At 72.5% G+C, this 55,982-nt stretch carries 56 protein-coding genes and 1 tRNA gene (2 of these 57 running past the window's edge); 21 read left to right on the forward strand and 36 right to left on the reverse strand.

Going from position 1 to position 55,982, the window contains the following annotated elements:
* The 3 genes in view from J3P32_RS04435 to nagA are tightly spaced (at most 1 nt apart) and all read left to right on the forward strand, a layout consistent with a single transcriptional unit that may run on beyond the window.
* On the forward strand, positions 1-79 hold the end of the coding sequence (locus J3P32_RS04435; RefSeq protein WP_210438630.1) for a GntR family transcriptional regulator. The gene continues 692 nt to the left of window position 1, outside the view; the window shows 79 of its 771 coding nt (coding positions 693-771); its start codon lies beyond the left edge, outside the window; it ends in the stop codon at positions 77-79.
* Complete coding sequence (locus J3P32_RS04440) at positions 76-1,320, forward strand: PTS transporter subunit EIIC (RefSeq protein WP_210438631.1); 1,245 nt, start codon at positions 76-78, stop codon at positions 1,318-1,320. The genes J3P32_RS04435 and J3P32_RS04440 overlap by 4 nt, the downstream gene beginning before the upstream one ends.
* 1 nt (position 1,321) lies before the next feature.
* Positions 1,322-2,452: an N-acetylglucosamine-6-phosphate deacetylase gene (nagA, locus tag J3P32_RS04445; RefSeq protein WP_210438632.1), complete on the forward strand. Its 1,131-nt coding sequence runs from the start codon at positions 1,322-1,324 to the stop codon at positions 2,450-2,452.
* A 28-nt stretch (positions 2,453-2,480) separates the two neighbouring features.
* On the opposite strand, the gene J3P32_RS04450 is transcribed toward nagA, so the two are convergent.
* Both J3P32_RS04450 and J3P32_RS04455 read right to left on the reverse strand, forming a co-directional pair.
* Positions 2,481-2,714: a hypothetical protein gene (locus J3P32_RS04450; RefSeq protein ID WP_210438633.1), complete on the reverse strand. Its 234-nt coding sequence runs from the start codon at positions 2,712-2,714 to the stop codon at positions 2,481-2,483.
* 377 nt (positions 2,715-3,091) lie between these two features.
* The gene (locus J3P32_RS04455; protein WP_210438634.1) at positions 3,092-4,609 is read right to left on the reverse strand and encodes an HNH endonuclease signature motif containing protein; all 1,518 of its coding nucleotides are present in this window, start codon (positions 4,607-4,609) and stop codon (positions 3,092-3,094) included.
* Between the two features lie 133 nt (positions 4,610-4,742).
* Here J3P32_RS04455 and J3P32_RS04460 point away from each other — a divergent pair, with 133 nt between their 5' ends.
* Complete coding sequence (locus tag J3P32_RS04460; protein ID WP_210438635.1) at positions 4,743-5,366, forward strand: SAM-dependent methyltransferase; 624 nt, start codon at positions 4,743-4,745, stop codon at positions 5,364-5,366.
* Between the two features lie 33 nt (positions 5,367-5,399).
* Here J3P32_RS04460 and J3P32_RS04465 read toward each other — a convergent pair whose 3' ends face one another.
* Positions 5,400-10,028: a family 16 glycoside hydrolase gene (locus J3P32_RS04465; RefSeq protein WP_246850573.1), complete on the reverse strand. Its 4,629-nt coding sequence runs from the start codon at positions 10,026-10,028 to the stop codon at positions 5,400-5,402.
* 246 nt (positions 10,029-10,274) lie between these two features.
* Between J3P32_RS04465 and J3P32_RS04470 the strand changes: the two genes are divergently transcribed.
* Positions 10,275-12,503 carry an MMPL family transporter gene (locus J3P32_RS04470; RefSeq protein ID WP_210438637.1) on the forward strand — a complete coding sequence of 743 codons (2,229 nt, stop codon included), beginning with the start codon at positions 10,275-10,277 and terminating at the stop codon, positions 12,501-12,503.
* On the opposite strand, the gene J3P32_RS04475 is transcribed toward J3P32_RS04470, so the two are convergent.
* Complete coding sequence (locus tag J3P32_RS04475) at positions 12,434-12,676, reverse strand: hypothetical protein (RefSeq protein WP_210438638.1); 243 nt, start codon at positions 12,674-12,676, stop codon at positions 12,434-12,436. The two genes, J3P32_RS04470 and J3P32_RS04475, sit on opposite strands and share 70 nt — an antisense overlap.
* 23 nt (positions 12,677-12,699) lie before the next feature.
* The gene (mca, locus tag J3P32_RS04480) at positions 12,700-13,599 is read right to left on the reverse strand and encodes a mycothiol conjugate amidase Mca (protein WP_210438639.1); all 900 of its coding nucleotides are present in this window, start codon (positions 13,597-13,599) and stop codon (positions 12,700-12,702) included.
* A 38-nt stretch (positions 13,600-13,637) separates the two neighbouring features.
* Here mca and J3P32_RS04485 point away from each other — a divergent pair, with 38 nt between their 5' ends.
* From J3P32_RS04485 to greA, 3 genes are read left to right on the forward strand one after another with little or no spacing between them, the layout of a single operon-like run.
* On the forward strand, positions 13,638-14,030 hold the full coding sequence (locus J3P32_RS04485; RefSeq protein WP_210438640.1) for a DUF4307 domain-containing protein: 393 nt from the start codon (positions 13,638-13,640) through the stop codon (positions 14,028-14,030).
* 36 nt (positions 14,031-14,066) lie between these two features.
* Positions 14,067-14,207, forward strand: a complete 141-nt coding sequence (locus J3P32_RS04490) for a hypothetical protein (RefSeq protein ID WP_210438641.1) — start codon at positions 14,067-14,069, stop codon at positions 14,205-14,207.
* A 1-nt stretch (position 14,208) separates the two neighbouring features.
* Positions 14,209-14,700, forward strand: a complete 492-nt coding sequence (gene greA / locus J3P32_RS04495) for a transcription elongation factor GreA (protein ID WP_210438642.1) — start codon at positions 14,209-14,211, stop codon at positions 14,698-14,700.
* A 28-nt stretch (positions 14,701-14,728) separates the two neighbouring features.
* Here the strand turns inward: greA and ilvA are convergent, their stop codons facing one another.
* From ilvA to J3P32_RS04520, 5 genes are all read right to left on the reverse strand, one after another.
* Positions 14,729-15,934, reverse strand: a complete 1,206-nt coding sequence (gene ilvA, locus J3P32_RS04500; protein ID WP_210438643.1) for a threonine ammonia-lyase — start codon at positions 15,932-15,934, stop codon at positions 14,729-14,731.
* Positions 15,931-17,412 (reverse strand): AI-2E family transporter, encoded by a 1,482-nt coding sequence (locus J3P32_RS04505; RefSeq protein ID WP_307861580.1) that lies wholly within the window; start codon positions 17,410-17,412, stop codon positions 15,931-15,933. The genes ilvA and J3P32_RS04505 overlap by 4 nt, the downstream gene beginning before the upstream one ends.
* Before the next feature lie 10 nt (positions 17,413-17,422).
* Positions 17,423-18,808 carry a glutamate mutase L gene (locus J3P32_RS04510; protein ID WP_307861581.1) on the reverse strand — a complete coding sequence of 462 codons (1,386 nt, stop codon included), beginning with the start codon at positions 18,806-18,808 and terminating at the stop codon, positions 17,423-17,425.
* Positions 18,809-18,908: 100 nt separating this feature from the next.
* Complete coding sequence (locus J3P32_RS04515) at positions 18,909-20,069, reverse strand: cystathionine gamma-synthase (protein WP_210438645.1); 1,161 nt, start codon at positions 20,067-20,069, stop codon at positions 18,909-18,911.
* 93 nt (positions 20,070-20,162) lie between these two features.
* Positions 20,163-20,840 (reverse strand): hypothetical protein, encoded by a 678-nt coding sequence (locus J3P32_RS04520; RefSeq protein WP_210438646.1) that lies wholly within the window; start codon positions 20,838-20,840, stop codon positions 20,163-20,165.
* A 137-nt stretch (positions 20,841-20,977) separates the two neighbouring features.
* Here J3P32_RS04520 and msrA point away from each other — a divergent pair, with 137 nt between their 5' ends.
* The 7 genes from msrA (at position 20,978) to J3P32_RS04550 (ending at position 29,591) form a co-directional block, all read left to right on the forward strand.
* Positions 20,978-21,628, forward strand: coding sequence for a peptide-methionine (S)-S-oxide reductase MsrA (msrA, locus tag J3P32_RS04525; RefSeq protein ID WP_210438647.1), 651 nt, complete (start codon positions 20,978-20,980; stop codon positions 21,626-21,628).
* A 1,322-nt stretch (positions 21,629-22,950) separates the two neighbouring features.
* Positions 22,951-23,397, forward strand: coding sequence for a hypothetical protein (locus J3P32_RS04530; protein ID WP_210438648.1), 447 nt, complete (start codon positions 22,951-22,953; stop codon positions 23,395-23,397).
* A 745-nt stretch (positions 23,398-24,142) separates the two neighbouring features.
* Positions 24,143-24,277 (forward strand): hypothetical protein, encoded by a 135-nt coding sequence (locus J3P32_RS18095; protein WP_282593961.1) that lies wholly within the window; start codon positions 24,143-24,145, stop codon positions 24,275-24,277.
* Positions 24,278-24,476: 199 nt separating this feature from the next.
* Complete coding sequence (locus tag J3P32_RS04535; protein ID WP_210438649.1) at positions 24,477-25,217, forward strand: HpcH/HpaI aldolase family protein; 741 nt, start codon at positions 24,477-24,479, stop codon at positions 25,215-25,217.
* A gap of 161 nt (positions 25,218-25,378) precedes the next feature.
* Positions 25,379-27,013 carry an FAD-dependent oxidoreductase gene (locus J3P32_RS04540; protein ID WP_307861582.1) on the forward strand — a complete coding sequence of 545 codons (1,635 nt, stop codon included), beginning with the start codon at positions 25,379-25,381 and terminating at the stop codon, positions 27,011-27,013.
* Positions 27,013-28,431, forward strand: a complete 1,419-nt coding sequence (locus tag J3P32_RS04545) for an ATP-binding protein (protein ID WP_210438651.1) — start codon at positions 27,013-27,015, stop codon at positions 28,429-28,431. The genes J3P32_RS04540 and J3P32_RS04545 overlap by 1 nt, the downstream gene beginning before the upstream one ends.
* Positions 28,432-28,631: 200 nt before the next feature.
* On the forward strand, positions 28,632-29,591 hold the full coding sequence (locus J3P32_RS04550) for a hypothetical protein (protein ID WP_210438652.1): 960 nt from the start codon (positions 28,632-28,634) through the stop codon (positions 29,589-29,591).
* Here J3P32_RS04550 and J3P32_RS04555 read toward each other — a convergent pair.
* Entirely contained in the window at positions 29,573-31,054 is a 1,482-nt protein-coding gene (locus J3P32_RS04555) for a phospholipase D-like domain-containing protein (protein WP_210438653.1), read from the reverse strand. The genes J3P32_RS04550 and J3P32_RS04555 overlap by 19 nt on opposite strands.
* Before the next feature lie 194 nt (positions 31,055-31,248).
* Between J3P32_RS04555 and J3P32_RS04560 the strand changes: the two genes are divergently transcribed.
* Positions 31,249-31,611, forward strand: a complete 363-nt coding sequence (locus tag J3P32_RS04560; protein ID WP_210438654.1) for a YciI family protein — start codon at positions 31,249-31,251, stop codon at positions 31,609-31,611.
* Between the two features lie 9 nt (positions 31,612-31,620).
* Here the strand turns inward: J3P32_RS04560 and J3P32_RS04565 are convergent, their stop codons facing one another.
* The 3 genes from J3P32_RS04565 to J3P32_RS04575 form a co-directional block, all read right to left on the reverse strand.
* Positions 31,621-32,166: a hypothetical protein gene (locus J3P32_RS04565; protein WP_210438655.1), complete on the reverse strand. Its 546-nt coding sequence runs from the start codon at positions 32,164-32,166 to the stop codon at positions 31,621-31,623.
* 100 nt (positions 32,167-32,266) lie between these two features.
* On the reverse strand, positions 32,267-32,554 hold the full coding sequence (locus J3P32_RS04570) for a DUF1905 domain-containing protein (protein WP_210438656.1): 288 nt from the start codon (positions 32,552-32,554) through the stop codon (positions 32,267-32,269).
* A 117-nt stretch (positions 32,555-32,671) separates the two neighbouring features.
* Positions 32,672-34,144, reverse strand: coding sequence for a S8 family serine peptidase (locus J3P32_RS04575; RefSeq protein ID WP_307861583.1), 1,473 nt, complete (start codon positions 34,142-34,144; stop codon positions 32,672-32,674).
* 105 nt (positions 34,145-34,249) lie between these two features.
* On the opposite strand from J3P32_RS04575, the gene J3P32_RS04580 reads away from it, so the two are divergent.
* On the forward strand, positions 34,250-35,602 hold the full coding sequence (locus J3P32_RS04580) for an ABC1 kinase family protein (protein ID WP_210438657.1): 1,353 nt from the start codon (positions 34,250-34,252) through the stop codon (positions 35,600-35,602).
* A gap of 43 nt (positions 35,603-35,645) precedes the next feature.
* Here the strand turns inward: J3P32_RS04580 and J3P32_RS04585 are convergent, their stop codons facing one another.
* From J3P32_RS04585 to J3P32_RS04605, 5 genes are all read right to left on the reverse strand, one after another.
* The gene (locus tag J3P32_RS04585) at positions 35,646-37,643 is read right to left on the reverse strand and encodes a VWA domain-containing protein (RefSeq protein WP_210438658.1); all 1,998 of its coding nucleotides are present in this window, start codon (positions 37,641-37,643) and stop codon (positions 35,646-35,648) included.
* Complete coding sequence (locus J3P32_RS04590; protein ID WP_210438659.1) at positions 37,640-38,173, reverse strand: GNAT family N-acetyltransferase; 534 nt, start codon at positions 38,171-38,173, stop codon at positions 37,640-37,642. Before J3P32_RS04590 ends, J3P32_RS04585 begins: the two co-directional genes overlap by 4 nt.
* Positions 38,166-39,563, reverse strand: a complete 1,398-nt coding sequence (locus J3P32_RS04595; protein ID WP_210438660.1) for a sigma 54-interacting transcriptional regulator — start codon at positions 39,561-39,563, stop codon at positions 38,166-38,168. The genes J3P32_RS04590 and J3P32_RS04595 overlap by 8 nt, the downstream gene beginning before the upstream one ends.
* Positions 39,564-39,638: 75 nt before the next feature.
* Positions 39,639-40,166 (reverse strand): DinB family protein, encoded by a 528-nt coding sequence (locus J3P32_RS04600; RefSeq protein WP_210438661.1) that lies wholly within the window; start codon positions 40,164-40,166, stop codon positions 39,639-39,641.
* Between the two features lie 23 nt (positions 40,167-40,189).
* The gene (locus tag J3P32_RS04605) at positions 40,190-40,798 is read right to left on the reverse strand and encodes a hypothetical protein (RefSeq protein WP_282593962.1); all 609 of its coding nucleotides are present in this window, start codon (positions 40,796-40,798) and stop codon (positions 40,190-40,192) included.
* 72 nt (positions 40,799-40,870) lie between these two features.
* Here J3P32_RS04605 and J3P32_RS04610 point away from each other — a divergent pair, with 72 nt between their 5' ends.
* Positions 40,871-41,236 (forward strand): YchJ family protein, encoded by a 366-nt coding sequence (locus J3P32_RS04610; protein ID WP_210438662.1) that lies wholly within the window; start codon positions 40,871-40,873, stop codon positions 41,234-41,236.
* Here the strand turns inward: J3P32_RS04610 and J3P32_RS18380 are convergent.
* Genes J3P32_RS18380 through J3P32_RS04635 form a run of 5 tightly spaced genes read right to left on the reverse strand, consistent with a single transcriptional unit; the run spans position 41,233 to position 45,583 of the window.
* Positions 41,233-41,868, reverse strand: a complete 636-nt coding sequence (locus tag J3P32_RS18380) for a YigZ family protein (protein WP_210438663.1) — start codon at positions 41,866-41,868, stop codon at positions 41,233-41,235. The genes J3P32_RS04610 and J3P32_RS18380 overlap by 4 nt on opposite strands.
* Positions 41,865-42,896: a YihY/virulence factor BrkB family protein gene (locus tag J3P32_RS04620; RefSeq protein ID WP_307861584.1), complete on the reverse strand. Its 1,032-nt coding sequence runs from the start codon at positions 42,894-42,896 to the stop codon at positions 41,865-41,867. Before J3P32_RS04620 ends, J3P32_RS18380 begins: the two co-directional genes overlap by 4 nt.
* Positions 42,897-42,941: 45 nt before the next feature.
* Positions 42,942-43,721, reverse strand: a complete 780-nt coding sequence (locus tag J3P32_RS04625; protein ID WP_210438664.1) for a TSUP family transporter — start codon at positions 43,719-43,721, stop codon at positions 42,942-42,944.
* A gap of 3 nt (positions 43,722-43,724) precedes the next feature.
* Complete coding sequence (locus J3P32_RS04630) at positions 43,725-44,192, reverse strand: hypothetical protein (protein ID WP_210438665.1); 468 nt, start codon at positions 44,190-44,192, stop codon at positions 43,725-43,727.
* Positions 44,189-45,583, reverse strand: coding sequence for a cystathionine beta-synthase (locus J3P32_RS04635; protein WP_210438666.1), 1,395 nt, complete (start codon positions 45,581-45,583; stop codon positions 44,189-44,191). Before J3P32_RS04635 ends, J3P32_RS04630 begins: the two co-directional genes overlap by 4 nt.
* 40 nt (positions 45,584-45,623) lie before the next feature.
* On the opposite strand from J3P32_RS04635, the gene J3P32_RS04640 reads away from it, so the two are divergent.
* Positions 45,624-46,649 carry an SGNH/GDSL hydrolase family protein gene (locus tag J3P32_RS04640; protein WP_210438667.1) on the forward strand — a complete coding sequence of 342 codons (1,026 nt, stop codon included), beginning with the start codon at positions 45,624-45,626 and terminating at the stop codon, positions 46,647-46,649.
* Between the two features lie 259 nt (positions 46,650-46,908).
* Here J3P32_RS04640 and J3P32_RS04645 read toward each other — a convergent pair whose 3' ends face one another.
* Positions 46,909-47,781, reverse strand: a complete 873-nt coding sequence (locus tag J3P32_RS04645) for a Bax inhibitor-1/YccA family protein (protein ID WP_210438668.1) — start codon at positions 47,779-47,781, stop codon at positions 46,909-46,911.
* Between the two features lie 212 nt (positions 47,782-47,993).
* Here J3P32_RS04645 and J3P32_RS04650 point away from each other — a divergent pair, with 212 nt between their 5' ends.
* Complete coding sequence (locus tag J3P32_RS04650) at positions 47,994-48,146, forward strand: hypothetical protein (protein WP_210438669.1); 153 nt, start codon at positions 47,994-47,996, stop codon at positions 48,144-48,146.
* A gap of 55 nt (positions 48,147-48,201) precedes the next feature.
* On the opposite strand, the gene J3P32_RS04655 is transcribed toward J3P32_RS04650, so the two are convergent.
* The 8 genes from J3P32_RS04655 to eno all read right to left on the reverse strand — a co-directional run bounded on the left by J3P32_RS04655 (position 48,202) and on the right by eno (position 53,667).
* Positions 48,202-48,275: transfer RNA gene (locus J3P32_RS04655), tRNA-Leu, on the reverse strand.
* A gap of 25 nt (positions 48,276-48,300) precedes the next feature.
* The gene (def, locus tag J3P32_RS04660) at positions 48,301-48,858 is read right to left on the reverse strand and encodes a peptide deformylase (RefSeq protein WP_210438670.1); all 558 of its coding nucleotides are present in this window, start codon (positions 48,856-48,858) and stop codon (positions 48,301-48,303) included.
* Positions 48,859-48,869: 11 nt separating this feature from the next.
* Positions 48,870-49,388, reverse strand: coding sequence for a glycine cleavage system protein R (locus J3P32_RS04665; protein ID WP_210438671.1), 519 nt, complete (start codon positions 49,386-49,388; stop codon positions 48,870-48,872).
* The gene (locus J3P32_RS04670; protein WP_210438672.1) at positions 49,385-50,209 is read right to left on the reverse strand and encodes a uracil-DNA glycosylase; all 825 of its coding nucleotides are present in this window, start codon (positions 50,207-50,209) and stop codon (positions 49,385-49,387) included. The genes J3P32_RS04665 and J3P32_RS04670 overlap by 4 nt, the downstream gene beginning before the upstream one ends.
* Before the next feature lie 7 nt (positions 50,210-50,216).
* Positions 50,217-51,164, reverse strand: a complete 948-nt coding sequence (locus tag J3P32_RS04675; protein ID WP_210438673.1) for a Ppx/GppA phosphatase family protein — start codon at positions 51,162-51,164, stop codon at positions 50,217-50,219.
* Positions 51,165-51,180: 16 nt separating this feature from the next.
* A complete protein-coding gene (locus J3P32_RS04680) occupies positions 51,181-51,714 on the reverse strand; it encodes a DUF501 domain-containing protein (protein WP_307807714.1) in 534 nt (177 codons plus the stop codon).
* Entirely contained in the window at positions 51,711-52,190 is a 480-nt protein-coding gene (locus J3P32_RS17675) for an FtsB family cell division protein (protein ID WP_307861585.1), read from the reverse strand. The genes J3P32_RS04680 and J3P32_RS17675 overlap by 4 nt, the downstream gene beginning before the upstream one ends.
* Before the next feature lie 199 nt (positions 52,191-52,389).
* Positions 52,390-53,667: a phosphopyruvate hydratase gene (gene eno, locus J3P32_RS04690; RefSeq protein WP_210438675.1), complete on the reverse strand. Its 1,278-nt coding sequence runs from the start codon at positions 53,665-53,667 to the stop codon at positions 52,390-52,392.
* Between the two features lie 151 nt (positions 53,668-53,818).
* On the opposite strand from eno, the gene J3P32_RS04695 reads away from it, so the two are divergent.
* Positions 53,819-54,622, forward strand: coding sequence for a helix-turn-helix domain-containing protein (locus tag J3P32_RS04695; protein ID WP_210438676.1), 804 nt, complete (start codon positions 53,819-53,821; stop codon positions 54,620-54,622).
* Positions 54,623-54,659: 37 nt separating this feature from the next.
* Here J3P32_RS04695 and J3P32_RS04700 read toward each other — a convergent pair whose 3' ends face one another.
* The 3 genes in view from J3P32_RS04700 to mfd are tightly spaced (at most 9 nt apart) and all read right to left on the reverse strand, a layout consistent with a single transcriptional unit that may run on beyond the window.
* Positions 54,660-55,055, reverse strand: coding sequence for a MazG nucleotide pyrophosphohydrolase domain-containing protein (locus tag J3P32_RS04700; RefSeq protein ID WP_246849873.1), 396 nt, complete (start codon positions 55,053-55,055; stop codon positions 54,660-54,662).
* A 9-nt stretch (positions 55,056-55,064) separates the two neighbouring features.
* Entirely contained in the window at positions 55,065-55,733 is a 669-nt protein-coding gene (locus tag J3P32_RS04705) for a hypothetical protein (protein ID WP_210438677.1), read from the reverse strand.
* A gap of 5 nt (positions 55,734-55,738) precedes the next feature.
* On the reverse strand, positions 55,739-55,982 hold the 3' end of the coding sequence (mfd, locus tag J3P32_RS04710) for a transcription-repair coupling factor (RefSeq protein WP_374222506.1). Its footprint extends 3,305 nt past the window's final position; 244 of the gene's 3,549 nt are visible here — the last part of the coding sequence; its start codon lies beyond the right edge, outside the window; its stop codon occupies positions 55,739-55,741.

A 55,982-nucleotide genomic window follows, 5' to 3' on the forward strand; every position in this document is an offset into this window, starting at 1 on the left:
CCAGGTCCACATGAACCTCGGCGCCCAGCAGGGCACCACAGGAAGAACCAGCACGATCGGAAGGAAACGATCCTCATGACCACCCAGGACGCCGCCGCGGGCGGCACCGAAACACAGAAGCGCAGGCTCAACCTCGCGCCGGTGCAGAAGTTCGGGCGCAGCCTCATGCTCCCGATCGCCGCCCTCCCCGTGGCAGCGCTGCTGCTGCGCCTGGGGCAGGCGGACCTCCTCGGCGAGGACGGCCTCGGCTGGGTCGACGTGGCTGCCGTCATCGGGGCGGCGGGCAACGCGCTGTTCGCCAACCTGCCGCTGCTCTTCGCCGTCGGCATCGCCATCGGCATGGCCCGGAAGTCCGACGGCTCGACCGCCCTCGCCGCCGTGGTCGGCTACCTGGTGTTCCGGGGCGTCGGCGACGCGATGTCCCCGGTCATCCTCGAGGGTGACGAGCTGATCAACTACGGCGTGCTCGGCGGCATCGTCTCCGGCCTCGTCAGCGCCTGGCTGTGGCAGCGCTACCACCGCATCTCGCTGCCGCCCTACCTCGCGTTCTTCGGCGGCCGCCGGTTCGTGCCGATCCTCACCGCCTTCGCGATGCTCGTGATCTCGGTGCTGATGAGCTTCGTCTACCCGGCCTTCGACGCCGGCATCACCTCTCTCGGCGAGTGGGTGACCGACAACGCCGTCCTCGGCGGCTTCGTCTACGGCACCATCAACCGCCTGCTGATCCCCCTCGGCCTGCACCACATCCTCAACAACCCGCCGTGGTTCATCTTCGGCGAGTACACCTCGGGCGGTGAGACCTACCACGGCGACATCGCGCGCTTCCTCGCCGGCGACCCGACCGCCGGCGCCTTCATGACCGGCTTCTTCCCGATCATGATGTTCGCGCTCCCGGCCGCCGCCATCGCGATCTGGCACGAGGCCAAGCCGCAGAACAAGAAGCTCGTCGGCGGCATCATGCTGTCGGCGGCGCTGACCGCGTTCCTCACCGGCGTCACGGAGCCGCTGGAGTTCGCGTTCATGTTCGTGGCGTTCCCGCTGTACGTCATCCACGCCCTGCTGACCGGCACCTCGCTGGCGCTGGTCAACGCCCTCGGCATCAAGGACGGATTCGGCTTCTCCGCGGGCCTGTTCGACTACGTCCTCAACTTCGGCATCGCGACCAAGCCGCTGTGGATCATCCCGATCGGGCTCGGCTACGCGGTCGTCTACTACTTCCTCTTCCGGTTCGTGATCCGCAAGTGGAACCTCAAGACGCCGGGTCGCGAGGACGACGACGCCGCCACTGACGGGTCGGTCCTCCAGCAGGACAACGCCTGACGTGATCGTCTCGGCAGCACAGGTGGTCACCCCGGCGCGGATCCTCGCGCCGGGGTGGCTGCACCTCCGCGGCGAGCGGATCGTCGAGGTGGGCGAGGGGGCTCCGCCGCGCGCCTCCGACGTCGACCTCGGTGACGTCACCGTCTCCCCCGGCTTCATCGACCTCCACGTCCACGGCGGCGGGGGCGCGTCGTTCGACTCGGGGAAGGCCGACGCGGCCGAGGTGGTGGCCGACACCCATCTTCGTCACGGCACCACGTCGATGGCGGCCAGCCTGGTGACCGACACGCCCGCCCGGATGGCGGCCGCCCTGCGCGAGCTCGCCCCCCTCGTCGACGACGGCCGGCTCGCGGGCATCCACCTCGAAGGACCGTGGCTGAGCCCGCAGCGCTCGGGCGCCCACCAGCCCGGCTCCCTGGCCGACCCCGAGCCCGGGGCGATCGAGTCGCTGCTCGCGGCCGGGGACGGCGCCGTGCGGATGGTGACCCTCGCGCCCGAGCTGCCCGGCGGGGTCGACGCCGTACGCCGTCTCGAGGCCGCGGGCGTGGTCGTCGCCGTCGGGCACACCGACGCGACGTACGCCGAGACCCGCGCGGCCCTCGACGCCGGCGCCCGCCTCGGCACCCACCTCTTCAACGCCATGCGCCCGCTGCACCACCGCGACCCCGGCCCGGTGGGCGCGCTGCTGGACGCCCCGGTCGACGTCGAGCTGATCGCCGACGGCGTCCACCTGCACCCCGCCGTGCTGCGCACGGTCTTCGCCGCCAAGCCGGGGCGCTGCATACTCGTCACCGACGCCATGGCCGCCGCCGGCGCTCCGGACGGCGACTACCGCCTCGGGCCCATGGCGATCGAGGTGCGCGAGGGCGTGGCCCGGCTCGCATCCGAGGGCGGCACGGGCGCGATCGCGGGCTCGACGCTCACCATGGACGCGGCCGTGCGCTTCGCCGTCCGCACCGCCGGCCTGCCGCTGCTGGACGTCGTGCACGCGGCGAGCACGGCCCCGGCCGCCGCCTGGGGCCTGGCCGACGTCGGCGCGCTGGAGGCCGGTCGGCGGGCTGACCTCGTGGTGCTCGACGACGCGCTCGAGGTCGTCCGCGTGATGCGGGCCGGAGCGTGGGTGCGGCGCTAGCCCGCTGGGCGACCCCGCCTCCCCCGCCTCAGTCCTCCAGGTCCTCGCCGTCGGCCGTCTCGGACCGGCGCCGTTCCTCGGGATCGTCGTAGCGCACCGCCTCGTCGGGGAAGTCCTCGCCGGTCGGGTGGCCTCCGGCCGGCGATCCCTCGGCCGGGTCGTACTCGCCGCGCGCGGCCGCCCACTCGGAGGTGGACGACGGCTCGGCCGCCTCCTGGTCGTCGTCGAGCCTGCCGAGCTGCTCGGAGCCGTCCTGGGTCATGTCGGTCCTCTCGGGTCGTCGGATGCCCGACCGGTTACCCGCGGGAGCGGCCTGCATGCGCCCGGGCGCCGGTCGTCGCGCCGCGCGGGTGCCGGCGTGCACTCTGGCTACCGCCGTCGTGATGTCCCTGAGCGGCTGATCGCTCACCGGGCCGCTCCCCGCCCGCGGGCGGCGACAGCGCGCGCCCGTCGAATCGGTGTGGCGTCCGATGTGTCGTCCGGCTGTCGTCCCACAGCCATGGCCTCGGCGCCGAAGCGACTCCCCCGCGGGCTTGTACCTCGAAGCTGAGGGCCTCGGACGCCGACGGCGCCCGAACCGCGACCGGGCTGCGCTCGACCGGGCGTGCCGGTGGCCCGATCACGGGGTGGGTGTCGGGCTCAGCGGGGCGGTTGGGGTCGTCGGTGGGGTGGGTCGGTGGTGACGGTGCGTCCGGACGGCAAGGTCCAGTGATAGGAGCCGTCGGGCTGGCGGTGGTAGGTGAAGTCGGCGAAGGTCTTGGCGCGGTGGTGACGCCGGCACAGCGGTGCCAGGTTGTCGGGGCGGGTCTGGCCCGGTGGTCCGCCGTCGTCGAGGGGGACGTAGGCGGTGATGTGGTCGAGGTCGCAGCGCTGCGACGGGCGGCCGCAGTGGGGGTAGACGCAGGTATCGTCGCGCAGCCGGACCGCTTCGGCCATGCGTGGGGGTGGGTCGTGGCGGTCCACCGCGGGGACGGCGGTGGTGTGCGGGTCGAGGTCCAGCACCGGGGTGACGGTGACCTGTCCGGCGGTGAGCAGCCACGACCGCAGCCGGTCCAGGAGCATCGGGCCGAGCCGGTCACACCGCGCCACACCACGGCTGACTGTGCCCACCCCCGTGCCCATCCCCGTGCCCATGCTTTGGTGGTCGAGGAGGTCGCGGTCGGTGACGTGCACGACCAGCCGCACCTCGCCCCGCTCGCTGCCCTGACTGTCTCCGCCGCCGCTGCCGCTGGTGGTGGGGCGTCGGAACGGGGTGGCGGGTTCGTAGGCCGCCTCCTCGGCGACGCACAGCGCCGGGTCGGTGTCAGGATCCACGGCGCGGTCGGGGTCCGCGACGTCCGCGGCGCTCAGGAGGTCGAGTGCCTTCTGCGGGTCGGCGAGCACCCCGACCGCGTGCGCGCGGCGCACCCCGAGCGCGCCGGGGTGGCCCAGGGAGCGCATCGTGGCGGCCATCGTGGTCACGGTGTGGTCGAACGCGACCGCATCGGCGGTGTCGAGCGTCATGAACACCGCCGACGTGCCCGGGGCGCCGTCGTCGTGGTGCACCTCGACGCGCCGTGCCGCCAACGCGTGGTCGTGGTCGGCGACCGCCCGGTCCGGGTCGGCGTACAACCGCGCCTCGTGGACCAGCACCGCGATGCGGTGCGGGTTCAACCGCCGCGGCTGCCACACCAGCAGCCGGTCCGCATGCCCCGCCGCCACCACGTCCAGGTCGCGCGAGACCCGCGCCGCCTCCCGCGCCAGCCGCACCGGCACCCGCAGCCCACGGGTCAGCGCCCACAGCCGCGGCAGCCGGTGGGCCAGGTCGAGCACGTCACCCACCAGCGCCAACGCCGCCTCGTGCGACACCCCCAGCACCGCCGCCAGCTCCATCACCGCGAACTCCGCCACCCGCGGTGTGCCCGCACCTGCGACCGGCAGCGCCCGCTCCCCGAACAACCCCGCAGCGCTCCCCACCGCCGGGACCGTGTCCGGCCGCCACCCCGCGACCAGGTCGTCATCGGTGTCCGGTGCCAGCACGTGGGCGTGCGCCCACGCCAACGCCGCCTCCAGCACCTCCACGTCGGCCCGCCGCCGCAACTCCACCGCGGCCACCGCACGATCCAGCACCGCACGGCTCGAGGGCCGATCAACAGCAGCCGGGGTGGTGGTGGACATGCGTCCAGTCTCCCAGACCCCACCGACAACCTGACCTGCCCGAACGCATCTGTGGAGAACTCTTTTCGAACACGCTGCCGAGTCGCCGGGGCGAGCGAGCGCCGGGCCTCGAGCGCCGTCCTAGGCTGGGCGCATGGACGCACGCGCATGGGACGAGCGGTACGCCGCGAGCGACCTGGTCTGGTCGCGCGAGCCCAACCAGCTCGTGGCCGCCGAGCTCGCGGACCTCACACCCGGCACGGCGGTCGACCTGGGGGCCGGGGAGGGTCGCAACGCGATCTGGCTGGCGAGCCGCGGCTGGTCCGCCACCGCCGTCGACTTCTCCCAGGTCGCCCTCGACAAGGGCGCCCGGCTCGCGGCCGACCTCGGGCCGGCGGCGCCGGACGTCACGTGGGTCTGCGCCGACGCGACGACCTGGCGCCCGTCCGCGCCGGTGGACCTGGTGGTGGTCGCGTACCTGCAGCTGCCGGCCGACGAGCGGCGCCGGGCTGTCCGGGGTGCGGTCGAGAGCCTGCGCATCGGCGGGACGCTGCTGCTCGTGGCGCACGACGCGACGAACCTCACGGAGGGCACCGGTGGCCCCCGGGACCCGGCCGTGCTGATGACGGCCGAGGACGTCGTGGCCGACCTGGCCGGCCTCGACGTCGAGGTGGTGCGCGCCGAGCGCGTCGCCCGTCAGGTCACCGCGGACGACGGCCACGGCGGAGAGGTGCGTCGTACGGCCTGGGACTGCGTGGTCCGGGTGGTCAGGCGCTGACCGCAGCAGGTCAGCGCCCGACCACCCGGAGGTTCAGCGGGTCAGCCGCACACTCACCCGCTGGGTGCCGCCGTCCTCGAACCGGACGACGAGCACGGCCTTGACGGTCGCCTTCTTGCCCAGCAGGGCACGAGCCCGCTTGGTGAGCTTGAGGGTGACCTTGTCCTTCTCACGCGAGTCGAGGTCGAACGTCCCGGCGCCGAGGCGCTTGCCGTCCTTCCCACGCGTGCGGAGGACCGCCTTGCCCTCGCACCCGACCGTTCCGCAGCGGACCGTGAGCTTGGCCTTGCGACGGTTGGGCGTCGCGTCGGCCTTCTCGCCCTTGACCTTCACCGACGGCGCGTCGGCCGGCGGGTTGGTCGGCGGGGTCGGGACCGGCGCGGGGGTCACGACCTTGACCTGGGCCTTGCCCTGGCCCGCGTCGTGCGCCACGTCTCCGGCGTACTTCGCGACCAGCTCGACGGTCCGTCCGGCAGCGAACGGGCCGACCTCGAAGGTCGCCTTGCCGTCCTTCAGCGTCGCGGCGGGCAGGTCGGTGCCGTCGACGGACAGCACCACCTCACCGGTCGGCGTCTCCTGTGCCGCAGACGTCACGGCGACCTCGACCTGCGCCTTCTTGCCCGTCTGGAGCTGCTCGGGCGCCGTGACGGTCACCGTCGCCGGCACGTTCTCCGGGTCGGCGAGCTCCTTGACCTGGACGTCGCGGTAGAAGACGCTCTCGCCGCCACCGTGGTTCTGCAGACCGATGTAGGACGGCCACTTCAACCGGTTCTCGTCGGTGCTGGTGAAGTCGTTCACCAGGACATCGTTGAGGTAGATCCGGATCCGCTTGCCCTCCACCTTGATCTCGTAGTGGTTCCACTGGCCCACCGGCTTGAGCGCGGCGTCGCGCGCGGTCAGGTCGGCCGACTGGAAGTTGTAGATCGCACCCGTCGTGCTGTCCGGGTCGTCGGTGGCGTCGATCTGGATCTCGTAGCCCTGGTTGACGGCCACCCACGGGTCGGTGCCCGGGTTCGGGAACCCGACGAAGACGCCGCCGTTGTCGTCCTTGACGAGCTTCCAGTCCAGCTGCAGCGAGTAGTCGCCCTCGAGCGGCTCGGAGTGCCACAGCAGGCCGAGGCCGCCGTTGGTCTTCAGCGTGCAGTCCGCCTCACGGGTGAACACGCCGGGGCCGGCCATGTTCCAGTCCTCGAGGCTCTCCGCGGTGCCGTCGAACAGCGTCCGGTAGCCCGGGTCGGCCGTGGTGGCCTCGCAGGCGTCGGGCTCGACGACGACCTCGTCGCTGACGCGGAACCAGTCGAACGCGCCGACCTGGCTGCCGGTGCCGTTGTAGGCGGCGACACCGATCTTGGGTGCGACCAGCCCCGTGGAGGGGTAGCCCGCGCCCATCGACTGCCACGTCGCGCCCTGGTCGACCGACCAGCGGCCCTGGATCGCGGTGCCGGTCGAGACCATCTGCAGCTGCAGGTCGTCCGGAGCGGCGCCGTCGGGCAGGTCGGCGTTGGTGTAGACCATGTCGCCGTTGATGCGGCGACCCAGCTCGAGCACCCAGTCGCCGTCCGGCTTCTCCATCGCGACGAACTTGGCGTAGTTCGTGGCGCTGGTCCACGCGACCAGACCACCCTGCAGGTAGTCGTCCGTGCCCGTCATCGTGAGCTGCGTGGTCGCGGCCCACGGGCCCTCGGCGGGCGCGTTCTGCAGGACCATGTTCTTCGCGTCCACCGCACCGCCGGACAGGTCGCCGGCCTGGGCGTTGATCCGCAGCTGGCCACCGGCCACCGCGACGCCGGTCGACGTCTTGTTCAGGATCGTGCTCCAGCGGCAGGTGTCGAGCGTGGTGCCGTCGAACTCGTCGTCGGCGCTGGGAACCTGACCGGGAGCGCAGGCCTCACGGGCACCGAGGTCGAGGTAGTCGATGTTGACGTTGCCGTTGTCGCCGGCGTCGCGCTGGATCTTGACGACGTTGGCGCCGGCCCGCAGCTCGAGCTGGTCGGTGACCGAGCCCCACTCCTTCCACGTGGCGAACGGCGGCAGCGACAGCTTCTTGGCGAAGACGCCGTTGACGTAGACCGACATCACCTTGGTCTGGTTGGGCTGCGGGTTCGGCCCGTTGGCGTAGCCGAGCTTCACGTTGTGGTAGCCGGCCGCCGTCGCGGTGACGTCGAAGGTCACGGACGCGCCGTCGACCTCGAAGCCACCGACGTACCCGGTGCCGCTGTAGCCGGCGTGCTCGGTCTGGACCCGGTTGCGGTCACCGGTGATGGTGCCGGCCTCGGCCTCGACGCGACCGCCGGTCGGGTCGACGAGCTTGACGTGGTCGAGGTTGACGTGGCCGTCGTCGCCGGTCTCGTAGGCGATCTCGACGCGCGTCGCGCCCGCGGGCAGCGTCACCCGGGTGGTGAACGTGCCCCACGTCTTCCAGTCGGCGAACGGCGGCAGCGAGATCTGCCGACGCTCGTCGCCGATGTAGAGGCTCATCTTCTTGGTCTGGTTGGGCTGCGGGTTCGGCCCGTTGGCGTAGCGGATCTGCAGGTCGTACGAACCGGCCCGCGGCGCCACGACGGTGACCGCGCTGCCGGACCCGACGGTCTGGATGCCGTCGACGAAGCCCGAGCCCGTGTAGCCGGCGTGCTCGGTGTCGATGCCGGCGGTGCCGGACAGCTCGCCGTCCTCGAGCTCGTAGATGCCGTCCGGAGCGGGCTCCGGCTCAGCCTCGACGTAGCCGGGGTAGCTGTTCAGGGTGTACCAGGCCTCGGTGCTCCACAGCGTCTCGCCGGTGGCGGACTGGAACGGGCGCGGCGAGCGCAGGTGGACGACCCGGTCGGGCTTCATCCCGTCTACCTGCAGGGTGACCGTGCGGCCGTCCTCGCTGGCGGTCGCGCTGGTGACCGCGAGCGACTCCTCGTCGAGCTTGGGGCCGCCGTACTGCGCGGTGGCCCGGTAGCGCCACTGCTTGAGCTGGTACTTCGACGCGAGGTCCTGCAGCGTCGCCGGGGCGAGCGGCTGCGTGTACTCGATCTCGAAGCCGCCCTCGACCACGTCCATCGACTTCATGTCGAAGGGCGTCTTGCCGCTCAGGTCGAGCTTCTGCAGGCCGTAGCGCAGCTTGCCGGTCTGGCCCCAGTTGCCACCGGCGCCGAGGCCACCGATGACCAGCGAGCCGTTCGGAGCCTTGAGCACGCGGCTGACGCCGGCCTCGAGGCCCTGCGTCATCCGGAAGAGGGCGCCCTGGTAGCGGCCGTCGACCTTCTCGAGGTCGGCGCGCTGGAGGCCGCCGTAGGTCACGTCGCCGATGAACATCTGGCCGGCGTACGGGCCCGCGTCGACGACGACGGGGGTGCTCGGGGAGTTGGCGATCTCGTTCTGCGGCATCCACAGCACCGGCTTGGTCACGGGCTGGTCGTCGAAGCGACCGGGCGTGCCGTCGGGCTCGGTGGTGAAGTGGTTGTAGAACTCGCCGCGCTTGATCTCGATGAGCTTGGAGGCCGGGAGCCAGCCGCCCTGGTTGTCGGTCACGAAGATCTCGCCCGCGGGACCCCAGCCCATGCCGTGCGGCGTGCGGAGACCGCCCGCGACGTAGTCGATGGCGCCGGTGGCCTTGTCGATGGTGATGTGCGTGCCGCGGTCGTGGGAGCCCTGCGGGACGGTGGTCGCGCCGCCGAGGTTGATCGAGACCGACAGGTTCACGTGGAACTTGCCGTCCTTGTAGAGCATCCCGAAGCCGAACTCGTGGAAGTTGCCGTCGAAGGGGTACTTCGCGATCTCCACGCTGCCCTCGTAGACGCCCTGGGCGTTCTTCTGGGTCAGCTTGATCAGGCCGGTCTTCTCGGAGACGTAGATCTCGCCGTCCACGACCGAGATGCCCTGCGGCTCCTTGAGGCCGGAGGCGATCCTGGTGTGCGTCACGTCAGCCGGGGAGTCCGCTCCCTGGACGCCGCTGAGGCGGTAGAGCTCGCCGAGCTCGACGTTGCCCTGGTCGTTGCCGTTGCCGCCCCAGGTGAGGACGAGGAGGTCGCTGCCGTCCCACTCCAGGCCGGTGACCTGGGGCTCGAAGCCGTTGGGACGCAGGTTGACCAGGTCGTAGGCCGGGTTGACCGAGCCGAGCTGGAGGCCGTCGCCCTCCGAGTCGTTCTGGCCCTCGCACTGCTTGAAGCCGGGCGCGGTCACGCGGGTGACGTTGGCCTCGGTGCTGAGCACGGAGGTGGGGACCACCGAGAAGGTGCTCGCCCCGGGCGGCATCCACTCGAGCAGCAGTCGCTCGCCGCCGCCCGCCTCGAAGTAGTCGATGCGCAGCTTGTGCACGGTGCCCGCGGTCAGCGTGGTGGTGCCCGTCTTGGCGGTGTCGCCGTGCAGGCCGTCGTGGTCGATGACCTCGGTGCTGTCGATGGTGAGGCGCGAGCCGTCGTCGCTGGTCATCCGGAACTGGTAGGCGCCCGTCGTCTCGACGCTGAGGTTGGCCAGCGCCTCCACGACGAAGTTGTCCTGCAGCCCGCCGAAGTCGGCGGGCGCGTCCCAGTCGATCGTCGGCTTGAGCAGGTCGACGTTGGGGGTCTGCCCGGACTTGAGGGTGCACAGCTCGGAGATCGGCTGGCCGAGCTGGAAGGCCCGCATCGTGAGGCCGGGCTCGTCGCCCGGCGGCACGGCGGCGGCGGCGCTCGGCATCACCGCGGCAAGGCTGGCGGCCACCGCGGTGGCCGCGATGGCGGCACCCGCGCGACGACGGCCTCGGGCCGGTCGTGGGCGGGAGAGGGAGGGGGACTTCGACACCTGGGGTATGACCTCTCGCGACCCCGGTGACGGAGCACCGGGAAGGATGTGACGCCCCTCACCCTAGGTCGTATCTGACGGTTTGTGAACAACTTTTGTCCGCCGATCGTCATAAGGGTGCCGCCGGGCTACAGTGCCGCCGTGCTCGAGGACCTGGGACGTCGGCTGTACCGCGCGCGCCGATGGGTGCTCGGAGCGTGGGCGGTGCTGGCCGTCCTGGGCGGCGTCCTCGGCGGATCCGTTTTCGACGTCGCCGAGTCCCCGGACCCGCTCCGCGCCGGGGCGGAGTCGGCGCGGCTGGAGCAGCGGCTGGAGTCGGTCGACCCCGAGGGCGAGCTCGTGGTCGCCGTCCTCTCCGGCGCCGACATCTACGGCGTCGACATGATCGACCAGGCCACCCGGGTCATGCACGAGGTGCGCGAGCTGCCCGACGTCGTGGACGTCCGCGACCCGTGGACCACCGGCGCCCAGGACCTCGTCGCCCCCGACCGCTTCGGCACGGTCGTGACGGTGGAGATCGACCCGACCGTCGACCGCGACCGCGCCCTCGCCGCCGCGGAGCGGGTCGACGCGACGCTCCGCGAGGTCGCCATGCCCGAGGTGCTCGTCGGCGGACCGCTGTTCGCCGAGGAGGCGTTCGCCGAGCAGGCGATCCAGGACGCGGCCCGCGGCGAGGGCGTCGCGATCGTCGTGCTGGTCGGCGTGCTCGCGCTCGCGCTCGGCGGCCTCCTGGCAGGTGTCGTGCCGGTGCTCACGGCGCTCGGCTCGGTGAGCGTGGCGCTCCTCGCCCTGGCGGGCCTCGCCCGGCTCACCGAGGTGAGCGAGTACGCCGTCAACGTCGTCACGCTGCTCGGCCTCGGCCTGGCCGTCGACTACGCCCTGCTGGTCCTCGGCCGGTTCCGCGAGGAGCGGGCCGCGGCGACCGGGCGCACCGGACGCACGGGGCGCACGGACATCGGCGAGGTGCTCGACCGCACCCTGGCCACCTCGGGCAGGACCGTGCTGGTGTCCGGCCTGACCGTGGGGACCGCCCTCGCGGGCCTGTTGCTGCTGGGCGACCCGGTGCTGTCCCCGATGGCCCTCGGCGGCCTGGTGGCCGTGGGAGCGGCGACGCTGTCCGGGCTCACCCTCGCCCCGGCGCTCGTCGGCGTGGCGAGCGCCCGCATCCCCGAGCCCTCAGCCGGCCGGGTGCTCGGCGGCACGCCGAGCGCGCACGCCCTCCTCCCCCGCCTCGCGCGGGTGGCGCAGCGGCGACCGTGGCCCGTCCTGCTGGGCTGCACCGCCCTGCTGCTGCTGCTCGCGACGCCGCTGCTGTCCCTCGACCTGCGCAACTCCGACGCCCGCTCGCTGCCCGGTGACAGCGAGCCGCGGCTCGTGCAGGAAGCGATCGAGCGCGGCTTCCCCGAGCAGGTCGCGACCCCGGTCACGGTGCTGGTCGAGGCGGACTTCAGCTCGCAGGAGACGGCGGACGCGATGGCGCGCGCCATGGCCGTGCGGGGCGTGGCCGACGTGATGCTCCTCGACCCCCTCCCCGGCGAGCTGAGCCAGATCCTCGTGGAGCCCGAGCCGGACGCCGCCGGCGACTACGACGGCCCGCGGGCGCAGGACCTCGTACGCCGGCTGCGGGCCGCCGACCTCGGCCCGGGGGTGCTGGTGGGCGGTCCGACCGCGGAGCTCGTCGACACCCGCGACGCCCTCGCCGACCAGGCGCCGGTGGCCGTCCTCGTCGTCGTCCTCGCGACCGCCCTGCTGCTGGGCCGCCTCACCCGCTCGGTCGTCGTACCGGTCAAGGCGGTGGCGATGAACCTGCTCTCCCTCTGCGCGACCCTCGGCGTCGTGGTCGCGGTGTTCCAGTGGGGCTGGGGCTCGTCGCTGCTCGGCTTCGACCCGTGGGGGGCCCTCGACGTCACCACCCCGCTGCTGCTGTTCATGTTCGCGTTCGGGCTCTCGATGGACTATCACGTGTTCCTCGTGGCCCGGATCCGCGAGGCGTGGGACGAGGCGAGGCGGGACGCCGACACCGCGCGCGCCCGGCGGCGCCGGCCGCGCCCCGTCGACCTGCGGGCGCTCAACGACCAGGCCGTGCTGACCGGCATCACCGCCTCGGGTCCCTTGGTGACCCTGGCGGCGGTGGCCATCGGGATCGTGTTCCTCGGCTTCGCCCTCGGCGAGCTGGTCGCGGTCAAGGAGATCGGCGTGGGCATGACCGTGGCCGTGCTCATCGACGTCACGGTGGTCCGCGGGCTGCTGCTGCCCGCGACGATGACCCTGCTGGGCCGGTGGAACTGGTGGGTCCCGGGTCAGGACCGGGTCTCGGGACCGGATCCGTCGTCCGTGCCGTCGCCGGGCGCAGCCGGCTCGTCGCCGTAGAGGCCCGCGTCCTTGGCCGCCTGGGCCTTGCGCAGCTGCTTGACGAGGCTGAACCCGAGCACGACCACCGCGATGATCATGAAGATCCACAGCGCGAAGCCCAGCGGTCCCGCCTTCACCTCGGTGTCCCGGGGCGTGGGGTCTTCGAGCAGGACGATCAGCAGGTCGAGCATGGCTCCATCCTCCCACTCGCTCCCTACGGAGCGGGGGTCGGGATGCCCGCGAAGAGGTCGTCCTCGGGCAGCGTGGTCTCCACCGTGGACTCGACGAGCTCGTAGTCCTCGGTCGGCCAGACGTTCTGCTGGATCTCCCGCGGGATGGCGAACCACATGCCGTCGGGGTCGATCTGCGTCGCGTGCGCCAGCAGCGCCTGGTCGCGCACCCCGAAGTAGTCGCTGCAGGGCACCTTCGTGGTGATGCGCTCGTCCCACTCGGGCTCGCGCTGCCAGGTGGCCAGCCGCTCGGTGTAGGGCGACTCGAGGTCGTGCGCGAGCATCGCCTCGTGCAGGGCGTTGGTCTTCGCCCAGCTCCAGCCGTGGTGGTAGTAGAGCTTCATCGGCTGCCACGGCTCGCCCGCGTCGGGGAAGCGCTCGGGATCGCCGGCAGCGGCGTACGCCGCGACGGTGACCTCGTGGCAGCGGATGTGGTCGGGGTGCGGGTAGCCCCCGCGCTCGTCGTACGTCGTCACGACGTGCGGGCGGAACTCGCGGATCAGCCGCACCAGGCGCTCGGCGGCCTCCTCGAGCGGGACGAGCGCGAAGCAGCCCTCCGGCAGCGGCGGCGGCGGGTCGCCCTCGGGCCACCCGGAGTCGACGAACCCGAGCCAGTCCTGGCGGATGCCGAGGATGTCGCGGGCGCGGTGCATCTCCTCGCGACGGATCTCGCTGATGTTCTCCCAGACCTCGGGACGGTCCATCTTCGCGTTGAGCACCGACCCGCGCTCGCCGCCGGTGCAGGTCACGACGTGGACGTCGACGCCTTCCGCGACGTACTTCGCCGTCGACGCGGCGCCCTTGCTCGACTCGTCGTCGGGGTGGGCGTGGACGTGCATCAGGCGGAGCCCGGCGCGGGGCCGGTCTGCGGAGGGCTGGGGCATGGGCCCGAGTCTAGGAGGCGCCGCTTACGCTTCAGTGCGTGACCACCGACCTCGCCGACCGCTACGGGGCACCCCCTCGGTGGCGCCGCCCGGTCACGGTCGGCGTCGCCGTCGTCCTGGCGGCGGCCGGACTCACCTGGCTGGCGTGGACCGCGTGGTTCCACAGCACCCCCGTGGTCACCTCCGAGGTGGTCACCTACGAGGTCGCCAGCGACCACGAGATGCGCGCCCGGGTCGACGTGGAGCTCGGCGCCGACGACGTCGAGGCGAGCTGCCGGGTCCGCGCCTACGCCGAGGACCACACCACCGTCGGCGAGCTGGCGTTCACGCCCGTCGACGGCACGAACGAGGTGGTCATCCGCACCGAGCGGCGCGCCACCACGGTCGAGAAGCTCGGCTGCACGGCCGAGGGCCAGCCCCGCCCTCGCTGATCCGCCGTCCTGCGCTTTTGCGCCAGGCTTGCTACTGTGGACGTTCTGCCCGTCCGGGTGCGCTGGCTCACGTCCCGAGCCGCGACCACCCCGATCGGACGGACGACGAACCACCGACCCGATCCGGGTGCGCTGAGGCACACCCTGATCCAGTACGACGCGAAGCAGGAGCAGTGACATGACCGACCAGGGCACCGTCTGGCTGACCCAGGAGGCCTACGACAAGCTGAAGGCCGAGCTCGAGGACCTCAAGGGCCCCAAGCGCCAGGAGATCATCGAGCGCATCTCCGCCGCTCGCGACGAGGGCGACCTCAAGGAGAACGGCGGCTACCACGCCGCCAAGGACGAGCAGGGCAAGCAGGAGGCCCGGATCCGCCAGCTCGAGGACATGCTGCGCAAGGCCGAGGTCGGCGAGACCCCGCCGAACGACGGCGTCGTGGAGCCCGGCATGGTCGTCACGATCGACTTCGGCGATGGCGACACCGAGAAGTTCCTGCTCGGCGCCCGCGAGAACCTCTCCGACGGCGACACCCTCGACGTGTACTCGCCGCAGTCGGCGATGGGCGCTGCGATCAACGGCAAGAGCAAGGGCGACGCCGTCACCTACACCGCCCCCAACGGCAAGCAGCTCAGCGTGACGATCGTCGACGCGGAGCCCTACCGGGCCTGATCCCCGGTCGCGCGCGGCGGGGTGGGGGTCACTGGACCCGGTAGCCCCGCTCGCGCAGCCGCTCCATCAGGTGCTCGGCGTGCGGCTCGCCGCGGGTCTCGAGCTGGATGCGCACCTCGACCTCGTTGAGGGTCAGCGACGGCGAGATTCGCTCGTGGGCGACCTCGAGCACGTTCGCGCCCTCCGCGCCCACCTCCGACAGCAGCGAGGCGAGCCCGCCGGGGAGGTCGGGGATGCAGACGCGCAGGTAGAGGTAGCGGCCCGCGGCGGCGAGGCCGTGCCGGATGACCTTGCTGAGCAGGAGCGGGTCGATGTTGCCGCCCGAGAGCACCGCGACGGCCGGGGTGTCGAAGCCCGTCGGGTTGTCGAGCAGCGCCGCCACCGCCGCCGCGCCCGCGGGCTCGACGACCTGCTTGGCCCGCTCGATCAGCGCCAGCAGCGCGCGTGAGAGCGACTCCTCGGACACCGTGATGATCTCGTCGACGTGGTCGCGCACCGCGGCGAAGGTGATGTCGCCGGGCCGGCCCACGGCGATGCCGTCGGCCATCGTGCTCATCGACTCCAGCGGCACCGGCCGGCCCGCGGCGAGCGACCCGGGGTAGGCCGCGGCGCCCTCGGCCTGCACGCCGACCACGCGGACGTCGGGGCGCAGCGCCTTGACGGCGATCGCCACCCCGGCCAGCAGCCCGCCGCCGCCGGTCGGCACCAGCACCGTGCGTACGTCGGGTGCCTGCTCGAGGACCTCGAGCCCGAGCGTGCCCTGCCCGGCGACGATGTCGGCGTGGTCGAAGGGGTGGATCAGCACCGCACCGGTCCGCTCGGCGAACTCCTGCGCCGCGGCCAGCGAGTCCTCGAGGTAGCGGCCGTGGAACACCACGTCCGCGCCGTAGCCCCGGGTGGCCTTCTCCTTCGGGATGGGGGCGCCCTCGGGCATGAACACCGTGGATCGGATGCCGAGCGTGCTGGCCGCGAGCGCCACGCCCTGCGCGTGGTTGCCGGCGGAGGCGGCGACGACGCCGTTCGCCCGCTGCTCGGCGGAGAGCCGGGCGATGCGGACGTAGGCGCCGCGCGACTTGAACGAGCCGGTGCGCTGGAGGTTCTCGCATTTGAGCGACACCGGACCGCCGACGAGCGCGGAGAGCCAGCGCGACTCCTCCATCGGCGTGGTGACGGTGACGCCCTCCAGCGCCTCGCGCGCCGCCAGGACGTCGGCCAGGCTCACTTCCTCGGTCATGACGGGTCCTTCTCGTGGTCGGGGCCGGAGTGCCGACGGGAGGTGTCGCGCTCGTCCTCGGGCGCGTCGGGACCGGCGAGCGGGCTGTCGTCCTCGGGGACGACGTCGGGGGGCACGCCGTCGGTGGCGAGGTCGGCGTCGAGCGCCTCGTCGGGCTCGTCCTCACCGATGGTGGTGTACGACGCGAGGTGCTGGGCGACCGCGTTGCCGGCCGCGGCGAGGGGCACGGCGATGAGCGCCCCCGCGACGCCCGCGACGAGCACGCCGCAGCCGATCGCCACGATCACGCCGAGCGGGTGCAGCGAGACGAAGCGGCCCATGAGGAACGGCTGCAGGACGTGACCCTCGATCTGCTGCACCAGGATCACGCCGCCGAACATCAGCAGCGCCGTCCACGGACCCTGGTCGACCAGCGCCACGAGGGTCGCGACCGAGCCGGCCACCGTGGCGCCGATCATCGGCACGAAGGCGCCGAGGAAGACCAGCACGCCGATGGCCATCACGAACGGCACTCCGAGGAACCAGGCGACGACCATGATGCCGATCGCGTCGGCCAGCGCGACGAGGACCGTCGCCCGGACGAACTGCGTCAGCGACACCCACGCGACCTTGCCGGACGCGTCCAGGCGCTCGCGCGCGGCGCGCGGCGCGATGCGGACCATCCAGGACCAGATCCGGTCGCCGTCGGAGAGGAAGAAGTAGGTGGAGAACAGCACGATGAACAGCCCCGCCACCACATGGCCAAGCGCGGTGCCGACCTCGGTGACGCGGGTGACCATGCCGTCGGAGCCGGTGCTGTCGGTGATCGCGGCCTGCACCTCCTCGAGGTACCGGTCGAGCTGTGAGTCGGAGACGCTGAGCGGGCCGGTGCGCAGCCAGGAGCGGACCTGCTCGAGACCGGTCACCACCGAGCCGGCGAGGTCGCTCGCGCCCTGCGCCACCTGCTGGCCGACGTAGGTGAGCAGCAGCGCGACCGTGCCGATGCCCAGGACCATCACGATCCCGGTCGCGGGGCCACGGGGCAGACCGGCGCGCCGCAGCGCGGTGACCACCGGCGTCGCGAGCGCCGCGATGAGGAGCGAGACCGCCAGCGGCAGCGTGATGACCGCGAAGTAGCGCAGCGTCCACAGCAGGCCCAGCGACGCGACGACGATGACGATGAGCCGCCACGACCAGGCCGCGGCGAGGTCGAGGCCCCAGGGCACCTGGGCGCGGCTGAAGTTCGAGGGTCCGGTGGTGAAGGCCGGCTCCGGGCGCCGCTGCTCGGCGCGCAGCTGGGCCCACTGCTGGAGGAACCGCTCGGTCAGCCGGTCCTCGTCGTCGCTGCGGCCGAGGGCCAGGAAGAGACGCCGGCGCCGCGACTCCTCGGTCTCCCCCATCTCCCCGGCGTCCCGGGCATCCCTGGCCTGCTCGGAGTCCCGGTCGACCCGCCCGGGTGTCGCGGGCTCAGCCGGTCCGTGCGCCCGCTCCTCGCTCACGTCGCTCACGTTACCCACCGACCGCGCCGACGAGGCGGCTCACCAGCCGGTGCGCCGCGACGGGGTGCTGCTCGGCCAGCAACCCAGCGGCGGCGAGCACGTAGTCGCGGTCGACGACGACCTCCGGGTCCCGCGGCAGCTGCCACCCGCCCTCGAAGGCGTCCCCGGTCGCCGGCTCGAGCACGCGGCGTACGGCGTCGGGCCCGCCGTGGCGCAGCACGCCGCCGGAGCCGACGAGCAGGTCGACCTCCCGGAGGTCCTTGCCGCTCCGCTCGACGACGCGCCCCTCGGGGCTGACCACGACCTTGCTCCGCCCGGCATGGCGCTCGAGGGCGATCCGCACGGCGGCCGCGGCGATGTGGAGGTCGACGTCGCGCTCGGCGTCGCTGTCGGGCAGGTAGTCGGGGTGCCGGCGGCGGCGTGCCGCCGCGTCCGCCAGGTCGTCGCGCAACGCGGCCTCGACGGTCGACACCGCCGACCACCGCATCCCGAGGTCACCCTCGACGGTGCGCGTCACGGGCGTGGTGGCGACGACCTCGCGGGCCAGTCCGCTGTCCTCGGGGTCGAGCTCGACGACGCTGTGCACGTCGGTGGTCGCGCCGCCGACGTCGACGACGACCACGTCGCCGGCGCCCGGGTGCTGTTCGTCGAGACCGCGGGCGAGCAGCTCCACGCCGGTCAGCACCACGTCCGGGGTCGCGCCCTGGACCATGTCGGTGAAGGAGCGGCCGCGTGCGTCGGTGCGGCTGCTCAGGTGCTTGCCGCCGATGACGTGGCTGAGGAAGATCTCCCGGATCGCGCGCCGGGCGCCGTCGGGCGCGAGGACGCCGATCCTCGGGACGACGTTGTCGGCGAGCACGTGGGGCGTGCCCGAGCCCGCGAGCAGCTCGGCCACCAGGGGCTGGGAGTCGACGTTGCCGGCGACCACGACCGGGCCCGGCCAGGGGACGCGGGAGAGGAAGGCGGCGTCGCCCTCGAGGACCTCCGCGTTGCCGCCGTCGGTGCCTCCGACGAGCAGCACCACGTCGGGCGCGGCCGCGCGCAGCCGGGCGAGCTTGTCGTCGTCGAGGCCGCCCGAGAGCACGAGCACCACCTTGCCGCCGCTGGACAGCGCGACCCGGCGGCCGGCCTCGGCGGTGACCAGCTCCTCGTTGCCGACGACCGCGACGCGCAGCCCGCCGCCCGCGCTCGAGCAGGCGACCACCTCGGCCTGGAGCGCGCGGGGGTCCTGCTGGGCCAGCGCGCTCACGCAGGCGTCGTACCCGTCGAGCACGTCGCCCTGCCCGGTCGCGTCAGGGAGGGTGGTCGGCGAGCTGGCCGTCGCGACGAGGTCGCCGCTGTCGAGGTCGACGAGCGCCGCCTTGGTGTACGTCGAGCCGAAGTCGACGCAGAGCACGCAGCTCACAGCAGCGCCGGAAGCCCGACGGCGGTCCGCTCGGAGGCGAGGGTCCGCTCGTCGGTGAGGGACGGGCGCGGGTCGAGGGGGTCGGGCGAGGTCATCCCAGGGCCCGGTCGAGGTCGGCGACGAGGTCGCCGACGCTCTCGATGCCGACGCTGAGCCGGACCAGGTCGTCGGGGACCTCGAGGTCGGTGCCCGCGACGCTGGCGTGCGTCATCCGACCGGGGTGCTCGATCAGGGACTCGATGCCGCCCAGCGACTCGGCGAGGGTGAACACCTCGGCCCGCTCGCAGACCGCGAGCGCCTGCTCGACGCCGCCCGCGACCCGGAAGGAGACCATCCCGCCGAAGCGCTTCATCTGCCGCGCGGCGACCTCGTGGCCGGGGTGGGAGGCGAGGCCGGGGTAGATGACCTCCGTGACCCGGGGGTCGGCGTCGAGGAAGGCGACCACCTGCTCCGCGTTGTCGCAGTGGCGGTCCATGCGCACGTGGAGGGTCTTGAGGCCCCGGTTGACCAGGAACGCGTCGAACGGGCCGGCCACCGCCCCCATCGCGTTCTGGTGGAAGGCGATCTTCTCGGCCAGGTCGAGGTCGCGCACCACGACCGCTCCCCCGACGACGTCGCTGTGCCCACCGACGTACTTGGTCGTCGAGTGCACGACGACGTCCGCGCCGAGGGTGAGCGGCTGCTGGAGGTAGGGCGAGGCGAAGGTGTTGTCGACGACGAGCAGCGCTCCGGCGTCGTGCGCGACCGTGGCGAGCGCCTCGATGTCGCCGATCGTGAGCATGGGGTTGGTCGGCGTCTCGACCCACACCAGCTTGGTGCGCCCGGGCTGGATGGCCGCGGCCACCGCCTCGGTGTCGGCGACGGAGGCCGAGCTGTGGTCGGTGCCCCAGACCTTGGCGACCTTGTCGAAGAGCCGGTGCGTGCCGCCGTAGGCGTCGTCGGGGATGACGACGTGCTCGCCGGGACGGGTCAGCGCCCGGATCACGGTGTCCTCGGCGGCCAGGCCGGAGGCGAAGGCGAAGCCCCGCTCGCCGTCCTCGACGGACGCGAGCGCGCCCTCGAGCGCCGTACGGGTGGGGTTCGCGGAGCGGCTGTACTCGTAGCCGCCGCGCAGGCCGCCGACGCCGTCCTGCTTGTAGGTGCTGCTGGCGTAGATGGGCGGGATGACCGCCCCCGTCGTCGGGTCGGGCTCGTAGCCGGCGTGGATCGCACGCGTCTCGAAACCGGACCTGTTGGCGCGTTCCTGGGTCACACGTCGAGCGTAGACCCCGCTCGGCCGGCGGGGCACAGCGGAACGGCCGCCACCTCGGCGAGGTGGCGGCCGCTGCCGCGTGTCGGTCGTGCGTCAGGACGGGGCGAAGACGGCGGTGAGCGCGCTGTCCGACACCGTCATGTTGCCCGCGAACTCGTCGCAGACGAGGTTCACGGTGACGAGGTTGCCCTTGGTGACCGGGAAGCCGCGGGTGCCGGAAATGACGTCGCTCTCGCTCACCTGGGCGGCCGGGATGTTGGCGTACTGGAGGAACTCGAAGTCGACGGCGTTGCCCGTGGTGAGCGAGCAGCGGGCTCCCCCGTCCCCGGCCCCGGACGCCCAGGCGTACGCGCTGGACGAGGCGACGACGGTGCCGTTGGCCGTGGGCACCAGGCTCACGGAGCGCACGACCTTGTCCGCGGGCTCCAGCGTGACGGCCTGGTCGCCCCCGGCGAAGGCCGCGACCGAGTTGGCGAACGGCGCGAGCTTCGCGTCGACCTCGGCCCTGGTGTAGGTCTCGGACTTCGTGTAGCCGGAGCCGGCGGGCTCGTAGCTGCCCTTGGGCTGGTAGCGCGCGTCGCTCTGCTTCTTGGTGTGGAAGGTCTTGGCCGCGAGCGGCTTGAGGTCCTTCTTCCAGATCTTCTTCCAGCTCGTGGCCGCAGCCTGGCTGACCTCGGCACCGGCGGGCGTGACGGCCATGAGGCCTCCCCCGACCAGGACCCCGAGGAGGACGGCGACGACGAGCCGTCGTACCGATCGACGTGGAGACATGACGTTCCTTTCCGAAGGTGGGTGATGTGTCACGCCACCGTCCTCCGGGCGCGGCCCTGCGCACATCGGTGTGACTACGACGGTCCAGACCGCGTAGTCCTACGTACGTCGCTTGCCCGGCGCGCGACAATGGGGGCATGTTCGGTTTCGGCAAGCCCACGACCCTGCCCAGCCCCGAGGAGGCCCTGCCCGGCCGCGCGGAGCAGCCGTGGTCACTCGGGCAGCACCTCGTCCTCGGCACGCCCGTGGTCAGCGACGACGTCCCCGCCGGCCACGAGGTGGCCCTGCTCGGCCTCGGCTGCTTCTGGGGCGCCGAGGAGATCTACTGGCAGGTGCCCGGCGTGTGGTCGACGTCGGTCGGCTACGCCGGCGGCAGCACGCCCCACCCCACCTACGAGGAGGTGTGCAGCGGGCGCACGGGCCACACCGAGGCCGTCCGCGTCGTCTTCGACCCCTCCGTGGTGTCCTACGCCGACCTGCTCAAGAAGTTCTTCGAGATCCACGACCCGACCCAGGGCATGCGGCAGGGCAACGACGTCGGCACCCAGTACCGCTCGGCGATCTACTGGACCACGCCCGAGCAGGAGCAGACCGCCCGCGAGCTGACCAAGGTGTACGGCGACGAGCTCGCGCGCCGCGGCCTCGGGGAGATCACGACCGAGATCCGCCCCGCCAGCGAGACGCCGTACTACTACGCCGAGGACGCGCACCAGCAGTACCTCTACAAGAACCCGTTCGGCTACCGCTGCCACGCGAACACGGGTGTGAGGTTCCCCGAGACGGCCTGACGCGCACACGCGGCGGCCCCGCTCACGGAGAGTGCGCCGTGACGTCACCCGCGTAGTCGTCGGAGTCGATTCCTGCCCCCATGCGAGCCAGCAGGTCGACCTGGCGCGGCGTCAGCCACCAACCCATTGCGTCGTAGCCCCCTTCTGCGTCGTCGAATCACCGCACCATCAGACCGGCGCTGATCTCCCCGCTGTCGACGAGTGCCTGAACCTCTTCGGGCCGCCGGTGCGATCCTTTCGAGGATGGTCGGGGCTTGTTGATCAATCTTGACCGTGCACCTTTCGCAGCGGAGTTCGCACCCGTGCGTGGGCGGGCGCGGGGCGACGTCCGGCGGCTTCCCATGGCATCGGTGCGGTCGGGCTGGATACTCGCCCTGCGCTGATCCGATCAGGCGTCGGGCTCTGGCTGCTGAGCCGGAAGTGGCAGTACTGACGAACCGCCCAGGGTGCCCCTTCCGTGATGCGGCAGACCTATGCGCTCGTTCCGTCCGGCTACGGGCGCAGACGCAGACGCAGACGCAACTGAGTCACACCGCCGACACTTTGACCAGCAGTACCTCGCGATGAACCCCTCCGGCTACCGGTGCCACGCGAGCAGATGTGCAAGGTTCCTCGAAACGGCTCGACGGACCGTTGAGTGATCGTTCCGGCTCGCGGGTTCGTCTTCGGGTCGGCGCGCTAGCCGTGCGGGCCCTGTTCAGGGCGAGCGTCAGAGGCGCCAGCGCGCTCCCGACGGGGCAGATAACGCCCTCGACTTCGGGGGTGGGCAGAACGGCAACTGACTCGCGGCGCCAATCGCGGCGGTTACACAGCCCGTCCAGCTGTTCTAGCGGGCAACACCGCCACAAGCAGCGGCTTACGTAGGCGAAGCTACGACGCAGGCGGTTCTACGTGGGCGGCTGACGCTGTTCCTCTTCATGTAGGGGGCGGTTGCCGCTCGTGTTCATGTCAGCACCGCCCGCCTGCGTACCCGACGTCCCCAATTACGGTGAATCTTCCGCGATGCGACCTCGGGTGCACAGCTGGCGCATCTAGTTGAATCCGACCGACCTGCAGGGTTTCGGCTTGAGCCCCGTTACGCGGAGGACACATGCGTCCACATCGGTCTGAGGGCGCCTACGTTCGAGATGCATCGGCGCACGTCTAGCGCGTTGAGAGGGGGCAGCGTGAGTCCCGGGACCGCTCGTGGGTTTGCTGCACGAGCACTGCAGCTCGCTCGGCCGGAGACAGGCGGCTCGGATTGCTCAATGCACCAGGCCAGTCCCTCGTCCAAGCCGACGAACCATCCGAGTTCCGCACCAGATTCGGCACAACCTCCGCACGTGACCGCGGAAGTGTGGACTCGCGAGGCGGCTTTGAGAACGCACCTCTTGGAGTACGAGAAAGTCAGTGACGAGCTCTTTGGGCGCTGGGAAAACCAGCGTCATTCATTCAACTTCGTCATCGCGGTGCTTGTTGGCTTAGGTGGCTTGGCCTCGGCAGATGGCGTAGACCTTCAGCCGCAGCTGTTCTTCTGGCTGCCCCTGGTGATTGCCCCTATGGGGTATGTGTTCTTCGATAACGAACTGATGATCTGGGGAATCGTGAACTATATTGGCCGGGACCTGCGCGCATATTCAGCGTATCACAGAGGACGAAGCGGTACTCGCCCTGAACTCGAACCGTTTCCGGCACGACATGACGAGGAGTTGTCAGCGTCTCCTCTCGCTCGGACGGTGGTTGCTCTTCGTCATTCCCACTCTGTTGGCGATTGCATACGCTGTCCGTGAGACTCCAAACTGGTGGCGCTCCTATTACTCCTTCCTGTTCGTCGCCGACTGCGTCGTCTTGTTACTGCTCGCTTGGGGAATGTGGCAGGCAGCGGCCGAGCAACGCGTCTGGCGGGAGCTGGCGCCGGCGCTGCGTGGCGCAATGGTTTCGCCGCCGGCGCCTGCTGCTCGGCCGGGTGAGCGACCGCCACCTGTGGAGGCCCGTGGCGCTCCGCTGTCGTAGAGGACCCAGCGCTGAAAACGCATGGGTTCTCTCAGGTGGACGGACGGAAGAACAATCCAAACACGCGCCGAGGGGGGAGTTACCTATTAGCTGCCCGCGGTGACAACGTCTTTTCGTTTTCCGAAGAGTCCTCTGCACTTACCGCGCGACGTCGCCGATTTGCGGCGTAGATCCAGAGTCACCGCAGGGAGTGCGCGGTCTTCTGGACGACATGGGATCAGACAAGGCCTTACACGTATTCGATCCATTCACTGGGCTGCCTGACTTGTTCACCAGCGTCGACACCACGGCAGGAACCGACGCGGGCAACGGGAAGGCAACTACCCACTCTGTCACTGAAGTGCTGGCGTCACGCTCACGAGTGGTTACCCTCGTCTTCGTTGCTGTCCTAAGTCGACGGATTGCAGCCCGCACAGGGTCGGCCCCCGGACGCCATGCGAGGAGCTTGAAGCGACTGCAACGGTCGCGCCGACCGCGTTTATGTGGGCGGATTGACTCAGTCGATCGAGTCAGCAGTACCTCGTGATCGAGCTCTTCGGCTACCGGTGCGAAGTGGACAGGAAGGCGAACCTCCCGGCCGCCGAGCGGGACTCAGCCACGACGAACGCACAGCGGCTCGGCGTCGGCTGCTCGCCGGACCTACGCAGACCCGTCTGAGCAGACACAGAGACGGGTGGCGAGCACGTCCGAGGACGCGGGCCCGGTGCAGAACAAGCGTCGTGATCCGCAGGCGGCACAACCCTGTCGTGGCACTCGCAGTTGAGCCCCACGTCGAGCATGCAAGATGGTCCCCCACAGCGACCGCTGATTCACCGATTGGCGACGACAACACGAGAGGGCTGATGTCACCGTGGCGATGAGCGAGGTCGACGTGCGGAGGCGGTGGTCCGAGGGGGACGCGTGCCACGGGCTGTGGAGCCTGCTCGGCGGTGCCGTGACCGCGGAAGTCCTGGCGCGCACTGGACCCGATTTCGTCGTCGTGGACCTGCAGCACGGCGCCGCGGCAGAGGTGGACCTCCCCGGGATGACGGCAGCCATCCGGGCCGCGGGATCGGTTCCGCTCGTCCGCACCCGTAGCCCGTTGTTCGCCGACGTCGGGCGACCGCTCGACCTGGGCGCCTGCGGCGTCATCGTGCCCAACATCCGCGACGCCGAGCACGCCCGCGAGGTGGTCGCTGCGACCAGGTACGCCCCCGTCGGAGGGCGCTCGATCGGGCGACTGTCCGGCGGAGCCGATCGACCGCTGGTGATCGCCATGGTCGAGACGGCCACGGCGCTGGAGGACCTGGACGCGGTGCTGGCCGTCGAGGGGCTCGACGGCGTGTACGTCGGTCCGGGGGACCTCGCGCTGTCCCTGGAGCTCGACGGCGCAGCCAACACCGCGCAGCTGCGCGACGTGCTGTCCTCGATCATCAGCCGGGCCGTCGCTGCCGGCGTACCGGTGGGTGTCCACGCCTACAACGGCGCGGACGCCGCCGACTACGCCACTCAGGGCGCGACCATCGTGACCGTCGCCGTCGACACGGTCTCGCTCGCGGAGGCGATGGTGGGGCACCTCGACGCCGCCCGCACCCGTGGGGGCGCGGACGGTCACTGATCCGACCGCAGCAGATCGAGCCCACCGGGACCGAGGCGCCCCCGCTGGCGCCGTAGGCCCTAGCCAAGGGGCGGGAGCACTGGCAGGATCGAGCTGCTCCACCAGGCGATCGCTCCGCACGAAGGGGGCCGAGGTTGGCCACGAAACCGACCATCCTCGCCGTGGACGACGATCCCGTTGTCGCACAGGCGATCGTCAGGGACCTGCGCGGACGCTACGGCGCCGACTACCGCGTGATGTCCGCGAGCTCCGGTGCCGCCGCGCTGGAGATGCTGCACGAGCTGGCCCTGCGCGACCGCTCCGTCGCCCTGGTGGTGTCGGACCAGCGGATGCCCGAGATGACCGGGATCGAGATGCTCGCGCAGGTGCGCCAGCTCTCCCCGGAGAGCAAGCTGCTGCTCCTCACGGCGTACGCCGACACCGACGTCGCGATCCGGGCCATCAACGACATCGCGCTCGACTACTACATGTTCAAGCCGTGGGATCCGCCCCAGGAGCAGCTCTACCCCGTGGTCGACGGCCTCCTCGACGACTGGGCGACCGAGCACCCGGCCGAGAGCTCGGTGATCCGCGTGCTGGGCCACCGCTGGTCCCAGGCCAGCTACGAGGTGAAGACGTTCCTGGCTCGCAACCACGTGCCCTACCGGTGGCTGGACGTGGAGCGCGACGAGGAGGGCCGGCGCCTGCTCGAGCTGGCGGGCCGCACCGTCGACGACCTGCCCGTCGTCCTCGTCACCGAGGGCGACTCCCTCGTGGCGCCGACGAACCGCGAGCTCGCCGACGCCCTGGGGCTGCGCACCCGCGCCGAGCAGCCGCTCTACGACCTCTGCATCGTCGGAGCCGGCCCGGCGGGACTCGCCGCGGCGGTCTACGCGGCGTCGGAGGGCCTCAGCACCGTGGTCGTCGAGCGTGACGCGCCGGGCGGGCAGGCGGCACAGAGCGCCTCGATCGAGAACTACCTCGGCTTCCCCAAGGGCCTGTCGGGGGCGGACCTCACGCACCGGGCGGTCGCCCAGGCGGCGCGCTTCGGGGCCGAGACGGTCCTGGCCAGCGACGTGACGGGCTTCGAGGAGCGCGGCCCGGTGCGCGCCGTCCTGCTCGAGGGCGGGGGCTCGATCGAGGCCCGCGCCGTGCTGATCGCCACCGGGGTCTCCTACCGGCGCCTCGAGGCGCCCGGCATCGAGGAGCTCGGGCTGAAGGGCGTCTACTACGGCGCGTCGGCGAACGAGGCGCTGCAGTGCGAGGGCGAGGACGTCTACGTCGTGGGCGCGGCCAACTCGGCGGGACAGGCGGTCCTCAACTTCGCCCGCTACGCCAAGCGCGTGGTGCTGCTCGTCCGCGGGACGAGCCTCGAGGCGAGCATGTCGCGCTACCTCATCGACCGCATCCGCGACACCCCCAACGTCGACGTCCGCCTGCACACCGAGGTCGGCGCCGTCGCCGGCGATGGCCACCTCGAGAGGCTCACCCTCGTCGACCGTGGCTCCGGGGATCGGGAGGAGGTCAGCGCCAGCTGGCTGTTCGTCTTCATCGGCGCCTCCCCCCGCACGGACTGGGTGGGCGACAAGGTCGCCCGCGACGACAAGGGCTTCCTGCTCACCGGCAACGAGATGCTCGGCGCGCCGGGTGCCGGGTCGTGGCCGCTCCCCCGGTCGCCGTACAGCCTGGAGACCAGCGTCCCCGGCGTCTTCGCCGCCGGGGACGTAAGGCTGGACTCGATGAAGCGGGTCGCGTCCGCCGTGGGCGAGGGTGCCATGGCCGTCCACCTCGTCCACCGCTACCTGGCGACGATCTGATGGGCCCGCAGGAGCTCCGGCAGCTGACGCTGTTCGACAGCCTCAGCGACGCCCAGCTCGCCGAGCTCGTGGAGGTCAGCACCGAGAGGTGGGCGGAGCCGCAGGAGGACGTCTGGCACGAGGGACAGCCGGCCGACAGGTGGTGGGTGCTCCTGGAGGGGTCGGTCACGCTGCTCAAGCGGGTGGGCAAGGAGGAGTCGCCCGTCGGCAAGATGACCACCCCCGGCCAGTGGGCCGGAGGCTTCGGTGCCTGGGACCCCAACGGCATCTGCTTCGCGACCGGTCGCGCCGGCGAGCGGACGCGGCTGCTCGAGGTGCCGGCCGCGGAGCTCGCGCGGCTGGGCAGCGAGTGGTTCGCCTTCGGCGTGCACTTCATCCGTGGCCTCGTCGACACGGTACGCCGCGTCGAGTCGACGGCCCGGCAGCGCGAGGCGCTCGTCGCCCTCGGCACGCTGGCTGCGGGGCTCGCGCACGAGATCAACAACCCCGCGGCCGCCGCGACCCGGGCCGTGGACTCCCTGGCGACCACGTCAGCCTCGTCGGTGGCGGCCACGGCGCGCCTGGCCGCCCACGGCATCTCGACCGACCAGTTCGCCAGCCTCGAGGCGTCGCGCCGCGCGCTCGTCCCCCTCGGCCCCGGAGCCGACCCCCTGGCGGCTGCGGACCGCGAGGACGAGCTGGCGGACTGGCTGGTCGACCACGACGTGGCGGAGGGGTGGCTGCTGGCACCCTCCCTGGCCGCGTCCGGCATCACCACGGCGTGGTGCGACGAGGTCGCCGACATCGTGGGCCCCGCGGCTGCCGGTGCGGCGATCGAGTGGGTCGGGCACTCGCTGACGATGGACGCGCTGCTGGGGGAGGTGAAGGACGCCACCGGACGCATCTCCGCCCTCGTCGGCGCCGTCCGCTCCTACTCGCAGCTCGACCGGGCCGCGGTGCAGCTCATCGACGTGACCGAGGGGCTCGAGAGCACCCTCGCGATGCTGGCCTACAAGCTGAAGTCCGTCACGGTGGAGCGCGACTTCTCCAGCGAGGTGCCGCGGATCGGCGCCATCCCGGGCGAGCTGAACCAGGTCTGGACGAACGTGATCGACAACGCCGTCGACGCCATGGACGGAGTGGGGACCCTGCGGCTGTCGACCCGCCTCGACGACCTGGGTGGCGTCGTCGTGGAGATCGAGGACAGCGGCCCCGGGATGCCGGCCGACGTGCAGGCCCGCGCGTTCGAGCCGTTCTACACGACCAAGGACGTCGGCAAGGGCACCGGTCTGGGGCTCGACATCTCCCGGCGGATCGTGGTGGAGCGCCACTCGGGGGACATCACGATCGAGTCCCGCCCCGGCCGGACGGTGATGCGGGTGACGCTCCCCATCGGGGGGCAGCTGCCGGGCGAGCAGGACTCGGCGACCGGACGCTGACCCGCGGGCGGCGACCACGACCACCGACGAGCCGCCTCCAACCTCCCACAGGTTGGGTAACTATCCGCCAGAGGGGGCCGAAACCGGTCCTGGCGCATAGCAGTCTGTTTCGGAGGTCGTTGGTCGGGTACGAGCCGGTTGTGCCGAGTCCATCCGGTCGCGACGGTCCGGTCGCGACGGCCATCTTGGAGGCAGTCACCATGAACCACCACCCGAACTCACCCGCCGTACGACACGCGCTGCGACGCGCGGGCGTCGTCGCGGGAGCCACCCTCTGCCTGACCTTCGCCAGCGGTCCGGCCGCCCACGCCGACGGGCTCCTCGACGGCGTCGGCGGCGTCCTGGGCGAGGTCGACGAGCAGGTCGTGCAACCCGTCGTGCAGACCGTCGAGCCGGTCGTGCCGGAGCCCGTGGGGCAGGTCGTGGAGCCTGTCGTCCAGCAGGTCGTGCAACCCACGGTGGGCGAGGTCGAGCAGACCGCCGGCGAGACCGTGCGCACCGTCGAGCAGGCGGTGGCGCCGGTGGTGGCGGGCGTCAAGCCGACTCCCCCACCGCCCGTCCAGCCGCCCCCGGTGAAGGCCCCTGACCCGGTCGAGGAGTCCGCACAGACCCCCTCCGCTCCCCAGGCCCCGGTCGGCGCGGCCCCGAGCAGCGGCGGTGACGCTGGGTCCGGGCACGACGCGGGCCAGCAGGCAGACCACTCAACCGGTCCCGCGACCGGCCAGGGCGCCGGCGCCGTCGGCGGCCACGGCACCGGCCACGGCGCGGGCCGCGGAGACGGTCACGCCGACGCGCACCCGAGTGCGGTGCCCGGACGTGCTGGGTCGCGGTTCGCCGCCCCGTCCGCCCGCCGGGTCGCCCACTCCGACCTCGCTCCCCGTGCCGCGGCAGGACCGCTGGTCCCGCGGCAGGCCTTCTCGAGCGACGCCGCGAGCCGGGAGCCGCAGGACGCGTGGGACGTCGCGAACGCGCTCATGCACCTGTGGGCCACCCCGCACGCCGTCCACGCGGGCCTGCCCGGCGCCGTGGTGCAGGCAGTCACCTCGCAGGCCGTCCCGCTGCTGACCGTCCCGCTCCTGCTCGGCCTGCTCCTGGGCTGCGCCTCGCTGGTCCTCGCGCGGCCGTCGCGGCGACGCGTGCGTCAGTCGGCCTCCCAGTAGGGCCCGGGCAGGTACCGGTCCGGCTCCACCGTCGTGACCGGGCGCCGCACCGTCACGTACGTCGTGCGCAGCGTCCCGTCGGGCGCTCGCACCGTCCGCGGGACCCGGAAGTTCGCGTACGTCGTGGTGTAGGCGTTGCGTGAGTTGCGTCGGTGGTCCCACTGGTAGTTGAAGTTCGCCATGTACTTCCGCGCCACGACCGCGCCGCGCACGGTGAACCAGATCTCGTCGTTGGCGGTGCTGAGGCTCGACCAGTTCACCGAGCCGGTCAGCACCATCTCGGTGTCGGGCACGCCGTTGTAGGTGCCCCGGACGACGAAGTACTTCTGGTGGCTGTAGTAGTCGAGGATCAGGTCGTCCAGGCCGTCGTTGTTGAGGTCGAAGTTGTCCTCGGTGTTGTAGTCGAGTCCCGTGGACCGCAGGGGGATCCGCCCGCGAGCGGTGGGCGCCCCGAGGATGCCCTTGGTGTGGTAGCCGATGAGGCCGTAGCTGACCCGCACGTCGCAGCCCTGGATGAACTTCCTGCGGATCCCTGCGGCCAGGTAGTTGCCCCGGTCGCCGCGCATGGTGTGCATCGAGAGGGCGAGGCGGGTGCGGGTGACCTTGCCGGTGGCGGGATCCGTCGTGCGGCACTGGACGCGGTCCAGCATGTCGAGCACCAGGTCGTTCTTCGGGCCCGAGACGCGGGGGAACGCCCACGCCGTGTGCTTGTCGACGGAGTCGTCGCAGGCCGCGCCCAGCGGTGTGCCGCAAAACTGCATCGGCTCCTGCCGGGTGTCGTAGTCGCGCCGCATGTCGTTGAACAGGCCCACGAACTGGCGGAACAGCTCGTGGTCGCCCTCGGTGAAGTAGAGGTCGTTCCACTGGTGGATGGCGGCGTTGCGGGTCATGTTGGCCGAGCCGACCGCGATGACGTCCTCGGACCGGCCGGCCTCGCTGAAGAGGTAGAGCTTCGAGTGCAGGTTGTTGAACTCGTTGGCCGCACCCCGGCAGCTCTGCCGGCACTTGTAGATGAAGCTGTCGCGCCGGCGGTCCTTGCCGATCTCGGCGCGGATCACCTTCATCGCCGGGGTCTCCCAGTGGTCGTTGAGCAGAATCTGCACCCGGACGCCGCGGCGGTGGGCGGCGGCGAGCGCCTGGGCCACGGGCATGCGATCGAGCGAGTAGATGGCGATCCTGATGGTCGACCCCTTCCGGGTGTGCCGGATCGTGTCGATCACCTTCCGCTCGATGCGGAAGTGGCCCGCCGCGAGATGGGGGTCGTTGAAGAAGGGACCGCTCGGCGCCCGCCAGCTGCGCGACCCCGGGCGCGGCTCGTCGGCGGTTGCAGCGGCCGGCGCCCCGAGCGCCGCGCCCCGCGCCGCGCCGGGCGCCCCCGCGGCGGCCGGGGCCGGAGCGGTGACCCCCAGCACCACGCACAGCACCGTCCACGCGGCAACGCCCCACCTCGACGACCTCGTCACGTCCAGCTCCTCGCGTCCTGGTGCGCTCGTCCTGCGGCGCGCGTGCGGCCAGCATAGGAACGCCGGGCCGCCAGCGGTGCGCGCCGACCCGACGTCCCACGCCTCGAATCGTTCATCTCGGTTGTCGATCCCCGGCCTGTCGGTCCGTCACAGTGGTGACAGGCCGCACCGGGCGGCCGCAGCCGAGGAGCGACATGACGCAGTACGCCATCTACTTCAACCAGCAGTGGGTCGGGGACCACGACCCGGACTGGTTCCTCAGCCGGGTCGAGCCGTCGATGGCGGTCATCCACGACATGGAGGCCGCCGGGGTGCTCGTCTTCGCCGGCGGCCTCGAGGAGGACCTCTCCCAGGCCTTCAGCGTCGACGGCACCGGCGGCACGACGTCCGTGACCGACGGGCCCTACACCGAGACCACCGAGTTCCTCGGCGGCATCACCGTGATCGACGTGCCCGACCTGGAGACGGCGAAGATGTGGGCCGCCCGGGTGGCGGAGGGGTGCGGCTGGCCCCAGGAGGTCCGGGTCGTGAAGTCGCGACCCGACGCCGCACCCTGACGCGCGGTCCTACTGCGCGACCCACTCGGTGAACGCGCGAGGCTCCCGGAGCCAGTCCACCCGCGTGTTGCTGCCGTCGGGGCGCGTGCCGGCGACCCGGACGGCGACGCGGACCTCCTCCGGCGAGCCGATCGCCTCGCGCGAGATCCGCATCCGGACCCGGTCGAGGTCGTAGTCGACGCGCATGCGGTAGGAGCCCTGGACCGGCTCGCCCCACTTCCCGGTGCCGAAGCCCTCGACCTCGAGCAGCTGGTAGTCGGTGCCGACGAAGAAGCCTCCGACGAAGACGTACTCCGGGCCGGTGTCGGTGGGGTCGGTGTCGAGGAACACCGCGCCGGACGAGCCGGAGCGGAAGGAGCGGCGCAGGTCGGTGTGCGTCGTGGTCACCACGACGTTGTCGGCCGTGTGCCGCACCTCGACGGACCGGAGGTCGGCGCCGTGGTCGAGGTCCCGGGGGTCGCGGACACCGATGGCGTCGGCGCTGGCCGGGGCGAGCTGGGTCAGGGTGAGGGCGGCGACCGACAGGGCCGCGGCGCTCAGGATGGTGGTGCGCATGGTGCTGTCCGTTCTCGTGTGCTGCCTCCCGGGCGGGGGGCAGTCAGGAGACGCCGGATCCCGGCCGCAGGTTGCATCCCGCCGGCCGGTCTGGACCAGGTCAGTCGCGCCCGACCTGCATCCGCACCTCGACCGGGTCGCCGAGGCCGAGGCCCTGGGCGCGCCGGACGGCCGACTTCACGGGGAGGAACCAGGTGCCCTCGCGGGGGAACATCGCCGTCGTGAGCTCGGCGTCGCCGATCCAGGCGCGCACCGGCACGACACCCCAGTAGGCGACGTCGGCCTTGACCTCCTCGACGAGGTCGGCGGCGTCGGGCGGGAGCGGCACGAAGTAGAAGGGCGCCGGGCCGCGCCACTCGACCAGCTCGCCGACGAAGTCGAGCTCCATGCCGGCAGCAAACCAGAGGCGGGCGGGAGTCCGCGACTCCCGCCCGCACCACCGCGCCCCTGTTGCACGATGGCCCTCCCCTGGAGGGTCTGGGTCAGCGCTGAGCCGAGCGGGTGCTCAACCCAGGGCTGCGACGGCCGCGACGACGTCGACGAGGCCGTGGCCCTTGTCGTACGACGTCCCGCCCACGTAGGCGGCGCCGTCGGTGAACTGGTGGGCCGAGGCCTTCAGCGCCCGCTCGATGTCGGCGGGGCTGGCGTCGGGCCGGGCCTGGAAGAGCTGGGCGACGATGCCCGCCACGTGCGGCGCCGCCATCGAGGTGCCGCTGATCGTGTTGAACGTGCCCAGGTCGAGCGCGCCGGGACCGTTGCGGGGGTCCAGGCCGGTGGCGCAGACGGCCAGGTAGAGGCGGCACGAGGAGGTGATGTTCTCCCCGGGGGCGGAGACGTCGGGCCAGGTCGAGGCGTCGGTGCTGAGGCCGCGCGAGCTGAACTCGGAGACGGTGCCGTTGCGCGTGCCGGTGTCCTGGTCGAAGTACGACGCCACCGACAGGATGCCGCCGGTGGGGTCCTGGCCGGGCGGGTTGGTGAGGCTCTGCGTGCCGTCACCGCCGTCGTTGCCGGCCGCCCACACGGTCACGACGCCCTCGGCGGCCAACGCGCGCTGCAGCTTGACGGTGGCCGACTCGGGGTCGAAGGCGCCGCCGCCGGAGGGGCCGTAGGAGTTGTTGGTGACCTTGATGGGCGGGCAGGTGGAGGCGGGGACGCCCGGACCGCACGGCGCCTCGTGGTTCTCCAGCACCCAGTTGAGCGCGGAGTCGGCCCCGAGGATCACGATGCCGGCGCCGGTCGAGATCGAGACGATCTTGGCCCGGGGGGCCGCGCCCTGCAGGGTGCCGCCGTCGGTGAGCGTGGTGGGGCGGCCTGCCACGATGCCGCTGACGTGGGTGCCATGGCCGCCGACGGAGAGGGTGTCGGTGTCGACGAAGCCGGGCACGCGCTGCACGGAGCACAGCTCGCCGACCGGGGCGCACACGGCCTTGAGGTTGGCGACGACGGCGCTGGAGCCGTCGGCCTCGCGGAAGTAGGGGTGCGTCGGGTCGACGCCGGAGTCGATCACGGCCACGCTGACGCCCCTGCCGGTGAGCGGCGTGCCGTCGGCGCCGGTCAGGGTGGCGGCCGCCTCGGCGCCGCGGGTGGCGGTGTTCGAGGTCTCCTGGAAGAACTCGATCGGCTGGGCACCGCCCTCGACGTAGGTCACGCCGGGTGCGCTGCGCACCGCCTCGACCTGGCTCTTCGTCGCTCGCGCGACGACCACCCCGATGCCTGCGAACTCGCCCGTCTTGCGCATCCCGGTGGCCGCGACGGCCTCGCGGGCGGCGCCCAGCGACGTGCCGTGCACCATCACGGTCGTGCTGCCGGTGAGGCCGGGGAGCTGCTCGGCGAGGAAGTCGGACAGGTCGGCCCGCTGGGCCGACGACGTGGCTGCGGACGTGGCGGCGGACGTGGCGGACGCGGTGCCGCCGGCGGCGAACGTCGCCGACGCGACGAGCACGCTGGCCGCGCAGGCGAGAAGGGGGTTGGTCTTCACTGGTTCCTCCCGAGGTGGAGTGGTGGTCCACCCTCAACGAGCCAGCGGGTGCGAGGTCACGCGTGGCGACGGGGACCGCGTTGCGCGGGCAGGGACAATGGGGCCATGACCGAGCTCCCGCGCAAGGCCGCCGCCCGCACGGTCCGTCTCGCGGCGCTGCCGCTGGGGTACGCCGGACGGCAGGCGGTCGGCCTGGGCAAGCGGCTGGGCGGCAAGCCGGCGGAGGCCGTGCTGACCGAGGTGCAGCAGCGCACCGCCGAGCAGCTGTTCCGCACGCTCGGCGAGCTCAAGGGCGGCGCGATGAAGTTCGGCCAGGTGCTGAGCGTGCTGGAGTCGGCGCTGCCCGAGGAGGTCGCCGCCCCCTACCGCGAGCACCTCACGGCCCTGCAGGACTCCGCACCCCCGATGCCCACCTCGACCGTGCGGCAGCAGCTCGCGGCCAACCTCGGCGCCGACTGGAAGGACCGGCTCGTCTGGCTCGACGGCGCCCCGACCGCCGCTGCCTCGATCGGGCAGGTGCACCGCGGGCGCTGGCTCGACCACGTCACCGGGGAGGAGCGCGACGTCGCCGTCAAGGTGCAGTACCCCGGCGCCGGCGAGGCGCTGCTCGGCGACCTGCGCCAGATCGCCCGCCTGGCCCGCGGGGTCGCCCCGGCCTTCCCCGGGCTCGACATCAAGCCCCTCGTGGCCGAGCTCCAGGCCCGGGCCGCCGACGAGCTCGACTACCACCTCGAGGCGGAGGCGCAGGCGGCGTTCGCCGAGGCGTTCGACGGCGACCCCGACATCGTGGTGCCCGCCGTGGTCTCGGTCGGCGAGCAGGTGCTGGTGACCGAGTGGATGGACTCCCCGCACTCGATGGCCGAGGTCGTCCGCTCGGGCACGCAGGAGGAGCGCGACCACTACGGCGAGCTGCTCGTGCGGTTCCTCTTCGAGGGCCCGCACCGCACCGGCATGCTCCACGCCGACCCGCACCCGGGCAACTTCCGCGTGCTGCCCGGGCCGGACGGCGGCCTCGGCCGCCTCGGCGTGCTCGACTTCGGGGCCGTGGCGCGGCTGGAGGGCGGAGGGATGCCGCCGGCGACGGGGCGGCTGATGCGCATCGCCCTCGACGCGGACGAGCAGTCCCTCGTGGCGGGGCTGCGCGCGGAGGGGTTCATCAAGGACCGGATCGAGGTCGACCCGGCACTGGTCCTGCAGTACCTCGCGCCGTTCGTCGAGCCCGCCGCCCAGGAGCGCTTCACGTTCACCCGCGAGTGGATGCGCGAGCAGTTCGAGCGCGTCAACGACCCGCGGTCCGAGACGTTCACGCTCGCGACCAAGCTCAACCTGCCGACGTCCTACCTCCTCATCCACCGCACCTGGCTCGGGGCCATCGGCCTGCTCAGCCAGCTCGGCGCGACCGCGCCCTTCCGCCAGATCCTCGAGGAGTCGCTGCCGGGCTTCGCCGACGGGTCGTGAGGCCGCGCCGGGGTCCGGGGTCCGCCCGGCCGGCCGGCAGCCCTCAGGCCCAGAACCCCCGGCCGCCGCCGTACCAGTCGCCGAACTGCTCGCGGTACGACGACGCCGGCCCCCGCGAGCCCAGGTAGGACCCCACCACCGCGGCACCGAGGTCGTCGAGCTCCGGGCTGACCATCCGGCCGTCGACACGGCGGGCCATGGAGTCGATGAAGCGCGCCAGCCCGGGGTCGTCGCCGAGGCGGAAGAACGTCACCTGGGCGCCCAGCCGCGACGTCGCGTCGAGCTCGCGCACCGACTGGGCGATCGTCAACGGGTGCGGCGGGTAGGAGAACCAGACCTCACCGTCGGGCTCGAGGTGCGCGGTCGGCTCGCCGTCGGTGACGACGAGCAGCACCGGCTGGGCGTTCGGGTGCTTGCGGAAGAACCGGTTGGCCAGCAGCAGCCCGTGGTGGAGGTTGGTGCCCTTGTCCCAGCGGGCGTCCAGGGCGGTGAGCTCCTCGATCTCCATGACCTGGGCGTGCCGGCCGAAGGCGATCAGCTGGAGGTCGTCGCCGCGGAAGCGTGAGCGCACGAGCTGGTGCAGGGCCAGCGCCGTGCGCTTCATCGGCACCCACCGGCCGTCCATCGCCATCGAGAACGACGTGTCCACCAGCAGCGCGACGGCTGCCTGCGTGCGGGCCTCGGTCTCGGTGACCTCGATGTCGTCGACCTGCAGCCGCACCGGCGTGGCGCCTCCCGAGCGCAGCACCGCGTTGGTGATCGTGCGGGGCACGTCCCACGGCTCGGTGTCGCCGAACTCCCAGCGCCGGCTCGAGCCGGTGGGCTCGCCGGCCAGGCCGGTCGTCCGGGTCTCGCGGGCGCCCGTGCGTCCGCTCATCCGGTCGGCCACGTCGCGGAGCAGCGCCTTGCCGAGCTGGCGCATCGCCTTGGGCGAGAGCCGCAGCTCGCCGTCGGAGCCGCGCTTGAGGTAGCCGCTGTCGCGCAGCGCCTGCTCGAGCTCCTGCAGCGTCCTGGCGGCGACCGCGGCGTCCTGGCCCAGCTGGCGGGCCAGCGCGTCGAGGTCGACGTCGTCCATCCGGGCGCCGTGGTGGGACTGCGCGAGCTGGTCGGCGAGCGCGTCGAGCTGCGCGAGGTCCTGCAGCGCCCCGGTCCCGTCACCGAGCCCCAGGCCCTGCTCCCCCTCGAAGCCCTCGGCGCCCGACCAGTCCTCCCCGGGCCGCAGGGCCTGCAGGTTGGCGTCCATCCGCGCGAGCTGCTCCATCAGCTGGGGCGAGCCGAACGCCTGCTGCGAGAGCTCCATCAGCTCCTGGCGCTGCTCGGGCGTCATCGAGTTCAGCATGCGCTGCGCGGCCGCCGCCCGCTGCGCGAGCGAGTCGAGCAGCTCGTCGATGTCCTTGGGCTGCTCGGGGAAGAAGTCACCGTGCTTGTCCATGAATTCGGCGAAGTCCTGGTCGGTGTCCTCGCCCCGCGCGTGCTTCTCGAGCAGCTCGTTGAGGTCCGACAGCATCTCCTGGACGGCCGCCCGGTCCTCGTCGGTCGCGCCCTCGAGGGCCTGCTTCATGCCGGCGAAGCGCTGGTCGAGCAGCTCGCGGCCGAGCAGGTCCTTGATCTCCTCGTAGGCCTCCCGCGCCTCCTGGGACTGCCAGTCGTACGATGACAGCTCACCCACGGCGGCGGGGGTCGAGGCGGGGAGGTCGTCGAGCACCAGCTCGCGGAACGCGCGGTCGCCGTCGTCCATCGTGATGTCGCGGGCCAGCTGGCCGCGTTCGGCGAGCACGGCCTTGTCGAGCAGCTCGCGGACCTCGCGCATCGTGCCGTCGAGGTCGTGGCGCTGCAGGATCTCACGGCGCTTCTCCGCGACCCGGCGGCCCAGCTCGTCGAGCCCCGCCTGGTCGGTGCCTCCACGCCGCAGGAACTCCCGCATGGCGCGCTCGGGCGAGTACCCCGCCATCACGTCCTGGCCGATGGCGTCGAGCGCCTCGGACAGGTCGACCGGCGGGGCGAGCGGGTCGCCGCCGTCGTACCTGCGGAAGCGGCTCATCGCGAGCCGTCCCGCAGCCGCTTGCGGAGCCAGATGTCGTCGGGCCACGCACGGTCGCCCACCCGGTGGACCTCCTCGAACCCGTGCGCCAGGTAGAAGTCGTAGGCGTGGTCGTTGCCGTCGACGACCTCGAGCCACAGCTCGTCGCCCTCGACGAGGGTCTCCACCTCCGACAGCAGGCGGCTGCCGATGCCGAGCCCCTGGTGCTCGGGGTGGACGTAGAGCTTCCACATCACCTCGCGGTCGCCGGTGACGTAGGGGAAGTCGCGGTAGGACCGCGACAGCCGGCCGAAGCTGCTGAGGGCGACGAGCTGCCCGTCGCGCTCGGCGACGAGGTGGGTGTTGCGGGCCAGGGACTTCTCGAAGACCTCCGGGACCCACCACTCGTCGAGCATCCGCTGGGCGTACGCCGCGTCGATGGGCCCGTAGGTCGGCGGCACGACCGCCTCACCCAGCGCGCGGAACGCGGGGATGTCGTCGACCGTGCCGCGCCGGACGGTGACCGCCGGCGCGGACGTCGCCTCAGCCATAGACCGTCTCCCCGGCGTCGGTGTCCTTGCCGATCTTCCGGGCCAGGTAGAGGCCCTCCAGCGCGAGCTCCAGCGCGGCCGCCCGCTCGCCGTCGTTGGTGGCCCCGAGCCGGTCGCACACCGTGTCGTACAGGTCGGACTCGCCGAGCACCGGCAGCCCCGCGAGGAAGTCGCGGGCACCGACGCGGACGCCGGTGCTGACCATGGCGCCCGCCTCGATGGCCTCCACGAGCAGGCGCAGGTCGATGCCGGCGAGGTGCGCGCGGACCGTCTCGGCCACCGCCGTGCGGAGCAGGTGGGTGAGGATCTCGGTCTCGCGCCCCTCCTCGCCCGTCTCGAACTCGATCTTGCCGCCGAGCACGTCGACCGCGGTCTCGAGGTCGACGACGCGGGCCACGGCCTCGTCCTCCCCCTGCGTCGTCGCGCGGTGCAGCGCGGCCGCCGCGATGGTCTCGGCGCCGGCGATGGCGAAGCGGGCGCTCACCCCGGAGCGCTGGTCGACGGACTGGGAGTCGCGCAGGTTGCGGGTGAACCGCGCGAGCACCTCCAGCAGGTACGCCGGCACCTCGGCGACCAGGTCGGCCTCCTGCTCGATGACGGCGATCTCCTCCTCCACCTCGCGCGGGTAGTGGGTGCGGATCTCGGCGCCGAAGCGGTCCTTGAGGGGGGTGATGATGCGGCCCCGGTTGGTGTAGTCCTCGGGGTTCGCGCTGGCCACGACGAGCACGTCGAGGGGCAGCCGCAGGACGTAGCCGCGGATCTGGATGTCGCGCTCCTCCATCACGTTGAGCATCGCGACCTGGATCCGCTCCGCGAGGTCGGGCAGCTCGTTGATGGCCACGATGCCGCGGTGGCTGCGCGGGATCAGCCCGAAGTGGATGGTCTCCGGGTCGCCGAGGTGGCGTCCCTCCGCGACCTTCATCGGGTCGACGTCGCCGATGAGGTCGGCGACCGACGTGTCCGGCGTCGCCAGCTTCTCGGCGTACCGCTCGTCGCGGTGGCGCCACGAGATGCGCAGGTCGTCGCCGTACGTCGCCGCGGCCCGCTGCGACGAGACCGTGATCGGCTCGTAGGGGTGCTCGCCCAGCTCGGAGCCGGAGATCACCGGGGTCCACTCGTCCAGGAGGCCGACCAGCGACCGCAGCAGCCGCGTCTTGCCCTGCCCGCGCTCGCCGAGCAGCACGATGTCGTGACCGGCCAGCAGCGCACGCTCGACCTGCGGGATGACGGTCTCGGCGAAGCCGTGGAGGCCGGGCCACGGGCCCTCGCCGGCGGCGAGGCGGGCGAGCAGGTTGTCGCGCAGCTCCTGGCGGAGCGTCTTGAGCTGGTGCCCGCTGTCCCGGAGCTGGCCGAGGGTGCTGGGCGCGGGGTGCTGGGTCGGGTCCGTCACGTCCTCCACGCTAGACCGGCGGGTCAACGTGGAGCGCGCTCGAAGGCCGCCGGCGGAGCCGGAACGACGGGCGCGCTACAGGTCCGTCGCTCCGTCAACGGACTCCCGGACGAGGTCGGCGTGACCGCAGTGGCGGGCGTACTCCTCGATCATGTGGACCAGGATCCACCGGAGGCTGGCGACGCTCCCGTCGCCCCGCGGACGCGCGGCGAGCCGGTCGAGGCCGCCGTCGGCGAGGGCCTCGTCGATCGCGGCGTCGGCGCGCGCGATCTCCTCGGCCAGCAGGGCCCGCAGCTCCTCGGGGCTGTCGTCGGCGGCGCTGTGCCAGTCCCAGTCGGCGTCGGCCTCCCAGTCGACGTCGGCCCACACCCCCGTCGCCGGGCGGCCGTGCAGCACCTCGGTGAACCACCACTCCTCGACGTAGGCCAGGTGCTTGAGCAGCCCGCCGAGGGTCACGGTCGACGGGGGCAGGGCCTGTGCCAGCTGCGCGGCGTCGAGGCCCTGGGCCTGGCGGCGCAGGGTCGCGCGGAAGTAGTCGAGGAACGAGCGCAGCGTCGTGACCTCGTCGGCGGCGTACGGCGGCGGGGTGCGGTCGATCGTCATGCGGGTCAACCTAGCCGCGGGCGTCAGAGGGCCGGGCCCTCCGCGCGCAGCTTGTCGACCTCGGCCATCGCCCCGCGCAGCTGCCCGAGCCACTCCTCGGCGTGCTCGCCGACGAGCCGGACCGACCATGCGAGCGCGTCGGAGCGCGACCGGGCGACACCGGCGTCGACGAGGGTGTCGAGCACCTGCCGCTCGGGCTGGCGCAGCCGGGTCATGACCGGCGCGGCGACGTGGGTGAACAGCGCCTCGGTCGCGCCGAGCCGCACACCCCACGACACCTTCCGCTGGTAGCGCGCCTGCGCCTCCAGCGCGATCTCGATGCGCTCGGCCTTGGTCTCGGAGCGGAACCTGTTGATGCGCCCCTCCGTCTCGGCGCCCGCGGCCGTCTGGTCGACCAGGGTGCCCAGCACCGTGATCTCCTCGCGGTCGGTGCGCACCTCGATGTCGCTGAACCACCCCTCGGGCAGCCTCCCGCGGAACCAGTCGCCGGCGTCGTCGGCGGGCGGCAGGTCGGCCACCTGCCAGCCGCCGCGGCGCCCACGGCCCTCCCCCGGCGCCGCCGGGCGGCCACCGCGCCGCGTGGACTCGCCGCGGCGGCCTTCGTCCTCGTCTCGAGCATCCTGTCGTGTCATCGCTAACCTCCTTTGGTGCTTACATAATTACACCGTATGCAAAATCGGTGGCGCCCCGGCTAGGCTGTGCGCGTGGACCGACTACGCGCCCCGTGCCCGTGCGGCACCGGGGCGACGTACGACGCATGCTGCGGACCGTTGCTGGCCAACACCGCGCAGGCCGGCTCGCCCGAGCAGCTCATGCGCTCGCGCTACACCGCGTTCGTCACCGGGAACGCCGACCACCTGTTCCGCACCTGGCACCCTCGGACCCGCCCTGACGACGTCAGCCCCGATGCCACCACGGTGTGGACGGGCCTGCGGATCCTGGCCGCCGACGGGGACACCGTCGAGTTCGTCGCCACGTGGGAGGGCGGCAGCATGCACGAGGTGAGCCGCTTCGAGCAGCGGGCCGGGCGGTGGGTGTACGTCGACGGGGACGTCACCCCTCGCGGCTAGCCCGCCGGGCCGTCCACCCAGCGCTCCCCCACCGCCCGCGGCCGCGACCGGCCCGACGTGGCAGCAGCGACCACGTCGCGCACCCGCTGGACCTCGTCGGGGGCGGCTGCGAGCACCATCCGCACCCGGGCGTCGTAGGCCACGTCCAGCACGGTGACGCCGCGCGTGCGCAGCTCGCCCTCGACCCGGCCGGCGTCGGCGTGGTCGAGGTCGACGGCCAGCTCCGTGAGCAGCGAGCGGCGGAGCGTCCCGGCCTCGGCGAGCCCAGCGCGGACGGCGTCGCCGTAGGCGCGCACCAGCCCTCCGGCGCCCAGCAGCGTGCCGCCGAACCAGCGCGTCACGACCGCCGCCACGTCGCTGACGCCCGCTCCCCTCAGCACGTCGAGCATCGGCGCGCCGGCGGTGCCGGCGGGCTCGCCGTCGTCGGAGGAGCGCTGCAGCTCGCCGCGCGGGCCCAGGACGGCGGCGAAGCAGTGGTGACGGGCCTCCGGGTGCGCGCGGCGAAGCGCGGCGACCACCCCGCGGGCCTCGTCCTCGTCCTCGACGCGTCGCAGCGTGCACCGGAAGCGGGAGCCCCGGTCCTCCACCTCGGCGGTCGCCGGTCGCGCGACGGTGAGGTACGTCGTCGTCACCCGGGGGTCCCGGGCGCGGGCCGGTCGGGCTCCGACGCGGCGTGCTCGCGCTCGGCGGGTCCCGGCTCCCACACCACCGACACCTGCTCGAAGCCCTTGTGCCGCTGCATCCGGGCGTACAGCGCGTACGCCTCGCGGTCGGCGTCGGTGAGCTCGACGTTGTCGGTGAACGGCGTGAGGAGCGCGCGCGGCCACAGCCGGCGCGCCGCGACGACGTTGATCTCCATCGCCAGCACGGCCATCACCGCGCCGATCCACAGGAAGCCGATGAGGCCCAGGACCAGGCCGAAGGTCTTGGTCATCGAGGACGTGTCGACCAGCACGTTGTCGACGTAGGCCGCTCCGCCGAGCTGCAGCACCTGCCACATGACCGCCAGGGAGTAGCCACCCGGTGCCGCGCGCCGGAAGGAGTGCTGGCCCGTGGCGGCGAAGCGGAACAGCAGGGTGAGGCAGGAGCCGACCACGAGGATCGTGAGGACAGGGAGGAACAGCTGGAGCGACTCGCCGAGCACCTCGGTGAACACGTCGGTCGTGCTGGCCACGGTCGACACGATCGACACGGCGAGCAGCGAGAACCCCGCGGTCACCAGCAGGATCAGCGTCTTGAGGCGCGCGTAGAAGGGGTTCGGCCGGCTGTTGCGGGGCACCGACCAGGCGACGTGCTGGGTGTTCTGCAGGGCCTGACCGAGGCCCATGGCGCCGTAGAGAGCGGCGATGCCGCCGACCGCGACACCGGCGACCGACCCCTGCAACCCCTCGGGCCGGCCGAGCTCGTCGCCGATGATCGGGAACTGGGCCAGCGCGGAGTCGAGGATCGCCTCCTGCCAGTTGGGCTCCCCCCGCAGGATCAGGCCCAGGATCGAGGTGCCGAGCAGCATCAGCGGGAAGATCGCGATGAAGGCGTAGTAGGTCAGCGCCGAGGCGAGGTAGGGGCCCTGGTCGTCGAAGTACTTGTAGACGACCGCCAGCGGGAATCCCAGGACGGGATGGCGGCGCTGGAACGCGTCCACTGATCCCACGGCTCCCACGACGGGGAGGCTACCGGGCGCTCCCGCCCCGGCGCGGGAGCCTCGTCACCACCAGCCGAGGAGCTGCCCGCCGAGGCGCACGACGAACCCGGACACCACGACCAGGAAGAAGGCCCGGACGAAGCGAGCCCCGCGCGCCATCGCCAGCCGCGCGCCGAGGTAGCCGCCCGTGACGTTGGCCGCGGCCATCACCAGTGCGAGGTCCCAGATCACCGCGCCCTGCGGCACGAAGACCACGAGGGCGGCCAGGTTGGTCGCCCAGTTGGCGAGCTTGGCCTTGGCCGAGGCCTCGAGGAAGTTGTAGCCCAGCACGCCGACGAGGGCGAAGACGAGGAACGAGCCGGTGCCGGGGCCGATCGCTCCGTCGTAGAAGCCGATCGTCACGCCGGTGAGCACGACGGCGGTGAGGTGCTGCCCGCCCTGGAAGCGCAGGCTGGTCAGCTCGCCGACGCTCGGCCGGAACCAGACGTAGCCGCCGACGAGCACCAGCACCGCCAGGATGATCGGGTCGAACGCGCTGCGCGGGAGCAGCGAGGCCACGAGCGCGCCGCCCGCCGACCCGAGGAACGCCGCGAGCATCAGCGGCAGGAAGGTGCGGGGATCGGGGCGGATGCGCCGGACGTACGTCGCCGCGCTGATCGACGTGCCGCAGAAGGACGCCAGCTTGTTGGTGGCCGCGATCTGCACCACGGACGCGCCGGGGAGGCCGACGAGCAGGGCGGGCAGCTGCACCAGCCCCCCGCCGCCGACAACGGCGTCCACGAACCCGGCCACCAGCGCCGCGAGGACCAGGAAGACGACGACCTCGGCGGAGAGGTCACCCATCGCTCAGCCGGAGCCGGTGTCGGCGCCGGAGGCCCCGTCGCGGACGAACTCCCGCACCACCACCGCGTCGTAGTCGGCGGGCATGGTGGCGCTGAGGCCCGGGCAGACGAGCTGCTGCGACTGGCCCTCGACCATCTCGGCGGCCGAGCAGTTGAGCGTCGCGACGGCGTCGCCGCCGGAGGAGAACACCATCTGGAAGATCGCGGAGCGCGTCTCGTCGGACTCGTTGGTGATCGTGCCCCTGACCTCCGGCGTGACCACCTGCTCCATGTTCGCCGAGCGCTCGATGCCGTTGAGCTCCCAGCCCTTGTCGACGACGAAGGCGTTCCACTCGAAGGACTCGCCGACCTCGACCTCGACGGGCTCGGTGCTGGTGTCGACCCCCTCACCGCCACCGCCACCGCACGCGCCGAGCGTGCCGAGGCAGGCGAGGACGCCGACCGCGCCGGCGAGGCGCCTGACGCGCCTCACGACGCCGCCACGAAGGTCAGCAGGTCCTGGCGGGTCAGCACGCCGATGGGCTTGCCGTCCTCGTGCACCAGCACCGCGTCGGCCTTCTCCAGCAGCGTCACGGCGTCGGCCGCGGGCTCCGTCGAGCCGACGGTCGGCAGGGGCGGCGACATGTGGTCCTCGACCGCGTCGTTGAGCCGCGCGGTGCCCGCGTAGAGGGCGTCGAGCAGGGCGGACACCGACACCGACCCGGCGACCTCGGCGGCCACGATCGGGGGCTCGGCCCGCACGACCGGCATCTGACTCACGCCGTACTCCTGGAAGATGTGGACCGCCTCGGCGATGGTCTCGCCGGGGTGGGTGTGGACGAGGTCGGGCAGCTGGCCGGACTTGCCGCGCAGCACCTCGCCCACGGTGCGGGCGTCGGCCTGCGCCCCGGTGGCGAAGCCGTACTGGCCGAGCCAGTCGTCGTTGAAGACCTTGGTGAGGTAGCCGCGGCCGGAGTCGGGCAGCAGCACCACGACCACGGCGTCCGTGCGCCCCTCGGCAGCGAGCTCGTGCGCGACCTGGCGCGCGGCGAAGGCCGCCATGCCGGCCGAGCCGCCGACCAGCATCGCCTCCTCGCGCGCGAGGCGGCGGGTGAAGGCGAACGAGTCGGCGTCGGTGACCTCGATGACCCGGTCGGCGACGGTGCGGTCGTAGGTCTCGGGCCAGAAGTCCTCGCCGACGCCCTCCACCAGGTAGGGGCGTCCCGTGCCGCCGGAGTAGACCGAGCCCGCCGGGTCGGCGCCGATGACCTGCACGTCGGGGTTCTGCTCCTTGAGGTAGCGCCCCACGCCGCTGATGGTGCCGCCGGTGCCCATGCCGGTGACGAAGTGGGTGATCCGGCCCTCGGTCTGCTCCCAGATCTCCGGACCCGTGGTCTCGTAGTGCGAGCGCGGGTTGTGCGGGTTGGAGTACTGGTCGGGCTTCCACGCGCCCGGCTGGGCGGCGAGGCGGTCGCTCACGTTGTAGTAGGAGTCGGGGTGCTCCGGCGCCACGGCGGTGGGGCACACCACGACCTCGGCGCCGTAGGCCTTGAGCACGTTGCGCTTGTCCTCGCTGACCTTGTCGGGGCAGACGAACACGCACCTGTAGCCCTTCTGCTGGGCCACCATCGCCAGGCCGACGCCGGTGTTGCCCGAGGTCGGCTCGACGATCGTGCCACCCGGCTGGAGCTCGCCGGAGGCCTCGGCCGCCTCGATCATCCGGCTCGCGATCCGGTCCTTCACCGAGCCGCCGGGATTGAGGTACTCCACCTTGGCGAGGACCAGTGGGCCCTCGCCGGACCCGTCAGGGAGGTCGAGGGTGCGACCCAGCCTGACGAGCGGGGTGTTGCCGATGAGGTCGAGGAGCGAGTTCACGTACTGCACCCCATCAATCTACCGACCCACCGATCCGTAGCATGAGGCCGTGGGGGCAACAGGAGCAGCACGCAAGCTGGCATCGGCCGCCGCCCTCGGCGGGGGCGGCCTCTCGGTGCTCGGCGCCGGGCTCTACGGGGTGCTGGTCGCCGAGGCGAAGATCGCCCGCAAGGTGATCGGCACGACGAGCGCCGTACCGCCCGACGCGACGGGCTGGTACGGGCGCGGACGCCCCGCGCCGGCGATCAGGATCGCGCTGCTCGGCGACTCGAGCGCCGCCGGCTACGGGGTCGACCGCGTCGAGGAGACCCCCGGCGCGCATCTCGCCACCGGCATGGCGGCACAGGCGGACCGGCGCGTGCACCTGCGGTCGTTCGCGGTCGTCGGCGCCCAGTCCAGCGCGCTGGCCCAGCAGGTCGACGCCGCCCTCGGCACCCACCCCGACCTCGCCGTCGTCCTCATCGGCGCCAACGACGTGACGCACACCGTGCTGCCCTCGGCGTCGGTGCGCCACCTCGCCGAGGGCGTACGCCGGCTGCGCGAGGCGGGCGTCGAGGTCGTGGTCGGCACCTGTCCCGACCTCGGCACGATCCGGCCGATCCCCCCGCCGCTCAAGCAGGTGGCGCGTGAGTGGTCGCGCCGGCTGGCCGCCGCGCAGACCATCACCGTGGTGGAGAACGGCGGCCGATCGGTCTCCCTCGGCGACGTCCTCGGCCCCGAGTTCGACGCCGCGCCGGCCGTGCTGTTCGGCCCCGACCGGTTCCACCCGTCGGCCGACGGCTACAAGCAGCTGGCGGCGGTGCTCGTCCCGTCCTGCCTGGCCGCCCTCGACCTGCTCCCCGAGGACGAGGCGCTGCCGGAGCCGCGACGCCGCGAGGGCATCCTGCCGGTCGCGGCCGCCGCCGTGCGCGCGGCTCGCACGCCCGGCACCGAGGTCGACGGCACCGAGGTCGCCGGCAACCAGCGCGGCCTGCGCGGCCGCTGGGTCGAGCTGCGCCACCGCCGGCGCCGCCCCTCCACGGCCGCGGAGTCGCCGGACGAGCACGAGGAGGCGCCGGTCGCGGTGCCGGAGTAGGGGGTCGGTGCTTGTTTCGAATCCCCCGCTTAAGCGGGGGATTGCGAACTTCGGGGGGCATGCAGACCCCCGGAAGTTCGGACAAGCCCCGGGAAGTCCGCCTCGGGCGCCGCCGCGGCCCGGGCCCCGGCCGGACGCCGACGCGGGCGCCTCGTCGGCCGCGCGTCGTACGCCGTACGCCGTCCGGCCCCGGCGCGCGAAACGACGCCGGCCCGCCCGAGCTGAGCTCGAGCGGGCCGACGATCAGTGGTTCAGCGGGTCACTCGCTGCGCAGGATCGCCAGGATCCGCAGCAGGTTGGTGTAGATCCACACCAGGCTGACGGTCAGGCCGAAGGCGGCCCGCCACGACTCGCGCTCCGGGAGACCGGCGGCGACGCCGTTCTCGACGAAGTCGAAGTCGAGGATCAGCATGAAGACACCGAGCGTCAGGCCCACGATCGACATCACGAGGCCCAGCGTGCCGAAGCCGAACAGTCCGGTCTGGATGCCGAAGAAGCTCAGCACCAGCGACAGCAGGCCGAGGCCCACCATGCCGAACATGCCGGCCACCACGAAGGTGCGGAACTTGTTGCCGACCTGGATGTTGAAGAACTTGTAGGCCGCGAGGGTGCCTGCGAAGGCCGCGAACGTGCCGAGGACCGCCTGGGTGACGATGCCGTCACCGAACTGCGCGTCGAAGAACTTGCTGACCGCGCCGAGGGCCACACCCTCGGCGAGCGCGAATGCCATCACCAGTGCGGGGCTGACCACCCGCTTGAAGGAGTTCACGAGCGACAGCAGGAAGGCGCCGCCGGCGCCGACGATGGAGAGCATCGACGCACGGGCCAGGGCCTCGTCGTTGAGGACGTTGCCGCTCCTGACGATGTCGCCGATCCACCACCACGTGGCGAACGCCGCGACGAACACGAGGGCGATGGAGATGGCGGTCTTCTGCACCACCGAGTCGACCGTCATCCGCCCCTGGTCCACCTGGCCGGGCGTGCCGGTGCCCCAGGTCGACGGGTCGCTCGAGCCGTCACCGTAGCCGGGGTAGGCCGCGCCGCCAGCGGCGTACGTCTGGTTCCCGTAGGCGTTCGACGAGGCGCGGTTGAACTCCTCGGAACGGTTGAAAACAGGATTGTTGCTTCTCATGGTCTCTCCTTGGAGGCCACCTCCGGAGCTTCCGGAGGGTGCGACGCCGTCGCGGTGACGGCGCCTGTCGTGTCACTCCACTGTAGCCGGGGTGACATCTCTTCAAACGTCCGTGGAGGGGGTGCTGTTCCCGTCACAGCAACTTCTCAGGTTGCGCGCATCCGCAGGTCCCCCGCGGGTACCGCGCCCGGGAGACCTGAGGAGGCGAGGCGATGAGCACCCACTCGAACGACCCCGACGCCGCACCGGAGGGCGAGGACGCGACCGGGCGGGAGCAGGACCCGGTCGGCGTGGAGATCGGCATCACCGACGGCGAGGGCAGCACCTTCGAGCCCGAGGAGGACCCCGAGGCCCAGGGCACCTGAGCCCTGCGGCCATCACCCAGCGGGCGGCGACGGGCGCCTCCGCTGGACGACCCGGTGCCCCGGCTGGGGTTCGAACCCAGACTGTGCGGTTTTTAAGACCGCTTCCTCTACCGGTTGGGATACCGGGGCGGGTCCCTGACGGCCGCGAGCGGCGTCAGAGGTAGGTCTTGCGAGCGTAGACGGCGTGCGCGCCGGCCGCCCGGTCGAGGAAGAGCAGGCCGTCGCAGTGGTCGATCTCGTGCTGCAGGGCCCGCGCCTCGAACGCCTCGGCCTCGAGCTCGACGTCCTCCCCGGTGCCGGGCAGCTGGCCGCGTACGACGATCCGGCTCGGCCGCTTGACGTCACCGGTGAAGTCGGGCACCGACATGCAGCCCTCGCGGGCCTTCTCGTTGCGGCTGCCCGAGACGACCTCGGCGTTGCACAGCACGAACGTCCCGTGGTGGTCGCGGGTCTTGGGGTGCTCGGAGACGTCGACGCAGAACACCTTCGCCCCCACGCCGACCTGGGGTGCGGCGAGCCCGACGCAGCCGGGCGAGACGCGCATCGTGGCGACGAGGTCCGCAGCGAGGCGCACGACGTCCGGCGACGTCGGGTCGACGGTGTCGCCGACCGTCGACAGCACGGGCGCGGGCGCGCGTACGACCTCGCGCAGCGTCCCGGCCACGCCGAGGTCGGACTCGGTCCACTCCAGGACCCGGGTGTTCACGGTCATCGGGCGGGTGCTCAGAGCTCGTCGGTCTCGGCGGCGCGCAGGCTGACGCCCACGCCGAGCTCGGCAGCCACCGAGGCCAGCTCGCGCTCCACGGAAGCGACGTCGGCGGCCGGGGGCAGGTCGACCTCCGCGACCAGCAGGTAGAGGTCGCCGGCGAGCCGGGTCGTGAGGTCGGTGATGTTGCCCCCCACGCCGGCGACGACCCCGACGACGGCGGAGACGATGCCCGGCCGGTCGCCGCCGTGGACCGAGAGGATCCACGACGTGCCTTCGGCGGCCGGCGTCTCCTCGCTCGGCACCTCACGGACCGTGACGGTGAGGCTGCCGTCGGCGGCGAGCGGCGCGAGCGCCGACTCGATCTCGGAGTCGGCGGCGTCGCCCTCGCAGACGAGCATCATGGCGAAGTGACCGCGCAGCAGCGTCATGGTGGAGTCCTCGAGGTTGAGGCCCAGCCCGGCCAGCTTGCCGGTGGTCTCGGCGATGATGCCGGGACGGTCGTGGCCGAGGACGGTGATCGCGTGGAGGGTCACCTGCCCCATTCTGTCAGCGCGCGCGCCCGCTCGAAGACCTCGTCCGTCATCTCGCGCGTGAGTCGCCGGGTGTAGGTGTTGTGCGGCGAGGGGTGGTAGCAGCCGACCACCGTGACGCCGCCGAGCACCACCTCCGCGCCGTGGGCGAACTTCGGCCGGCGGGCCGGGGCCTCCGCGCCCGCCGCCACCAGCGAGCGGACCGCGCCGTCCCAGCCGAACGACCCGAGCGCGACGACCACGCGGACCGTCGGCAGCAGCCCGAGCTCGGCGGCGATCCACGGCGCGCAGGTGTCGCGCTCGGCCGGCGTCGGCTTGTTGTCCGGCGGTGCGCAGCGCACGGTCGCGACCATGCGCGCGCCGACGAGCCGCTGGCCGTCGCCGGCGTGCTCGCTCGTGGCCTGCGCGGCCCAGCCGGTGCGGTGCAGGCTCGCGAACAGCCAGTCGGCGCTCGGATCGCCGGTGAAGATGCGCCCAGTGCGGTTGCCGCCGTTCGCCGCCGGCGCCAGGCCGACCACAAGCAGCGACGGCTCGGGGTCACCCCAGCCGGGAATCGGCCGGCCCCAGTAGGGCTGGTCGGCGAACGACGCCCGCTTCTGGACCGCGACGTCCTCGCGCCAGGCCACCAGCCGCGGGCAGGCGGCGCACACGCTGACCCGGGCCTCGAGCTCCGGCAGCGTCCCGGCCCGCGCGAGGCGGCGTACGTCGTCGGCGTCGCGGGCGACCGGCGTGTCCCCCGCGCCGGGGTCGTCGGGCCAGCCCGTCCCCGGCGTGACCGGGCTGGTGAAGAGGTCGCCGGTCAGGGGATGGGGCAGGAGCGTCATCGCCGGCTCACCGCGCGATGGCAGCGGCCATGCCGTGCAGGATGTCGGCCTCCGAGACCACGTGCTCGCCCACCGGCACCCGGTCGAGGATCCGGCCCCAGATCAGCGCGCCCGCGCCGATGACGTCCGCCCGGCCGGGGTGCATGTAGGGCAGCGCCCGGCGCTCGTCCACCGGCATCGCCACGAGCCGCTCGACGAAGGCCGCGGTGGCGTCGTTGCCCAGCACGGCCCGGTCGAAGGCCTCGCGGTCGTAGGAGTCCAGAGCGAGGACGCCGCACGCGATCGTCTTGATGGTGCCGGAGGTGCCGATGACGGTGCGGGTGCGCTCGAGCGCGACGCCGCAGCGGTCGAGGTGCTCGTCGATGTCGGCGACGCAGGCCCGGACCTCCGCGGCGGTCGGAGGGTCGCCGTGGAGGTGACGCTCGTGCAGGCGCACCGAGCCGATGTCCATCGAGACGGCCTGTCGCTCCCCGTCCGCGCCGAGCACCAGCTCGGTCGAGCCGCCGCCGATGTCGACCACCAGCACGGGCTCGGGCGGCATCGGGTCCTGCGCGGCGATGGCGCCCGCGAAGACCAGCGCGGCCTCCTCGTCGCCCGACAGCACCTCGGGCTCGACGCCGAGCCGCCGGCGCACGCCGTCGGCGAAGACCGCGGCGTTGCTGGCGTCGCGGGTCGCGGAGGTGGCGCAGAACCGGACGCGTTCGGGCGGCACGGCGTGCCGGCGGATGACCTCCGCGAACTCGTCGACCGCGGCGAAGGTCCGCGCCAGCGCCTCCTCCGCCAGGACGCCGGTCTCGTCGACCCCCTGGCCGAGCCGGACCACGCGCGAGTCGCGCAGCACGACGTCGAGCGGTCCTCCGCCTGCGGACGCCGACGGGCTGCCCACCAGGATCTTGATCGAGTTGGTGCCGCAGTCGATGGCCGCGACGAGGCGGGACGCGGGCTGGTCGCTCATGCGGCCATTGTGGCGCTCACTCCGCGGCGACCGTCACGCACGGTCCCGACTCCCACCACGCACCGAGCAGGTCGAGGACCTCGTCGCCGAGCGGGTTGACCCCGCGGCCCATCGCGAGGGACTGGCCGGCGAGGACGTGCAGGCACTTGACGCGGTCGGGCATGCCGCCCGCCGAGATGCCGTCGATCTCGGGGACGTCGAGCCCGGCCCGCTCCCCGACCTCGGCACGGAACGCGAGGTAGCGCTCGTGCGCGCGGCGGTAGGCGTCGGCGAGCTCCTCGTCGGTGCCCAGCCGCGCCTGCATCTCCTTCATCAGGCCGGAGCCCTCGAGGGTGCCGATGCGCGAGGCCGCCCGCGGGCAGGTGAGGTAGAACGTCGTCGGGAACGGCGTGCCGTCGGGCAGCCGGGGCTCGGTCGTGACCACGTCGGGGTTGCCACAGGGGCAGCGGTGGCCCACCGAGTCGATGCCGCGCGGCCGGCGCTTGAGCTGGGCCCGGATGGCGGCCTCGTCGACCGGGTCGATCCCCTGCGCGGCGGGAGTGTCGCTCACTGCTCGGTCCCCTCCACCGCGCCGCTCCTCGTCCCGTCGACCAGGTCGACCGGCTCCTCCGCCGGCGGGGGCGGGTTGCCCGCCAGCTCCATCGACTCCCAGGCCGCTGTCCACCACGCCTTCGGCACCTCCTTGATCACCTCGTCGGGGTCGTTGAGGGACGCCTGCGCCTCCAGTGGCTTGCCGTCGGCGCCGATGACCTCGAAGCCGGACTCACCGGGCATCAGGTACCCGAACCGGGCGCGCGCCTGCGCCTTGACGTACGCCGGGTCCTCCCACCGCTTCTTCTCGCGCTCGAGCGCGTCGATGCTCGCCTCGCGCTCCGCGATCTGCGACTTGAGGTCGCCGATGTGCGAGCGCTGCTGCAGGTAGGCGCGCAGCGAGGAGGCGTACGACACGGTGAGCACCGCCAGCACCAGCACGAGCACCGCGGCCCGCCCGGTGAAGCGCGGACGACGCGCGGCAGCCCGGGGCACGGCCGGACGCGTCGCGGTGTCGGACCCGGAGCCGGCCGTCGGGTCCGGCCGGGGCGACGGCGGCCGCGCGCTCGTCACCCGCGGCCGCGGGCCGCGCGTGCCTGGGTGCGAGCCGCCGCCCTGCCGTGGTCCGCGCGGTCCGGCGGGCCCAGCCCGAGGAGTACGGCGCTGGTAAGGCATGCGGTCCAGTGTGCCTGCTTCAGCCGGTGAAACGCGGGAAGGCGCCCCGCCCGGCGTAGCGAGCCGCGTCGCCGAGCTCGTCCTCGATCCGCAGGAGCTGGTTGTACTTCGCCACCCGGTCCGAGCGGGCCGGCGCACCGGTCTTGATCTGGCCGCAGTTGGTGGCGACCGCGAGGTCGGCGATGGTGGTGTCCTCGGTCTCGCCGGAGCGGTGGCTCATCATGTTGCGGAACCCGGCGCGGTGCGCGAGGTCGACCGCGTCGAGGGTCTCCGACAGCGAGCCGATCTGGTTGACCTTGACGAGCATCGCGTTGGCCTGGCCGCCGTCGATGCCGCGCTGCAGGCGCTCGACGTTGGTGACGAAGAGGTCGTCGCCGACGAGCTGGGTCCTGGCGCCGAGGGCGTCGGTGATGGCCTTCCAGCCGGCCCAGTCCTCCTCGTCGAGCGGGTCCTCGATGGAGACGATCGGGTACGACGCGACGAGGTCGGCGTAGTAGTCGACCATCTTGTCGGTGCTGGTCGCCGCGCCCTCGAAGGTGTAGCTGCCGTTGTCGTGGAACTCGCTGGCGGCGACGTCCATCGCGAGCGCGATGTCCGTGCCGAGCCCGAGGCCCGCGGCCGTGACGGCCTCGGCGATCAGGTCGAGCGCGGCACGGTTGCTCTCGAGGCTCGGGGCGAACCCGCCCTCGTCGCCGAGGCCGGTCGAGAGCCCCTTCTTCTTCAGCACCGACTTGAGCGCGTGGTAGACCTCGGCGCCCTGCTGCAGGGCCTCGGCGAACGTGGCGGCACCGATCGGGGCGATCATGAACTCCTGCACGTCGACGTTCGAGTCGGCGTGCGCCCCACCGTTGAGGATGTTCATCATCGGCACGGGCAGCAGGTGGGCGTTGGGGCCGCCGACGTAGCGGAACAGCGGCAGGCCCGCGGACTCGGCAGCCGCCTTGGCGGTGGCGAGCGAGACACCGAGGATCGCGTTGGCACCGAGCTTGGCCTTGTTGGGGGTGCCGTCGAGGTCGAACATCACCTGGTCGACGAGGCGCTGGTCGTCGGCGTCGAGACCGACGATGGCGCCGGAGATGGTGTCCACGACGCCGGCGACGGCCTTCTGCACGCCCTTGCCGAGGTAGCGCTCACCGCCGTCGCGCAGCTCGACCGCCTCGAAGGCACCGGTGGAGGCGCCGCTGGGCACCGCCGCGCGACCGAACGCGCCGTCCTCGAGGAGTACCTCCACCTCGACGGTGGGGTTGCCGCGCGAGTCGAGGATCTCACGGGCGCCGACAGCAGCGATGATCGACATGGCAGGGCTCCTGGTGCAGAAAGTCGTGGGCAGCCGCCACCCTATCGACGTGGGGCCCGTCCGTCGCCGGGTGTCCGTGCCGGCTGTCCGTGCCGGGTGACCGTGCCGGCTGTCTGCGCCGGGTGTCCGTGCCGGTGGCTAGCGTGACCGTGTGCCCCGCCCCGCCGACCACCTCCGCGCGCTGGTCGAGCGGATGAGCGGCGGCGAGCCGGCCGACGCGACCGCCGCCCGCCTGGCCGGCGCCGTCGGCGGGGAGTCGCCGGCGCGGTTCCACGGCCGCGTCGTCATGGAGCGTGCGGCGTGGTTCGTGTCCCGGACCGACCGGACCCTCCACGCGATCGCCGAGGACTGCGGCGCCAGCGCCGAGGTCTTCGCGCGAGCCTTCCGCCGCGAGTTCGGGGCCCTGCCGTCGGCCTGGCGCAGGGATCCGACGTCCTTCCTCCTCGACGCGCCCAACGACGTCCACTTCCACCCGCCGGGCGCGCTGCACCTGCCGGCACGCGAGCGGTCCGGCCCGGCACAGCTGGTGGTCGACATCGTCGGACACCACGTCGACCTCGTCGGCGACCTGCTCGACCGGGCGCTGGTCACGACCGGGGCGGAGCGCGGCACCTCCTCGCAGCACGAGGCGACGGGCGCGCTGGCCGAGCTGGTGCAGCGGATGGAGTCGGTCGTCCTCCTCGTCCACGGCGCCGAGGCGGACGTCGTCGAGACGGAGCCCGCCTCGGTCGCGTCGCTGCGCGAGCGCCTCGACCGGACCGGTCCGGCGTACGTCGACGCGGTCGCCCTGCTCGCCGCGACCGGTCGCCTCGACGAGGCCCTCGTCGACGCGTTCTCGCCCGAGCCCTCCGTGCTGACCTTCGGCGCGATGGTCGTCCACGCCGTGACGGACGCCGACGGGCTCCGGGCGACGGCGGCACGCCACCTGGACACCCACCTGGACATGTCGCGCTGACCGCGCGTCCACGCCGGCTCGAGCGAGCCGACGTTCGTCACGACCCCTCGGACGCGGCCTTCTCCGCCGCCTTGGCGGCGTTCCACAGCCGCAGCACCTGCGCGGCGTCCGTGGCGACCGCGTCGCCGAAGACGTGCGGGTTGCGTCGCTCCATCTTCGCGATCACCCCGCGCGCGACGTCGTCGAGCGTGAAGTCACCGGCCTCCTCGGCGATGACCGCGTGGATCACCACCTGGAGCAGCAGGTCGCCCAGCTCGTCGCACAGCGCTGCCGGGTCGCCGGACTCGATGGCCTCCACGACCTCCTCCGCCTCCTCGCGCACGAAGGGGACCAGGGACGTGTGCGTCTGCTCCCGCTTCCACGCGCACTCGCGTCGCAGCAGCCGCATCTGGTCGGCGAACGCCTCGAGCGGGGAGCCCTCCGACGCTGTCATCGGACTGCCTCAGCCGCAGCGGTGGTGGAGCGGGAGGGTCGCGGCGAAGGCCGGGTCGGGCTCGGCGGACATCCCCGACCTGGCCTGCTCGCTCACCGCCACGGAGGTGTTGGTGTCGACCGGGGTCAGCACGCCGTCGACGGTGTCGAGCCCGTAGCGCGGGTCGACCTCGACGCCGTGCGCGTCGGGCCACTGGTTGAAGACGTCGATGCCGGCCTGCGTCGCCTGCTCGGCGGTGGCGTCGGCGACCCCGGCCTCCTCGAGCTCGATCCGGCCGACCTGGTCGACGATGTCCTGGGCGTAGGCGGTCGCGGAGGCGAGCTCCACGTAGTCCTCCCGCACGTCCGCCGGCTCGCCTGCCACGGTGCTCTCGCGCTGCGCGAGGTCGTTGCGGTAGGCCGACCCCGGCTCGACGCCGTACTCCTCGGCGATCTGCGAGGCCTGCGAGCGCAGGGTGAGCAGCTGCACGACGTACTGCCGCACGAAGCTCATCGGCACCTCGGACTCCAGGTCGCCGACCGCGGTGCAGTAGTTGGCGGCCACCGCGTCGACGTGGCGCACCGAGAGCTCCTCGTCGCCGACCTTGACCGCGACGCCCGGCGACGCGCTGCCGCAGCCGGTCAGCAGGAGTCCGGCGACCGCTGTCGTGGCGGCCGTCGTCAGTCGGGTCTTGCTCACTCTCGTCACTCCTGGGTCGCTGCGGCTGGGCTCGGTGCCGGGACGTCGATCACCTCGTCGATGACACCGCGCGCCCATTCAAGCAGGGCGACGCCGGCCACCGGACGGACCGGGAACCCCGCGGTCTGCGGGCGCGGCACGAGGATCGTACTGACCGGCGCCTTGACGATGCTGCGCGGAAACAGGCGGTCCAGGCGTACGACGCGCGAGTCGGGCAGGTCGACCGGCGCGAACCGGACGTACTTGCCG

This window comes from Nocardioides xinjiangensis (assembly GCF_017916385.1).
Classification (GTDB): Bacteria; Actinomycetota; Actinomycetes; order Propionibacteriales; family Nocardioidaceae; genus Nocardioides; species Nocardioides xinjiangensis.

Bases quoted from the DNA above. Each gene is read 5' to 3' on its own strand.
- mca (WP_210438639.1), bottom strand. From the start codon at position 13,599: ATGCCCCAGCCCTCCGCAGACCGGCCCCGCGCCGGGCTCCGCCTGATG.
- J3P32_RS04565 (WP_210438655.1), bottom strand. From the start codon at position 32,166: ATGCGCACCACCATCCTGAGCGCCGCGGCCCTGTCGGTCGCCGCCCTC.
- J3P32_RS04550 (WP_210438652.1), top strand. From the start codon at position 28,632: ATGAACCACCACCCGAACTCACCCGCCGTACGACACGCGCTGCGACGC.
- J3P32_RS04625 (WP_210438664.1), bottom strand. From the start codon at position 43,721: ATGGGTGACCTCTCCGCCGAGGTCGTCGTCTTCCTGGTCCTCGCGGCG.
- J3P32_RS04670 (WP_210438672.1), bottom strand. From the start codon at position 50,209: ATGACGCTCCTGCCCCATCCCCTGACCGGCGACCTCTTCACCAGCCCG.
- J3P32_RS04460 (WP_210438635.1), top strand. From the start codon at position 4,743: ATGGACGCACGCGCATGGGACGAGCGGTACGCCGCGAGCGACCTGGTC.
- J3P32_RS04570 (WP_210438656.1), bottom strand. From the start codon at position 32,554: ATGGAGCTCGACTTCGTCGGCGAGCTGGTCGAGTGGCGCGGCCCGGCG.
- J3P32_RS04475 (WP_210438638.1), bottom strand. From the start codon at position 12,676: ATGCTCGACCTGCTGATCGTCCTGCTCGAAGACCCCACGCCCCGGGAC.
- J3P32_RS04700 (WP_246849873.1), bottom strand. From the start codon at position 55,055: ATGACAGCGTCGGAGGGCTCCCCGCTCGAGGCGTTCGCCGACCAGATG.
- eno (WP_210438675.1), bottom strand. From the start codon at position 53,667: ATGTCGATCATCGCTGCTGTCGGCGCCCGTGAGATCCTCGACTCGCGC.
- J3P32_RS04645 (WP_210438668.1), bottom strand. From the start codon at position 47,781: ATGAGAAGCAACAATCCTGTTTTCAACCGTTCCGAGGAGTTCAACCGC.
- J3P32_RS04450 (WP_210438633.1), bottom strand. From the start codon at position 2,714: ATGACCCAGGACGGCTCCGAGCAGCTCGGCAGGCTCGACGACGACCAG.
- msrA (WP_210438647.1), top strand. From the start codon at position 20,978: ATGTTCGGTTTCGGCAAGCCCACGACCCTGCCCAGCCCCGAGGAGGCC.
- J3P32_RS04535 (WP_210438649.1), top strand. From the start codon at position 24,477: ATGAGCGAGGTCGACGTGCGGAGGCGGTGGTCCGAGGGGGACGCGTGC.
- J3P32_RS04675 (WP_210438673.1), bottom strand. From the start codon at position 51,164: ATGAGCGACCAGCCCGCGTCCCGCCTCGTCGCGGCCATCGACTGCGGC.
- J3P32_RS04440 (WP_210438631.1), top strand. From the start codon at position 76: ATGACCACCCAGGACGCCGCCGCGGGCGGCACCGAAACACAGAAGCGC.
- J3P32_RS04545 (WP_210438651.1), top strand. From the start codon at position 27,013: ATGGGCCCGCAGGAGCTCCGGCAGCTGACGCTGTTCGACAGCCTCAGC.
- J3P32_RS04465 (WP_246850573.1), bottom strand. From the start codon at position 10,028: ATGCCGAGCGCCGCCGCCGCCGTGCCGCCGGGCGACGAGCCCGGCCTC.
- ilvA (WP_210438643.1), bottom strand. From the start codon at position 15,934: ATGACCGAGGAAGTGAGCCTGGCCGACGTCCTGGCGGCGCGCGAGGCG.
- J3P32_RS04605 (WP_282593962.1), bottom strand. From the start codon at position 40,798: ATGACACGACAGGATGCTCGAGACGAGGACGAAGGCCGCCGCGGCGAG.
- greA (WP_210438642.1), top strand. From the start codon at position 14,209: ATGACCGACCAGGGCACCGTCTGGCTGACCCAGGAGGCCTACGACAAG.
- J3P32_RS04585 (WP_210438658.1), bottom strand. From the start codon at position 37,643: ATGAGCCGCTTCCGCAGGTACGACGGCGGCGACCCGCTCGCCCCGCCG.
- def (WP_210438670.1), bottom strand. From the start codon at position 48,858: ATGACCGTGAACACCCGGGTCCTGGAGTGGACCGAGTCCGACCTCGGC.
- J3P32_RS04650 (WP_210438669.1), top strand. From the start codon at position 47,994: ATGAGCACCCACTCGAACGACCCCGACGCCGCACCGGAGGGCGAGGAC.
- J3P32_RS04600 (WP_210438661.1), bottom strand. From the start codon at position 40,166: ATGACGATCGACCGCACCCCGCCGCCGTACGCCGCCGACGAGGTCACG.
- J3P32_RS04590 (WP_210438659.1), bottom strand. From the start codon at position 38,173: ATGGCTGAGGCGACGTCCGCGCCGGCGGTCACCGTCCGGCGCGGCACG.
- J3P32_RS04520 (WP_210438646.1), bottom strand. From the start codon at position 20,840: ATGTCTCCACGTCGATCGGTACGACGGCTCGTCGTCGCCGTCCTCCTC.
- J3P32_RS04580 (WP_210438657.1), top strand. From the start codon at position 34,250: ATGACCGAGCTCCCGCGCAAGGCCGCCGCCCGCACGGTCCGTCTCGCG.
- J3P32_RS04560 (WP_210438654.1), top strand. From the start codon at position 31,249: ATGACGCAGTACGCCATCTACTTCAACCAGCAGTGGGTCGGGGACCAC.
- J3P32_RS04455 (WP_210438634.1), bottom strand. From the start codon at position 4,609: ATGTCCACCACCACCCCGGCTGCTGTTGATCGGCCCTCGAGCCGTGCG.